This is a genomic window from Streptomyces sp. NPDC037421, from assembly GCF_055602105.1.
This window is the reverse complement of record NZ_JBVJWV010000004.1, coordinates 85745-140226: the sequence shown is the minus strand read 5'-3', so window position 1 is coordinate 140226 and position 54482 is coordinate 85745. Positions and strand designations below refer to the sequence as shown.

At 74.1% G+C, this 54482-nt stretch carries 56 protein-coding genes and 3 tRNA genes (1 of these 59 cut by a window edge); 18 read left to right on the top strand and 41 right to left on the bottom strand.

What is annotated here, in order from left to right:
- The 4 genes in view from ACZ7IF_RS08255 to ACZ7IF_RS08240 are tightly spaced (at most 19 nt apart) and all read right to left on the bottom strand, a layout consistent with a single transcriptional unit that may run on beyond the window.
- Positions 1-839 carry the 5' portion of an acetyl-CoA C-acetyltransferase gene (locus ACZ7IF_RS08255; RefSeq protein WP_470965004.1) on the bottom strand. The gene continues 319 nt to the left of window position 1, outside the view, so only the first 839 of its 1158 coding nucleotides appear in the window; it begins with the start codon at positions 837-839; its stop codon lies off the left edge, out of view.
- Between the two features lie 19 nt (positions 840-858).
- On the bottom strand, positions 859-1476 hold the full coding sequence (locus ACZ7IF_RS08250) for a TetR/AcrR family transcriptional regulator (RefSeq protein WP_470965001.1): 618 nt from the start codon (positions 1474-1476) through the stop codon (positions 859-861).
- Positions 1477-1491: 15 nt separating this feature from the next.
- Entirely contained in the window at positions 1492-2274 is a 783-nt protein-coding gene (locus ACZ7IF_RS08245; protein WP_470964998.1) for an SDR family oxidoreductase, read from the bottom strand.
- Positions 2271-2495 carry a hypothetical protein gene (locus ACZ7IF_RS08240; protein ID WP_470964995.1) on the bottom strand — a complete coding sequence of 75 codons (225 nt, stop codon included), beginning with the start codon at positions 2493-2495 and terminating at the stop codon, positions 2271-2273. The genes ACZ7IF_RS08245 and ACZ7IF_RS08240 overlap by 4 nt, the downstream gene beginning before the upstream one ends.
- Positions 2496-2624: 129 nt before the next feature.
- Between ACZ7IF_RS08240 and ACZ7IF_RS08235 the strand changes: the two genes are divergently transcribed.
- Together ACZ7IF_RS08235 and ACZ7IF_RS08230 are read left to right on the top strand one after the other, a co-directional pair.
- A complete protein-coding gene (locus ACZ7IF_RS08235) occupies positions 2625-3770 on the top strand; it encodes an acyl-CoA dehydrogenase family protein (protein WP_470964991.1) in 1146 nt (381 codons plus the stop codon).
- Positions 3770-4747 (top strand): acyl-CoA dehydrogenase family protein, encoded by a 978-nt coding sequence (locus ACZ7IF_RS08230; RefSeq protein ID WP_470964987.1) that lies wholly within the window; start codon positions 3770-3772, stop codon positions 4745-4747. The genes ACZ7IF_RS08235 and ACZ7IF_RS08230 overlap by 1 nt, the downstream gene beginning before the upstream one ends.
- A gap of 76 nt (positions 4748-4823) precedes the next feature.
- Here ACZ7IF_RS08230 and ACZ7IF_RS08225 read toward each other — a convergent pair whose 3' ends face one another.
- The 29 genes from ACZ7IF_RS08225 to ACZ7IF_RS08085 all read right to left on the bottom strand — a co-directional run bounded on the left by ACZ7IF_RS08225 (position 4824) and on the right by ACZ7IF_RS08085 (position 28654).
- A complete protein-coding gene (locus tag ACZ7IF_RS08225) occupies positions 4824-5165 on the bottom strand; it encodes a hypothetical protein (RefSeq protein ID WP_362469167.1) in 342 nt (113 codons plus the stop codon).
- An 82-nt stretch (positions 5166-5247) separates the two neighbouring features.
- A tRNA-Lys gene (locus tag ACZ7IF_RS08220) sits at positions 5248-5321 on the bottom strand.
- A gap of 46 nt (positions 5322-5367) precedes the next feature.
- Complete coding sequence (locus ACZ7IF_RS08215; RefSeq protein WP_470964984.1) at positions 5368-6801, bottom strand: cytochrome P450; 1434 nt, start codon at positions 6799-6801, stop codon at positions 5368-5370.
- Positions 6802-6897: 96 nt separating this feature from the next.
- Positions 6898-8472 (bottom strand): DHA2 family efflux MFS transporter permease subunit, encoded by a 1575-nt coding sequence (locus ACZ7IF_RS08210; protein WP_470964981.1) that lies wholly within the window; start codon positions 8470-8472, stop codon positions 6898-6900.
- Positions 8473-8563: 91 nt separating this feature from the next.
- Positions 8564-9103 (bottom strand): hypothetical protein, encoded by a 540-nt coding sequence (locus ACZ7IF_RS08205; RefSeq protein ID WP_470964979.1) that lies wholly within the window; start codon positions 9101-9103, stop codon positions 8564-8566.
- A gap of 9 nt (positions 9104-9112) precedes the next feature.
- Positions 9113-10093, bottom strand: a complete 981-nt coding sequence (locus ACZ7IF_RS08200) for an alpha/beta hydrolase (protein WP_470964976.1) — start codon at positions 10091-10093, stop codon at positions 9113-9115.
- 53 nt (positions 10094-10146) lie between these two features.
- Positions 10147-10911: a DsbA family protein gene (locus ACZ7IF_RS08195; RefSeq protein ID WP_470964972.1), complete on the bottom strand. Its 765-nt coding sequence runs from the start codon at positions 10909-10911 to the stop codon at positions 10147-10149.
- Positions 10904-11644, bottom strand: a complete 741-nt coding sequence (gene fabG / locus ACZ7IF_RS08190) for a 3-oxoacyl-[acyl-carrier-protein] reductase (protein ID WP_470964970.1) — start codon at positions 11642-11644, stop codon at positions 10904-10906. The genes ACZ7IF_RS08195 and fabG overlap by 8 nt, the downstream gene beginning before the upstream one ends.
- 11 nt (positions 11645-11655) lie before the next feature.
- Complete coding sequence (locus ACZ7IF_RS08185; RefSeq protein ID WP_470964967.1) at positions 11656-12168, bottom strand: 3-hydroxyacyl-ACP dehydratase FabZ family protein; 513 nt, start codon at positions 12166-12168, stop codon at positions 11656-11658.
- Complete coding sequence (locus tag ACZ7IF_RS08180; RefSeq protein ID WP_470964964.1) at positions 12162-12512, bottom strand: 3-hydroxyacyl-ACP dehydratase FabZ family protein; 351 nt, start codon at positions 12510-12512, stop codon at positions 12162-12164. The genes ACZ7IF_RS08185 and ACZ7IF_RS08180 overlap by 7 nt, the downstream gene beginning before the upstream one ends.
- A 41-nt stretch (positions 12513-12553) precedes the next feature.
- Positions 12554-12817, bottom strand: a complete 264-nt coding sequence (locus tag ACZ7IF_RS08175; RefSeq protein WP_470964961.1) for an acyl carrier protein — start codon at positions 12815-12817, stop codon at positions 12554-12556.
- Positions 12818-12903: 86 nt separating this feature from the next.
- Positions 12904-14025 carry a beta-ketoacyl synthase N-terminal-like domain-containing protein gene (locus tag ACZ7IF_RS08170; RefSeq protein ID WP_470964958.1) on the bottom strand — a complete coding sequence of 374 codons (1122 nt, stop codon included), beginning with the start codon at positions 14023-14025 and terminating at the stop codon, positions 12904-12906.
- 58 nt (positions 14026-14083) lie between these two features.
- Positions 14084-14473, bottom strand: coding sequence for a hypothetical protein (locus ACZ7IF_RS08165; RefSeq protein WP_470964955.1), 390 nt, complete (start codon positions 14471-14473; stop codon positions 14084-14086).
- Between the two features lie 2 nt (positions 14474-14475).
- Positions 14476-14883 (bottom strand): hypothetical protein, encoded by a 408-nt coding sequence (locus ACZ7IF_RS08160; RefSeq protein WP_470964952.1) that lies wholly within the window; start codon positions 14881-14883, stop codon positions 14476-14478.
- Between the two features lies 1 nt (position 14884).
- The gene (locus ACZ7IF_RS08155; protein ID WP_470964949.1) at positions 14885-15211 is read right to left on the bottom strand and encodes a hypothetical protein; all 327 of its coding nucleotides are present in this window, start codon (positions 15209-15211) and stop codon (positions 14885-14887) included.
- A complete protein-coding gene (locus ACZ7IF_RS08150; protein ID WP_470964946.1) occupies positions 15204-16175 on the bottom strand; it encodes an alpha/beta hydrolase in 972 nt (323 codons plus the stop codon). The genes ACZ7IF_RS08155 and ACZ7IF_RS08150 overlap by 8 nt, the downstream gene beginning before the upstream one ends.
- Positions 16175-16969, bottom strand: coding sequence for an SDR family oxidoreductase (locus ACZ7IF_RS08145; RefSeq protein ID WP_470964943.1), 795 nt, complete (start codon positions 16967-16969; stop codon positions 16175-16177). The genes ACZ7IF_RS08150 and ACZ7IF_RS08145 overlap by 1 nt, the downstream gene beginning before the upstream one ends.
- A 52-nt stretch (positions 16970-17021) precedes the next feature.
- Positions 17022-18029 (bottom strand): beta-ketoacyl synthase N-terminal-like domain-containing protein, encoded by a 1008-nt coding sequence (locus tag ACZ7IF_RS08140; RefSeq protein ID WP_470964940.1) that lies wholly within the window; start codon positions 18027-18029, stop codon positions 17022-17024.
- Positions 18026-19222 (bottom strand): beta-ketoacyl-[acyl-carrier-protein] synthase family protein, encoded by a 1197-nt coding sequence (locus ACZ7IF_RS08135; RefSeq protein ID WP_470964937.1) that lies wholly within the window; start codon positions 19220-19222, stop codon positions 18026-18028. The genes ACZ7IF_RS08140 and ACZ7IF_RS08135 overlap by 4 nt, the downstream gene beginning before the upstream one ends.
- 57 nt (positions 19223-19279) lie before the next feature.
- Positions 19280-20299 (bottom strand): thioesterase family protein, encoded by a 1020-nt coding sequence (locus ACZ7IF_RS08130; protein ID WP_470964934.1) that lies wholly within the window; start codon positions 20297-20299, stop codon positions 19280-19282.
- A 50-nt stretch (positions 20300-20349) separates the two neighbouring features.
- Entirely contained in the window at positions 20350-21153 is an 804-nt protein-coding gene (locus tag ACZ7IF_RS08125; RefSeq protein WP_470964931.1) for an alpha/beta fold hydrolase, read from the bottom strand.
- The gene (locus ACZ7IF_RS08120; protein ID WP_470964928.1) at positions 21150-22199 is read right to left on the bottom strand and encodes a beta-ketoacyl synthase N-terminal-like domain-containing protein; all 1050 of its coding nucleotides are present in this window, start codon (positions 22197-22199) and stop codon (positions 21150-21152) included. Before ACZ7IF_RS08120 ends, ACZ7IF_RS08125 begins: the two co-directional genes overlap by 4 nt.
- Positions 22196-23407: a beta-ketoacyl-[acyl-carrier-protein] synthase family protein gene (locus tag ACZ7IF_RS08115; protein ID WP_470964925.1), complete on the bottom strand. Its 1212-nt coding sequence runs from the start codon at positions 23405-23407 to the stop codon at positions 22196-22198. Before ACZ7IF_RS08115 ends, ACZ7IF_RS08120 begins: the two co-directional genes overlap by 4 nt.
- Positions 23404-24636, bottom strand: coding sequence for a beta-ketoacyl-[acyl-carrier-protein] synthase family protein (locus tag ACZ7IF_RS08110; RefSeq protein ID WP_470964922.1), 1233 nt, complete (start codon positions 24634-24636; stop codon positions 23404-23406). The genes ACZ7IF_RS08115 and ACZ7IF_RS08110 overlap by 4 nt, the downstream gene beginning before the upstream one ends.
- A 111-nt stretch (positions 24637-24747) precedes the next feature.
- Complete coding sequence (locus tag ACZ7IF_RS08105) at positions 24748-25002, bottom strand: acyl carrier protein (RefSeq protein ID WP_470964919.1); 255 nt, start codon at positions 25000-25002, stop codon at positions 24748-24750.
- Positions 25003-25189: 187 nt separating this feature from the next.
- Positions 25190-25402 (bottom strand): acyl-CoA carboxylase epsilon subunit, encoded by a 213-nt coding sequence (locus ACZ7IF_RS08100; protein WP_470964916.1) that lies wholly within the window; start codon positions 25400-25402, stop codon positions 25190-25192.
- A gap of 17 nt (positions 25403-25419) precedes the next feature.
- A complete protein-coding gene (locus ACZ7IF_RS08095) occupies positions 25420-26988 on the bottom strand; it encodes an acyl-CoA carboxylase subunit beta (RefSeq protein WP_470964913.1) in 1569 nt (522 codons plus the stop codon).
- 116 nt (positions 26989-27104) lie between these two features.
- Positions 27105-27857, bottom strand: coding sequence for a LuxR family transcriptional regulator (locus ACZ7IF_RS08090; RefSeq protein WP_470964910.1), 753 nt, complete (start codon positions 27855-27857; stop codon positions 27105-27107).
- Positions 27858-28084: 227 nt separating this feature from the next.
- A complete protein-coding gene (locus tag ACZ7IF_RS08085; protein ID WP_470964907.1) occupies positions 28085-28654 on the bottom strand; it encodes a helix-turn-helix transcriptional regulator in 570 nt (189 codons plus the stop codon).
- Between the two features lie 582 nt (positions 28655-29236).
- On the opposite strand from ACZ7IF_RS08085, the gene ACZ7IF_RS08080 reads away from it, so the two are divergent.
- Positions 29237-30004 (top strand): 4'-phosphopantetheinyl transferase family protein, encoded by a 768-nt coding sequence (locus ACZ7IF_RS08080; protein ID WP_470964904.1) that lies wholly within the window; start codon positions 29237-29239, stop codon positions 30002-30004.
- Here the strand turns inward: ACZ7IF_RS08080 and ACZ7IF_RS08075 are convergent.
- Positions 30001-30330, bottom strand: coding sequence for a hypothetical protein (locus ACZ7IF_RS08075; protein WP_470964901.1), 330 nt, complete (start codon positions 30328-30330; stop codon positions 30001-30003). The genes ACZ7IF_RS08080 and ACZ7IF_RS08075 overlap by 4 nt on opposite strands.
- A gap of 65 nt (positions 30331-30395) precedes the next feature.
- Here ACZ7IF_RS08075 and ACZ7IF_RS08070 point away from each other — a divergent pair.
- Positions 30396-30470 (top strand) — tRNA-Ala (locus tag ACZ7IF_RS08070).
- 57 nt (positions 30471-30527) lie between these two features.
- Positions 30528-30602 (top strand) — tRNA-Arg (locus ACZ7IF_RS08065).
- 11 nt (positions 30603-30613) lie between these two features.
- On the opposite strand, the gene ACZ7IF_RS08060 is transcribed toward ACZ7IF_RS08065, so the two are convergent.
- Both ACZ7IF_RS08060 and ACZ7IF_RS08055 read right to left on the bottom strand, forming a co-directional pair.
- Positions 30614-31504, bottom strand: a complete 891-nt coding sequence (locus tag ACZ7IF_RS08060; protein WP_470964898.1) for an alpha/beta hydrolase — start codon at positions 31502-31504, stop codon at positions 30614-30616.
- Positions 31501-32229 (bottom strand): SDR family NAD(P)-dependent oxidoreductase, encoded by a 729-nt coding sequence (locus ACZ7IF_RS08055; RefSeq protein ID WP_470964892.1) that lies wholly within the window; start codon positions 32227-32229, stop codon positions 31501-31503. The genes ACZ7IF_RS08060 and ACZ7IF_RS08055 overlap by 4 nt, the downstream gene beginning before the upstream one ends.
- 202 nt (positions 32230-32431) lie before the next feature.
- Here ACZ7IF_RS08055 and ACZ7IF_RS08050 point away from each other — a divergent pair, with 202 nt between their 5' ends.
- The 3 genes from ACZ7IF_RS08050 to ACZ7IF_RS08040 all read left to right on the top strand — a co-directional run bounded on the left by ACZ7IF_RS08050 (position 32432) and on the right by ACZ7IF_RS08040 (position 34512).
- On the top strand, positions 32432-33070 hold the full coding sequence (locus ACZ7IF_RS08050; RefSeq protein ID WP_470964889.1) for a PadR family transcriptional regulator: 639 nt from the start codon (positions 32432-32434) through the stop codon (positions 33068-33070).
- A gap of 167 nt (positions 33071-33237) precedes the next feature.
- Positions 33238-33966: a VWA domain-containing protein gene (locus ACZ7IF_RS08045; protein ID WP_470964885.1), complete on the top strand. Its 729-nt coding sequence runs from the start codon at positions 33238-33240 to the stop codon at positions 33964-33966.
- 36 nt (positions 33967-34002) lie between these two features.
- Positions 34003-34512 carry a pyridoxamine 5'-phosphate oxidase family protein gene (locus ACZ7IF_RS08040; protein ID WP_470964882.1) on the top strand — a complete coding sequence of 170 codons (510 nt, stop codon included), beginning with the start codon at positions 34003-34005 and terminating at the stop codon, positions 34510-34512.
- Here ACZ7IF_RS08040 and ACZ7IF_RS08035 read toward each other — a convergent pair.
- Entirely contained in the window at positions 34505-35785 is a 1281-nt protein-coding gene (locus tag ACZ7IF_RS08035; protein WP_470964879.1) for a glycoside hydrolase domain-containing protein, read from the bottom strand. The two genes, ACZ7IF_RS08040 and ACZ7IF_RS08035, sit on opposite strands and share 8 nt — an antisense overlap.
- A 144-nt stretch (positions 35786-35929) precedes the next feature.
- Between ACZ7IF_RS08035 and ACZ7IF_RS08030 the strand changes: the two genes are divergently transcribed.
- Positions 35930-36340, top strand: coding sequence for a hypothetical protein (locus tag ACZ7IF_RS08030; protein ID WP_470964876.1), 411 nt, complete (start codon positions 35930-35932; stop codon positions 36338-36340).
- 68 nt (positions 36341-36408) lie between these two features.
- Here ACZ7IF_RS08030 and ACZ7IF_RS08025 read toward each other — a convergent pair whose 3' ends face one another.
- Positions 36409-36798 carry an ATP-binding protein gene (locus tag ACZ7IF_RS08025; protein WP_470964873.1) on the bottom strand — a complete coding sequence of 130 codons (390 nt, stop codon included), beginning with the start codon at positions 36796-36798 and terminating at the stop codon, positions 36409-36411.
- 149 nt (positions 36799-36947) lie between these two features.
- Between ACZ7IF_RS08025 and ACZ7IF_RS08020 the strand changes: the two genes are divergently transcribed.
- The gene (locus tag ACZ7IF_RS08020) at positions 36948-37490 is read left to right on the top strand and encodes a GntR family transcriptional regulator (RefSeq protein WP_470964870.1); all 543 of its coding nucleotides are present in this window, start codon (positions 36948-36950) and stop codon (positions 37488-37490) included.
- A complete protein-coding gene (locus tag ACZ7IF_RS08015) occupies positions 37487-38266 on the top strand; it encodes a GntR family transcriptional regulator (protein WP_470964867.1) in 780 nt (259 codons plus the stop codon). Before ACZ7IF_RS08020 ends, ACZ7IF_RS08015 begins: the two co-directional genes overlap by 4 nt.
- A 347-nt stretch (positions 38267-38613) precedes the next feature.
- Here the strand turns inward: ACZ7IF_RS08015 and ACZ7IF_RS08010 are convergent, their stop codons facing one another.
- The 3 genes from ACZ7IF_RS08010 to ACZ7IF_RS08000 all read right to left on the bottom strand — a co-directional run bounded on the left by ACZ7IF_RS08010 (position 38614) and on the right by ACZ7IF_RS08000 (position 45772).
- A complete protein-coding gene (locus ACZ7IF_RS08010) occupies positions 38614-40074 on the bottom strand; it encodes a glutamate synthase subunit beta (RefSeq protein ID WP_470964864.1) in 1461 nt (486 codons plus the stop codon).
- Entirely contained in the window at positions 40067-44605 is a 4539-nt protein-coding gene (gene gltB, locus ACZ7IF_RS08005; RefSeq protein ID WP_470965525.1) for a glutamate synthase large subunit, read from the bottom strand. The genes ACZ7IF_RS08010 and gltB overlap by 8 nt, the downstream gene beginning before the upstream one ends.
- A 435-nt stretch (positions 44606-45040) precedes the next feature.
- The gene (locus tag ACZ7IF_RS08000) at positions 45041-45772 is read right to left on the bottom strand and encodes a VIT1/CCC1 transporter family protein (protein WP_470964861.1); all 732 of its coding nucleotides are present in this window, start codon (positions 45770-45772) and stop codon (positions 45041-45043) included.
- Between the two features lie 281 nt (positions 45773-46053).
- Between ACZ7IF_RS08000 and ACZ7IF_RS07995 the strand changes: the two genes are divergently transcribed.
- The 7 genes from ACZ7IF_RS07995 to ACZ7IF_RS07965 are packed head-to-tail and all read left to right on the top strand — an operon-like array spanning position 46054 to position 54125.
- A complete protein-coding gene (locus ACZ7IF_RS07995; RefSeq protein WP_470964859.1) occupies positions 46054-47040 on the top strand; it encodes an ADP-ribosylglycohydrolase family protein in 987 nt (328 codons plus the stop codon).
- Positions 47037-48518, top strand: a complete 1482-nt coding sequence (locus ACZ7IF_RS07990) for an ADP-ribosylglycohydrolase family protein (RefSeq protein WP_470964856.1) — start codon at positions 47037-47039, stop codon at positions 48516-48518. Before ACZ7IF_RS07995 ends, ACZ7IF_RS07990 begins: the two co-directional genes overlap by 4 nt.
- 7 nt (positions 48519-48525) lie before the next feature.
- On the top strand, positions 48526-49671 hold the full coding sequence (locus ACZ7IF_RS07985; protein ID WP_470964853.1) for an ADP-ribosylglycohydrolase family protein: 1146 nt from the start codon (positions 48526-48528) through the stop codon (positions 49669-49671).
- Positions 49668-51077 carry an ADP-ribosylglycohydrolase family protein gene (locus tag ACZ7IF_RS07980; protein WP_470964850.1) on the top strand — a complete coding sequence of 470 codons (1410 nt, stop codon included), beginning with the start codon at positions 49668-49670 and terminating at the stop codon, positions 51075-51077. Before ACZ7IF_RS07985 ends, ACZ7IF_RS07980 begins: the two co-directional genes overlap by 4 nt.
- A complete protein-coding gene (gene rbsK, locus ACZ7IF_RS07975) occupies positions 51074-51976 on the top strand; it encodes a ribokinase (protein WP_470964847.1) in 903 nt (300 codons plus the stop codon). Before ACZ7IF_RS07980 ends, rbsK begins: the two co-directional genes overlap by 4 nt.
- A complete protein-coding gene (locus ACZ7IF_RS07970) occupies positions 51973-53316 on the top strand; it encodes a CaiB/BaiF CoA transferase family protein (RefSeq protein WP_470964844.1) in 1344 nt (447 codons plus the stop codon). The genes rbsK and ACZ7IF_RS07970 overlap by 4 nt, the downstream gene beginning before the upstream one ends.
- A complete protein-coding gene (locus ACZ7IF_RS07965; RefSeq protein WP_470964841.1) occupies positions 53313-54125 on the top strand; it encodes an HpcH/HpaI aldolase/citrate lyase family protein in 813 nt (270 codons plus the stop codon). The genes ACZ7IF_RS07970 and ACZ7IF_RS07965 overlap by 4 nt, the downstream gene beginning before the upstream one ends.
- The last annotated feature ends 357 nt before the right edge of the window (positions 54126-54482 follow it).

Sequence of the window (54482 nt, the reverse complement as noted above, 5' to 3'; positions counted from 1 at the left end):
CGGATGGGGTCCTCGCCGCGGACCGACAGGTGGTGGATGCGGGCCCGGGGGGTCAGGCCGTGCTCGGCGACCGCCCGCTCGGAGGCGATCAGCATGGCCGCCGCGCCGTCCGAGACCTGCGAGGAGACGGCCGCCGTGATGGTGCCGCCCGCGACGACCGGCTTCAGGGTGGCCATCTTCTCCAGGGTGGTGTCCCGGCGCGGGCCCTCGTCCACCGCCACGTCCCCGTAGGCGACGGTCTCCCGTCCGAAGCGGCCCTCGTCGATGGCGCGGACCGCCCGCCGGTGGGAGCGCAGGGCGAACTCCTCCATGTCCTGCCGCGAGATCCCCCACTTCTCGGCGATGAGCTGCGCCCCGTGGAACTGGTTGACCGGCGCGTCCCCGTACCGGGCCCGCCAGCCGCGCGATCCCGCGTAGGGGCCCTCCGTGAAGCCCAGCGGCTCGGCGGCCTGCCGGGAGGCGAAGGCGATGGGGATCATCGACATGTTCTGGGTGCCGCCCGCGACCACCAGGTCCTGGGTCCCGGACAGGACGCCCTGCGCCGCGAAGTGCACGGCCTGCTGCGAGGACCCGCACTGCCGGTCGACGGTGACGCCGGGGACCTCCTCGGGCAGGCCGGCGGCCAGCCAGGCCGTCCGGGCGATGTCCCCCGCCTGCGGCCCGACGGTGTCCAGGCAGCCGAACACCACGTCCTCCACCGCGGCCGGGTCCACCCCGGACCGCTCGACCAGCGCCCTCAGGACGTGCGCGCCCAGGTCGGCGGGGTGCACGGCGGACAGGCCGCCGCCGCGCCGCCCCACGGGGGTGCGTACGGCGTCGACTACGTAGGCCTCGGGCATGACGGGCTCCTCAACGGGGTCAGGGGCGTACGGCGATCCCGTCCAGCACCATCGACAGGTACTGGCGGGCGATCTCCTCGGGGCTGTGCTGGCCGCCCGGCCGGTACCAGGACGCCGCGACCCACACCGTGTCGCGGACGAAGCGGTAGGTGAGGCGGATGTCGAGGTCGGCGCGGAAGACCTGGGCGGTGACGCCCCGCTCCAGCGTCCCCAGCCACGCCTTCTCGAACTTGACCTGTGAGTCGGAGAGGTAGTGGAAGCGGGGCTGCGCGGAGAGGGTGCGGGCCTCCTTCTGGTAGATGGCGACGGCGGCACGGTGCCGGTCGATCTCCCGGAAGGACTCGGTGACGAGGGCCTCGATGGTCTCCCTGGGGCCGAGGCCGGCGGCGAGGACGGTGTCGTACCCCGCCCACAGCTCGTTCAGGAAGGCCGAGAGGATCTCGTCGAGCATCGATTCCTTGGAATCGAAGTGGTAGTAGAGGCTGCCGGCGAGCATCCCGGCGGCGTCGGCGATCTTGCGGACGGTGGTGGCGTTGTAGCCCTGGGCGGCGAAGACCTCGGCGGCGGTGTCGAGGAGTTCCCGTCGGCGCTCCGGCGAGGCGGTCACCTGTGTCTTCTTCGGCTTGTTCGTTGGCACGGGCCCATTCTCGGCCTACGCGTGCTGGCTGCTGACCGACACCGTCTCGCCCGTCATGTACGACGAGTAGCCGCTGGCCAGGAAGACGATGACGTTGGCGATCTCCCAGGGCTCGGCGTACCGGCCGAAGGCCTCGCGGGCCGTCAGTTCGCGCAGCAGTTCCTCGCTGGTGACCTTCACCAGGTGCGGGTGCATGGCCAGGCTGGGGGCGACCGCGTTGACGCGTACGCCGAACTCCGCGGCCTCCAGGGCCGCGCAGCGGGTCAGGGCCATCACCCCGGCCTTGGCGGCGGCGTAGTGGGCCTGGCCGGTCTGGGCGCGCCAGCCGATGACGGAGGCGTTGTTGACGAGGACTCCGCCGCCTCCGGAGGCCTTGAGGGAGCGCAGTGCGGCGCGGGTGCAGCGGAAGGTGCCGTTCAGGGTGACGTCGAGGACCCGGCCCCACTGGTCGTCGGTCATGTCGACGAGGTCGGCGGTGCCGCCGAGGCCGGCGTTGTTGACGACGACGTCGAGGCCGCCGTGGAGCTCCTCGGCGTGCGCGAACAGGGCCCGGACCTGTTGCTCGTCGGTGACGTCGCAGGGCAGGGAGGCGACGCGGCCGGGCCCGAACCCGGCGGCGAGGGCGTCCTCGGTCTCCTTCAGGCGCCGGGCGTGGGCGTCGCTGATCAGGACGGTGGCGCCCTCCTCCAGGAAGCGGCGGGCGGTGGCGCCGCCGATGCCGGCTCCGGCGGCGGCGGTGATGACGGCGGTGCGGTCCTTGAGCAGCCCGTGGGCCGGGACGTACGCGGGGGCGGTCATGTCCGTACCTCCTTGGGAATGCCGAGGATCCGCTCGGCGGCGAAGTTGCGCTGGATCTCGTCGGAGCCCGCGTGGAGGGTGTCCGCGCGGGAGGAGAGGACGTCCGTGGCCAGTTCGCGGGGGCCGCGGTGCCGGCGGGCGTCGAGGGCCGCGAACCCGCCGGTGAGGTGGGCGCCGGGCCGAGTGCGGACCCCGGTGCGGAACTCCTCGACGCCGCTCATGGCCGTACGTTAACCTACCAAACACTTGTTAGGGAAGGATGTGCCGATGCCCGCCGCCGACGCCTTTGCCGAAGATTCCGCCGCCGGCCCGCCCGCGGACGTGGCCGCCATGAAGGAGGCGAGCAGCTCATGAACCTCGACCACTCCCCCGGGGTGGAGGCCTTCCGGGCCGAGGCCCGCGACTGGCTCCGCTCCCGCGTCCCGGCCCGCCCCCTGCCCTCCCTGGAGACCGGGGAGGGATTCGCCGCACACCGCGAGTGGGAGGCGCTGCTCCACGCGGACCGCTGGTCGGCGGTTTCCTGGCCCGAGGAGTACGGGGGCCGGGGCGCGGACATCGAGCGGTGGCTCGTCTTCGAGGAGGAGTACTGGGCGGCGGGCGCCCCCGGCCGGGTCTCGCAGAACGGCATCAGCCTGCTGGCCCCGACCCTCTTCGACCACGCCACCGCCGAGCAGCGGGCACGCGTACTGCCCCCCATGGCGAGCGGGGAGGTGATCTGGGCGCAGGCCTGGTCGGAACCGGAGTCCGGATCCGACCTGGCCTCGCTCACCTCGCGGGCGGTGCGGACGGAGGGCGGCTGGCTGCTGCACGGGCAGAAGACCTGGTCCTCGCGGGCCGCCTTCGCCGACCGCGCCTTCGGCATCTTCCGCACCGGTCCCGGGGCGCCGAAGCCGCACCACGGGCTCACCTACCTGATGTTCGACCTGCGGGCCCCCGGCGTGACCGTGCGGCCCATCGGCCGCCTCGACGGCAAGCCGGCCTTCGCGGAGCTCTTCCTGGACGGGGTGTTCGTACCCGACGAGGACGTGATCGGCGAGCCCGGGCAGGGCTGGCGGATCGCGATGTCGACCACCGGCAACGAGCGGGGGCTGACCCTGCGCTCCCCCGGCCGGTTCCTGGCCGCCGCCGACCGGCTGGCCCGGCTGTGGCGCGCGCAGGGCGACCCCGCCGACACGGCACTGCGCGACCGGGTCGCGGACGCGGTGGTCGGGGCCCGCGCCTACGAGCTGTTCACCTGGACCGGCGCCTCCCGGTTCGCGGCGGGCGAGCGGATCGGCGCCGAGTCCAGCCTGAACAAGGTGTTCTGGTCCCAGTACGACATCGCCCTGCACGAGACGGCCCTGGACCTGCTGGGCCCGTACGCGGAGCTCGCCGAGGGCGAGTGGGCCGAGCCGTGGCTCTTCTCCCTGGCCGGGCCGATCTACGCGGGTACGAACGAGATCCAGCGCGACATCATCGCCGAGCGGCTGCTCGGCCTCCCGAAGGGCCGCCGCTGATGCGCTTCCTGCCGACCGGGGAACAGTCCGACTACGCCCGTACGCTGCGCTCCCTGCTGGGCGCGGCCGGGGTCCCGGCGACCGCACGGGCCTGGGCGGCCGGGGAGCACGGGCCCGGGCGGGCGCTGTGGTCCCGGCTCGCCGGGACGGGCCTGTTCGCGCTGGCCGTGCCGGAGGCGTACGACGGGGCGGGCCCGCTGCCGGTGGAGCTGGCGCTGGGCTACGTGGAGCTGGGGCGGGCCGGGGTGCCGGGCCCGGTGGTGGAGACGGCGGCGGCCGCGGTGCTCCTCGCCGGGCTGGGCGACGAGGCGCTGTCGAAACGCTTCCTGCCGGGGCTGGCCTCGGGCGAGGCCTCGGCGACGGTGACGCTGCCGTGCGGCTCCCCGTACGCCCTGGACGCGGACGCGGCGACGCACCGCTTCACGGTGACGGAGGCCGGCGAGCTGCGGCTGGCCCCCGCCGGCGGGCACGGGGAGCCGCTGGCGTCCACCGACCCGGCGCGGCGGCTGTACCGGCCGGCCGGGGACGGGGAGCGGCTGGCGGCGGGCCCGGCGGTGACGGCGGCGGCGGGGACGGCCCTGCGCTGGGCGCGGCTGCTGACGGCGGCCCAGTGCCTGGGCGTGGGCGAGGCCCTGCTGGCGCAGACGGTGGAGTACGCGAAGCAGCGCACCCAGTTCGGGACGCCGATCGGCGGTTTCCAGGCCGTCAAGCACCGGCTGGCGGACACCCTGCTGGCGCTGGAGTTCGCCCGGCCGCTGCTGTGGGCGGCGGCGCTGTCCCTGTCCCGCCAGGACGTGGCGGCGGCGAAGCTGACCGCCGGCGAGGCGGCGTACGCGGCCGCGCTCACCGCCCTCCAGCTGCACGGCGCGGTCGGCTACACCGAGGAGCTGGACCTGTCCCTGTGGCTGCGCAAGGCCCGCCCGCTGCGCGACGCGTGGGGCGGGCCGTCGCAGTGCCGGGCGGAGGTGGTGGATTAGCGGGTGTCCGCAAAGCGGCGCCGTCCGCCCGGGTCGCGGGGCGGGGGCGGCCACCCGGCACCGGGGCCGGGACGGCTCAGCGGAACTCCCGTACCACCTCGATGCGCCCCACGATGTGCGCGTTGAACTCGGGGAGTTCCTCGGCCGGGACCCAGAGTTCCAGGATGGTCTCGCCGCCCGCCCGCTGGACGGGGTAGCGCTCCAGGAAGGCCGAGTCGACCTCGAAGCGGGTCACGAAGCCGGCACCGTCGTGCTTGACGTTCCAGTCGCGGGCGATGCGGACCGCGTAGTCCTCGTTGAGCACCGGATAGAAGATCGGCTGCTCCGGCAGGCGCGGGGGCCAGGCCCGCCAGTCGAGGGCGCGCACCAGCTCGAGCTCGACGGGGCCGGTGGGACGCCAGAGGGTGGTGGTGGACATGCCCGCGATCCTAAGGGCCGCCGCCCGGGCGGGAACGACTTCGGGCGGTTCCCGGTGTACCGGGAACCGCCCGAAGATCAGGTGCGCCGCCAGGGACTCGAACCCCGGACCCGCTGATTAAGAGTCAGCTGCTCTAACCAACTGAGCTAGCGGCGCCTCGACAGGAAAAATACCCGGTCCGCGGAGCTCTTCCAAATCGCCCCTACGGACGGGCCGTCCCCTCGTGGGGGTACGGGCACCGGGCCGGGGCGGCGGCCGGCTCCGCCGTGCGGGCGGGGGCCGGGCGGCGGGTCACCCGCATCGGCATTCCGCCGCGCGGCCGCAGCGTCACCATCGGTTCCATCACCGGCTCCGGCGCCCCGGGCAGCGCGCTCAGCCGTACCTGCCCGGCCAGCGTGGCGAGGGCGATCTGGCCGCCCAGCAGCGCGTGGTTGTTCCCGATGCAGACCCGGTGCCCCGCGCCGAACGGCATGTAGGCGTGCCTGGGCAGCGCCTCCTCGCGCTCGGGGGAGAAGCGGTCCGGGTCGAAGCGCTCCGGGTCCGCGAAGTAGTCGGGCCGCCGGTGCAGGGTGTACGGGCTGAAGATCACGCAGGCGCCGGCCGGGATGCGGTGGCCCAGTACCTCCACGTCCGCGGTGGCCTGGCGGGAGAACATGTACACCGGCGGGTAGAGCCGCATGGCCTCCTTGAACACCTGGAGGGCGTACGGCAGCCGCTCCAGGTCCTCCAGGGTCGCCGTCCTGCCGCCGAGCACCGCGTCCGATTCGGCGAGCAGCCGCTCGTACACCTGCGGGTGCCGGTCCAGGAGGTGGAAGCTCCAGGTGAGGGCCGTGGCCGTGGTCTCGTGGCCGGGCATGAACATGTTGAGCGCTTCGTCCCGGATCTGCTTGTCCCCGAGCGGGGTGCCGTCCTCGGTGACGCACTCCATCAGCAGGTTCAGCCAGTCGTCGGGCCGCCGCGCCATGGCCCGGCGCTCGGCCAGGACGGCCTTGAAGGTCTCCTCCAGCCGCTCGATGGCCCGGCGGTAGCGCAGGTTCGCGGGCGTGGGCCACTCGATGGTCAGCGGGACGAGGGCACTGGCCTGGGAGTCGAAGCCGTGGATGGCGTCGGTGAGCGCGTTGCCCAGTTCGTCGGCCTCGCCGAGCACGTCCCGGCTGAACAGGTTGTGCCCGACGATGCCCAGCACCAGGCGGACCATCTCGCGCCGCACGTCGAGGACCTCGCCGTCGGCCCAGCCGCCGGCCACCTCGGCCGCGACCCGGGCCGCCGTCTCCGCGGAGTTGCGGACCACCGCCGTGCGGAACCGCGGCTGGATGAGCCTGCGGTTGCGCTTGTGGTCCTCGTTGGGGGCGGTGAGCAGCCCGTCGCCGAGCAGCGGCCGGGCGAAGGCGCGGAAGCGGTCGGTCTTCTCGAAGAGCGACCCGTTCCTGATGAGGATCTCGTGGGCCATCTCGACGGAATTGACGAAATAGCAGTCCTGTCCGGCGAGCCGGTACGTACCGATGTCACCACACGATTCGAAGGTGCGCCGGAACAGGTCCAGCCGGTCCTTCTTGAATTCCCAGGTGTTTCCGATGCCGACCCGGCCCTTTACTTTCGGAACCGGACGGACGGGCGTGCTGCTACCCGGAGACATTTCTGTTCCTCCCCCGCGGAGAATTTCTCGAATGGGCCTTGTCGCGCCCCTTCGAAAATTAGCCGCCGCCCGCTTCCGCGGGCAATGCCCGGGCAGCTAGCTGCCAGAAAGCCGGTCGGAACGGCCGTCGGACCGGCGGAAGGACAGCAGGACCACGAGGGCTCCGGCCGCGGCCGCGGCCGCGGCGACCAGCGAGGTCGTGTGCATGGCGTGCAGGAAGCTCTGGTCGGCGGCCGCCGCCAGCCCGGGCCTGCCCAGCTGCCCGGCGACCAGCCGGGCGGCCTCGGCGGAGTCGCCGGCCGCGTCCGCCGCCGGACCGGGCAGCCCGGCCAGGGCCGGGGTGACGTCCGTACGGTAGGAGCCGGTCAGCAGGGAGCCGAGGACGGCGACGCCGAGCACCCCGCCGATCTGCCGCACCGAGTTGTTCACCGCCGAGCCCGCCCCGGTGCGCTCCGGCGGCAGCACCGACATGACCGCCTCGGTGGTCGGCGCCATCGCGGCGCCCAGCGCCGCGCCCTGGACCAGCATCAGCAGCCAGAACCAGGCCATCGGGGTGTCCGGGCCCAGCCGGACGTACGCCAGGAAGGTGCCGGCAGCCACGAGCATCGCCGGGCCCACCACCGGTCCGAGGCCGAAGCGGCGCACCAGGCCCGCCGACAGGGGCGCGCCCAGGAGCACCCCGGCCGCGACCGGCACCAGGTTCAGCCCCGCCTCGAAGGGGGTCTGCTCCCGTACGCCCTGGAGGTAGAAGGCGGTGTAGAACATCGACCCGGACAGGCTGAAGTAGACGAGCATCACGGAGGTGGTGGCGCCGCTGAAGCGGGCGTTGGCGAAGAGGCGCACGTCCAGGCTGGGGGTGGCGACCCGCAGCTCGACGAGGACGAAGACGGTGAGGACGGCCAGGCCGCCGGCGATCGGCCCGAGTACGCCCCACGTGGTCCACTCGCCCCGGTGGCCGCCCTCGATCAGCCCGTAGACCACGGCCAGCAGCCCGGCGGTCGACAGCGCCACGCCGACCGGGTCGAGCTTCGCGCGGCCGTGGTGGCGGCCGGCCGGCAGCAGGAGCACGGTGCCGGCCAGGGTCACGGCGGCGAGCGGCAGGTTGACCAGGAAGACCGAGCCCCACCAGAAGCGCTCCAGCAGCGCACCGCCGACCAGCGGGCCCGCCGCGATGGCCAGGCCGCTGGCACCGGACCAGATCGCGATGGCCATCGCCCGTTCCCGGGCTTCGAAGACGGCCGATATCAGGGAGAGCGTGGCCGGCATGATCAGCGCGCTGCCGATGCCCATGGCGCCGCGCGCGACGACCAGCTCGCCGGGGCTGCCGCTCAGCCCCGCCCACAGGGAGGCGGCGGCGAACACCGCCGTCCCGGTCAGCAGCAGCCGGCGGTGCCCGTACCGGTCCCCGAGGACGCCTCCGGTGAACAGCATCACCGCGAAGATCAGGGTGTAGGAGCTGATGCTCCACTGGAGCTGGTTGGGGCTCGCCCCCAGGCCCTCGTCCGGGTCGGCCAGGGTCTTCAGGGCCACGTTCAGGATCGTGTTGTCGAGCCAGACGGTCAGCTGGGCCAGCACCAGCACGGCGAGGGCGAGCCACCGGCGCCCCGGCGGGGCCCCGGCGGCACCGCCCGCCGGCTGGTCCGGCCGGGGGCCGGCGAACTGCTGAACCACGTGACACGACCTCTCGGTTGGGGCGAAGGACTGCCCCGTGATCGTCCACGTCGGCGCGAAGCGCGGTCAACGAATGCCGTCCGGCTGGCAGTTAACTGCCAGTCGTCCCGGCTTCGGCCAGGTCGCGCAGGGTGAGCAGCTGGCGCCGCATCATCAGCAGGTCGCCCCAGGCCATCATCCGCAGCCGGGCCGCGCCCAGCGGGCCGGTGTGGCGGCCGGCCATCAGCTTCGCCACGAGGCGGCTGCGGCCCGGCCCCAGGGCGCTCACCCGGTAGGTCAGCGCGAACCCGCCGAAGGCGCGTACCGCCCACGGGGTGGTGAGCAGCAGGGTGAGCTCGCGGTCCTGCTCGAAGGAGACCAGTTCGAAGATGGTCATGACCCGCTGGCCCGCCGCCAGGCGTTCGGCGCCGGGGGTGAGCGTGCGGGGGCTGCGCCGGCCGAGGTTGTCCAGCAGGTCGTAGCTGTACGGGGCCACCTTCAGCTGGCACAGCCAGCGGAACACCTCGGGCGGGTCGGCGGCGACGGTGACCGCCCGCAGCCACGGCTCGGCCGCCGGGCCCAGCAGCCCGTCGCAGGGGTAGGCGGCGGCTGCTTCCGCGGGCCGCGCGCCCCAGTTCCGGGGGAGATCCACGACGGCCCCCTACCCCAGCGCCCGCTTGAGGAAGTCCAGGACCGCGGTGCGGTAGCGGTCCGGGTCGGTCTTCATGCCCTGGAGGTGTTCGGTCGCCGGCAGTACCTCGACCTCCGCCTCGGGGTAGCGGGCGGCCAGCGCCCGTACGTTCTCGACGGGGATGATGCTGTCGTCCTCGCCGGCCAGCACCAGCACCGGCGTGTGCAGGTAGGCGCCCCGCGCCGGCGGCGGCCAGTCCGCCTGGAGCATGGCCGTGCCCAGCCGGGCGAACACCGACGTGAGCAGTGCCCAGGACGGTCCTGAGCGCAGCGGGCCCGGTACCGGGAGCCCCTTGGCCCGCAGGAAGTTCTCGAACAGCGGCCTCAGTTCCAGGGCCGGGCCGCTGTCGCAGATGACGGCGTCGACGGGGCAGCCGGGCCTTCCCAGGAGGTACAGCGAGGGGAAGGTGGAGAAGGAGAAGCCGAAGACGGCGTAGCGGGCGTCCTGGTACTCGTCGTATCCGCGCAGGTGCTCGACGACGGCGACGACGTCGTCGGTGTGGCGCTCGCTCAGTCCCCAGAAGGCCTTGTCCGCGTCGCTGAGCCCGTGGTTGCGGTGGTCGAACAGGGCCACGGTGTAGCCGGCCTCGTGCAGGAACGCGGCCTGGGCGAGGCTCGCCGACTTGCTCAGGCCGATGCCGTGCCCGATGACCACGACCCGGTCCCGGCCGCCCCGGCACAGCCAGACGTGCAGCTCGCGGCCGCCTCCGGGGAGGGGGACGGACACCTCCTCGACGGGCAGGCCGAAGTCGCGGGGGTGCTTGTGGTGCGGCCGGCGGGGCGGGTGGTAGACGAGGTAGGAGAGCGTCGCCCCGTACGCCGGGGCCGCGGGCAGCGCCAGCAGCGAGGCCAGCGCTCCGAAGGGGCCCCGGCTGCGTGCCGTCCTTTTGGCGGATCCGCTTTCCTCCGCGGCGTTTTCCCGTATCTCCGGACCGTCGACTTCCCTCTGCAACTGAATTCCCCCTCGGTGAATGTGACGGGGCGGTCCCGGTGCGGCTTTCGGCTTCAGCCGCAGCCCCCGGCATGGCCCCCTTCTGCCGACCGCGCCACCGTATCGGCAGGAGTCGGCGGAACGCTCGTTTTCCCGGCGCCTTCCCACCCGTTGGACACCGCGGGCAGCCGGGCCCGAACAGAATCGGCAAAAGCCGCCAGCCGGTCCGTGCCCCAGAATTTCTCGCGGCCGTCGACGAAGAAGGGAACTCCGAAGACGCCGTCGCGGTGTACGTCGAGCAGCGCCGCCACGCCCCGCTCGCGCAGCCCGGCGTCCCGTGCGGCCCCGGCCAGCAGGTCCGGGGGCAGGCCGAGCGCCTCGGCCAGCTCCCCCATCACCCGCGGGTCGCAGATGTCGCGGCCCTCCTCCCAGCGGGCCCGTTTGGCCAGCTCGACGAACCGCGGGCCCAGGCCCCGGTCGGCCGCCGCCATCCAGGCCAGGTGCGGGACCTCCCAGCAGGGGTCGCGGTCCACGGGCCAGGTGGGCTCCAGTCCGCGCGCGCGGGCGAGGCGGCGGACGTCCTGGAGGATGTACAGGTGTTTCTCCCGGGACATGGCCACGTACGGGAAGTGCCCGCCGGCCGCGGCCAGGGCGCGGGCGCTCGTCTCGTCCGGCTCGAAGAACGGCCGCCATTCGACGAGGTCCGCGAGGCCGGGGTGGTGGGTGTGCAGGTCCCGGTGGGCGAGCCAGGAGTAGGGGCTGCGCAGTGAGAAGTAGAAGCGCGGGGGGCCCGCCCGCCGCGGGCCGCGGCGGGCTGCCGCGGGGCGTTGGTCAGACAACGAGTCCTCCGTCGATCTGGAGCACGGCTCCCGTCACGTACTCGGCGCCGACCAGGTACGCGACCGCGTCGGCCACCTCCTCGGCGCGGCCCAGGCGGCGCAGCGGGATGCCCTTCAGGGCCTGCTCGCGGACCTTTCCGGACAGGCCGGCGGTCATGTCGGTCTCGATGAAGCCCGGCGCGACGGCGTTGGCGCGGATGCCGTAGCGTCCGGTCTCCTTGGCGAGGGCCTTGGTGAAGCCGATGATGCCCGCCTTCGAGGCGGAGTAGTTGGTCTGCGTGGCGTGGCCGTAGACGCCCGCGACCGAGGAGATGTTGACGATGCAGCCCTTCTTGCGCTTCATCATCTCGAAGACCACGGAGCGGCAGACGTGGTAGGTGCCGTCCAGGTTGACGCGGAGCACCTGCTGCCAGTCGTCGTCCGACATCATCAGCAGCGGCTGGTCGCGGACGATGCCGGCGGAGGTCACGACGGTGTCGATGCCGCCGAGGCGGTCCTCGGTCTCGGCGACGAGGGCGCGGACCGCGTCGGGGTCCGCGACGTCGGTCCGGTGGCCGTAGGAGCGGACGCCGAGTTCGGCGACCTCCTTCTCCAGTTCCGCGGCGGCGTCCGGCCGTGAGGTGTAGCAGAAGGCCACCTCGTGGCCGTCGCGGGCCAGCCGGAGCACGGTGGCCCGGCCGATGCCGCGGGTCCCGCCGGTGACCAGGGCGACCCCGGTGGTGCTGTCCGACATGTGGGCTCTCCTCACTTGGCGCCGGCCGCGGCGGCGGCCGTGCTCTGCGTACGTGCGTCGGTCAGCTCCTGCGCGGGGCGCATGGCCATGACCACCCGGCCGACCTCCATGACGGTCTCGCCGTCGACGAGCGACTCCCCTTCGAAGATCACGGTGTCGCTGAGGGCGCGGAACAGCCGGATCCGGTGCTCCAGCACCGAGCCGGGGAGCACCGGCCGGTGCAGGACGACGTCGGAGATGCTGCCGAAGAGCATCACCTGGCCCGAGAGCACGTCGGGGTTGGGCCGGTCCCAGGCGGCGAGGACGCCCGCCGCCTGGCACCAGGACTCGATGAGCAGGGTCTGCGGGTAGCCGTGGCCGGCCTCGTCGGCGTCCGGGTCGAGGTCCGCGTACCAGGGCTCGTTGCAGGTGACCGCCTTGAGGGCGGTCAGCCGCTCGCCGGGGACCAGCTCGGTCACCCGGTCGACGAGCAGCATCGGGTACCGGTGCGGCAGGACCTGCTTGATCCGGGTGATCGTCAGCACGGGTTGCTCCCTTCGGTGAAGCGCAGGCGGACCGTCGCGGCGCGGCCCCGGCCGGTGGCGGCGACGGCGTCGCACCGCCAGTGTTCGCCGCGGCGGGACCAGGCGAGGTCGATCGTGAGGGCGTCGCCGGGGAAGACCGGGCTGAGGAAGCGCGTGGACTCCACGGCCCGGAGGGTCACCCGGACGTCCGGGTGGGGGGCGGCGGCCACGGCGCTGCGGTGGACCAGTTCCACGATGCACACCCCCGGGAAGATCGGGAATCCGGGGTAGTGGCCGGGGAAGACCTGTTCGTCGGCGTCGACGCGGACCGTGGTGCGCGGGCCGGCGGGGGTGGCCTCGCCCACCGCCGGCACCGCGCGGACGGGGCTTGCGACCGGGGCCGGCATCAGGCGGCCTGGAGCTTGGCGTCGAGCAGGTCGTAGGCCTTGCGCAGGCAGGTGACCTCCTTCAGCTCGGACTCGCCGAGCTTGACCCCGTACTTCTTCTCCAGGACGACCATGACCTCCAGGGCCATGAGGGAGTCGACGCCCAGGTCGTTCACGAAGTCGGCCTCGTCGGTGAGCTCCGGCTCCTCGACGTCCAGGACGTCGGCGACGGTGCCGCGCAGGTCGTCGAGGTCCAGGGCGGGGGCGGCGGTGGTCTCGGACATGTCTTTCTCCTTCATCGGATGGGGTGGGTGCGTGGGTGTGGTGGACGTGGTGGGGGCGCGGGTGCGGCCGGTGGCGGTGCGGGTGCTCAGCGCAGGCGCAGGAGGGCGCAGCCGGCCACGCCGTCGCGGTCGACGGAGGTGACGAGCGCGACGGTGCCGGCCAGGTCCCCCCGGTGCTCGGCGGTGGCCAGCACGGCCGCGATCTGGAAGGAGGCGGAGGCCGCGTGCGTGTCGCCGATCAGGTCGGCGCCGGGGACGCGCGAGGGGCCGTGCTCGCCGAACGCCTTCCGCAGGGCGGCGCGTTCGCCGTCGCCGCGCACTCCGTGGGCGTGCGAGTCGGCGACGAGGCCGACCTCGTCCGCGCGGACCGCGGCGCGGTCCAGGGCCCGGCCGATGCAGTCGGAGAGCACCGCGGCCGCGTTCTCGTCGGTGTGGAAGACGCCGAACTCCAGGGCGAGGACCTCGGCCAGGCCCGGCCGCCCGTGCTCCCGCGCCGCTTCGGCGGACTCCAGCAGCAGCACCGCGGCGCCCTCGCCGAGTACGGCGTCGGCCTCGTCCGGCCGCCGGGTGTGCACCTCCAGCCAGGCGCGGGCCGGGGAGAACTCCTCCACCGCCCCGCACAGCACGGTGGAGGTGTGGCCCGACCGCTGGAGCCGCAGGGCGTAGTTGAGGGCGAGGAGTCCGGAGGCCCGGCCGCCGGCCACGGTGGTGTTGGGGCCCTTGAGCCGGTGCCAGATGGCGCACTGCCCGGCGGCGCAGTTCATCACCGTGTTGGGGAACCGCATGGGGTCCACGTAGAACGGCTTCTCCTGGACCAGGGAGTCGCGGGTGAAGTCCATCATGCTCTGGGCGCTGCCGGTGTTGGTGCCCAGCACCAGTCCGGCGTCTTCGCCGACGCCGGGGATCCGGCCGCCCCGCGCGTCCTGGAGGAGCCGGCCGACGGCGGTGACGGCCAGGCCGGTCACCCGGTCCATCGAGCGGGTGCCCTTGCGGCCCAGTACGGCCTTGCTGCTGAAGCCGGGCACCAGGCAGGCGGTGTCCACGGGGCCGCCCCATTCGGACGGGTCGAGCGCGGCCGCGGCGGGCCGGCCGGCGGCGAGGCCGGCCGTGAGGTCGGCGCTGTCCAGCCCGAACGGCGAGACGGCGGACCAGGCGGTGATGAGCGGCCCTCGGCCGGCGGCGGTGCCGGCAGCGGTGGCGGTTTCCATGATCGCGGTGCTCCTTCGGTGGCTTCGGTGGGGCTGGGGCGGGCGCGGGGCCCGGGCGTCACAGGAAGTGCACGCCCTGGTACGAGGACCAGTGCGGGCGGTGCTCCGGCCCGGCCCGGCGGACCCCCGGCAGCAGCCGGTCGGGGCTCGTCCCGAGCCGGGCCAGGTCCCCGTCCTCCGCCCAGACCCGGGCGCCCTCCGCGAGCAGCGTGCGCAGGGACGCGCGCGGGTCGGGCAGGGTGTCGAGGACGCGGGCGCCGACGCGCAGGGCGGGCGGCGGGGCCGCGTCCGCGGCGAAGGTGACCGCGAGGCCGCGCAGCAGGATGTCCAGGCCGCCCTGCTGCCGGTTCAGTTCGCGGGCCAGGTACAGCACGTCGGCGAACTGGGTCTCGACGGAGCCCCGGTAGGCCCGCTCGATGATCAGCAGCCGGCGTCGGGTGACGGACACGGTCAGCACACCCCCAGGAAGAACGCCTTGTCCGCGGCGTCGAGATGTTCGGTGAACTTGAACGGGGCGCGCAGCCTGACCCCGGGGACGTGGGCGTCGACCCCGCGCTCCTGGCTGCAGAACCGGCAGGCGAACCAGGTCAGGGCGGCCGGGTGGGCCGCCATGAGCTCGGCCGCCAGGGTGGCGGTCGTCGGGTACTCCCGGACCCAGTCCACGACGTTGCGGGGTTTGTCCGTGCCGAGCGCGGACCGGGTCAGCCCGGTGGCGTGGCCGCAGGTCCACAGGTGGACCGAGGCCCCGCGGGCGAGCAGGGCCTGGGCCAGCCGGAAGGCCGAGGTGACCAGGTCGCCGGTGTGCGGGGCGCCCATGACGGCGATCAGCACGTCCGCGCGCGGAAGCTGTCGTGCCATGTCAGTGCCACACTCCCCGTACGGCGGGCGTCAGCAGCCGCTCCGCCACCTCGTCCATGTCCACGGGCCGGACTCCGTCGGCCAGCCGGCGCCGCGGGAGCGCCCGCTGGTCCAGGGAGAACCCGTCGGCCCATACCTCGCCGCCGGCCGCCAGTACCCGTCCGACGGCCGGTCCGGCGCCGCGGAGGCCTTCGGTGACGCCGTTCTCGATCAGCAGGACGACCACGCCGTGGCCGTCGCCGGCCAGCCGGGCCGCGTCGTCGAGGAAGGCCTCCGCCCCGGGTCCGGCCCAGCGGCCCTGGGATTCCACGAGCAGGTAGTCACCCACGGCCGGTGCCCTCCGTCTCCCGCCCGGCGGCGGCGAAGGCCGCCGCGAGGAACTCCGGCACCCGGCGCCGGTATTCCGCCGCGTCGAAGCGCAGGGCGCTCATGTGCATGGCCTGCGGGGCGGTCCACCGCTCCGCGTCCGGGTAGTGGTCGGCGACGCCCGCGATCTGGGCCTCGCTGATCACGGGGTCCTGTGCGCCGGCCACGAACATCAGCCGGGTCGGCACTCCACTCAGGTCCGGCGGGAACTCCCGGACGGCCAGCATGCGCAGCGACAGCAGGGCGAACAGCCGGTGGTAGAGGGCGAACGCCGCGCCCTCCCGGATGCCTTCGGGCAGGGCCGTCCGGCGCAGGTCGGCGAAGTGCCGCAGCCCGGCGGCGGTGTCGGACATCGGGCCGCTGTCGCAGACGACGGCGGCCACGGGCGGGTCGACTCGGCGCAGGACGTGCAGGGAGACCCAGGTGGAGAAGGAGAAGCCGAGGAGGGCGAGCCGGCCGCCGCCGGTCTCGGGATCCCGGCGCACCGCCGCGATGACGTCCGCGAGGTCACCCGTGTAGCGCTCGGACATGCGTCCCCAGCGGCGGTCGCGTCCGCTCTCGCCGTGGTTGCGCATGTCGTACGCGACCACGTGGTGGCCCGCGTCGTGCAGCAGCCGGATGTGGCCGAGCACGCTGGACTTGGTGCGGCCCATGCCGTGGCAGACGATGACGGTGTGCGGGCCTTCGCCGGGCACCACCCACGCGTCCAGGCGCACCCCGTCGAGGGTGGTGCGGACGGTCAGGGCGCGCGTCGGCAGGCCCTTGCTCTGCGGACTCCGGCCGGGGCGGGCCGGCGGCGGGTGGTACAGCTCGTGGGCGTGCCGGACGGCGAGGCGCACGGCGGTGGGCAGGGCGCGCAGGGTGTGCAGGGCGCGCGGCGCGGCCCCGGCGGCGGGCCGTTCGTCCGGTCGTGTGTCCGTGGGCATCAGGTGGTCAGCGCCTCGCCGCCGTCGACGCCGATCACGTTGCCGGTGATCCAGGAGGAGTCGGTGCGGGCCAGGGTGACGACGGCCTCGGCCACGTCCTCGGGGCGGGTCAGCCGGCCGTGCGGGTTGGCGCGTGCGGCGGTCTCGACGAGCTTGTCGTGACCGGGGATGCGCTCCAGCGAGGGGGTGACCGTGACGCCCGCGCGCAGGGAGTTGACGGCGACGCCCCGCGGGGCGAGTTCGAGGGCCAGCTGCCGCACGTGCGACTCCAGGGCGCACTTGGCGGCCGACACCGCTCCGTAGCTGGCGGTCACCCGCTGGTCGCCGGCGCTGGTCATGGCGAAGATCTTGGAGCCTTCACCCAGCAGCCCGGCCGCGTCCAGGGCCTGCGTCCAGTAGACGAGGGAGTGGGCCATCACGTTCAGCGTCATGTCCATCTGGCGGCCGGTGATCGCGGGGTCGCCGCCGGCGGGCAGGTACGGCAGCAGCGTGCCGAAGGCCAGGGAGTGCAGCACCACGCGCAGCGGCCGGCCCTGCGTCAGCCCGGCGATGCGGGGCACCAGCTCGGTCCTGGTGGCCGGCGCGGCCGCGTTCGCGTTGAAGAACTCGGCCCGCACCCCGGTCGAGCGGATCTCCTCGACGGCGGCCCCGGCCTTCTCCTGGCCCTCGGCGGTGTCGAAGTGGACGCCGAGGATGTGGGCCCCCTCGTCCGCGAGGGCCCGGGCGGTGGCCAGGCCGATCCCGCTGGAGGAGCCGAGGACGAGGCACCAGGAACCCTCAAGTGACGTGGTCATGAACTCTCTCTCTTCGTGCGCGTGCGCGTGCGTGTGCGGGTGCGGGTACGGGTCAGGCGGCGTCGGAGGGCGGGGTGAGCAGGGCCAGCGCGAGGTTCCCCTGCGCCGCGGCCGTGACGACCAGCACGGGCCCGGCCAGGCCGGCCAGCGCCCCGGCCGCCTGGACCAGCGGCTCCAGGGCCCCCGCGCCGGCCGGGACCCGGTCGGCGTCCGGGCCGAGCGCCCCGGCCACCGCGCGGCCGACGGGCGAGTCGTCGAGGACGGCGACCACCCGCGCGGGCGGGGTGTCCGCGCCGAGGAGGGCGAGGCCGGAGCCGATCAGCTTCCGGGCCCGCTCCGCCCCCTGGGGCCCCGCCGCCGTGTGCGGGGGCAGGAACATGCTCCGGACCCGGCAGTGCCCGTACGCCGGGCCGCCGCGGGCCCGTACGGCCTCCAGCGGTTCCAGGACGAGGGCCACGGCCCCGCGCTCGGACTGCCCGTGGCCGGCGTGCGCGGCGGCCAGGGCGTCCTCGGTGGCCCCGGCGAGGAGCCAGTCCGCGCGGCCCGCCGCCACGGCCCGCGCGCCCGCCTCGATCGATTCGAGGCCGGCGGTGCGCGGTGAGGTGACGGTGAGGTTGAAGGCCTTCAGGCCGTGCTCGGTGGCCAGCCGGCTGCCGAACAGGTTGATGGAGAAGTAGGGCGCGGTGACGGGGCTGAGGGCTCCCGCGCCCTCCGTGAGGACGGTGGCGTCCATGGCCTCGTGCAGGGCGGCGGCGGAGCTGTTGGTGCCCACGGCGGCGCCGCGCAGTTCGCCGGGCCGGCGGTCCGGTTCGTCCCCGGAGTCCGCGAGGGCCTCCTTGGCGGCGGCGAGGAAGAACTGGGAGGCGGCCGGCAGGTACTTGTAGCCGCGCGGCCCGAGCCGGGTGCGGTGGTCGAACCAGCCGTCGGTCCGGGCCGGTTCCGCGTCCCGGGCGGCGCGCGCCGCGTCCTCGGGGCGTCCGCCGCGGGGGGTCACCACGCCGATGCCGGAGACCACCAGGGTGGCGGCCGTGGCGGGGGCGCCGTGCGGTTCCGTGGTCATGCGCCGGCCTCCTGGAGGACGAGGGATACGTTGTTGCCGCCGAAGGCGTACGCGTTGACGAGGGCGTAGGGGCCCGCGAGGCCGGTCCGCTCCACGGGCAGGAGCACGTCGCAGGCGGGGTCCGGTTCGGCGACGGGGTGGTTGGGCGGGACGGCCCGGTGGTGGAGGATCAGCGCGGCGGCGACGACGCCGAGTGCGGCGGCCGCGCCGCCGGTGTGCCCCACCAGGGCCTTGAGGCTGTACAGGGGGGTGTGCGGGGCGCTCCCGCCGAGCACGGCGTGCAGGGCCCGGCTCTCGACGGCGTCGTTGAGGGCGGTGCCGGTGCCGTGCGGGACGACGCAGCCGACCTGGCCGGGCGCGGCGCCCGCCCGGTCCAGCGCCTCGCGCATGGCCCGGACGATCTGGGTGCCGGCGGGCTCGGGGGCGGTCGCGTGGTGGGCGTCGCAGCTCCAGCCCTCGCCGGCGAGCCTCGCGTAGACCTTCGGGGCCCGGCGGGCGGCGGCGTGCGCGGCGGATTCGAGCACCATGATCCCGGCGCCCTCGCCGAAGACGGTGCCCCGGCGGTTCGCGTCGAAGGGCCGGCACCGCTGCGGGTCGATGGCGCCGAGCCGGTTGAAGCAGGCCAGGGCGACCCGGGAGTACGCCTCGGCGCCCCCGGCGACGACCACGTCCGCGGCGCCGGTGCGGATCAGGTCGGCCGCGGCCGAGAGGCCGAAGCCGCTGGCGGCGCAGGCGTTGCTGATGCTGCTGTTGGCGCCCTCGGCGCCGAGCCACGCGCCGACGGCACTGGCGACGGAGAACACCGGGGACCAGGTGTCGCCGGCGGGGCGGTCCTCCACCCGCCACTGCTCGTGCAGCCCGGAGTCGCCCATGCCGGTGCCGATGACCACGGCGACCCGCTCGGGTGCGGCCGCGGCCGCTCCGGGGCCGGTCAGTCCGGAGTCGGCCAGTGCCTGACGGGCCGCCTCCACGGCGAAGCGGGAGGCGAGCCCGGGCAGTTCGGACGGCGTGGGCAGCCCGGGCGACTCGGGCAGCCCGGGGGCCGTGTACATCAGAGGGATGTCCATCCGCGCGTACGGATCGGCGGCCGGCGCGGGGCCGCCCTCCGCCCGCATCAGGCCGTGCCAGAAGGCATCGACGCCGAGGCCAAGGTGCGAGATCGCGCCCAGACCAGTGATCAGCACTTGTTCCATCGGGTCTACTCCGGATGCGGGGGGGGTAGGTGGGTGGTCGGTGGCCGGTGCGGCCGGTCACCCGGCGGCGGGTACCTCGCCCAGCGCCTTGACGACCCGCTCGTCGAAGCCGACCAGGCTCCAGTCACGGCGGTTCTCGAAGACGGCGTAGCCGTGGGTGATGCGGCCGGTGGCGGTCTGCACGAGGCGGCCGTCGCGCACCACGTAGAAGTCGGTGCGGGCCGTGTAGGTGAAGTCCTTGAAGACCTCCTCGACGGTGAAGACCGTGTACAGGTCCTCCTCCATCAGGGCCTCGTCGAGGAAGCGGACCTGCGAGCGGGGCACGACGGGGATCCAGCGGCGGTCGTCCAGCAGGGTCTTGATGGAGATGCCGCGGTCGGCGAGGAACAGGTCGACGACCTCCTCGATCTGGCGCAGGTAGCCGGACAGGGCGAGGCGCTCGTTGAAGTGGCAGTACGGGTAGGGGATCCGCCACTTCCAGCCGAAGGCGTTCTCCCCGGCGAGCAGCTGCTCCAGGACCGGGTCGGCGGCGCCGGTGGTGCCGCGGCCGGCGGACAGGGCCGTGGCGGGGGCCGGGGCGGCCGGCGTGCCGTGGTGCGCGGAGCGCTCCTCGGTTCCGCCCAGGCGCGGGGTGGTGAAGCGGCTCAGCTCCTCGGGGTGGGCGAGCGGCGCGAGGTAGTCGTCGGCGCGCAGGGAGACCTTCACCTTCGAGGTGACGGCCTTCAGCTCGCGGCCGTCGCGCTCGACGTAGAGGGTGACGGAGAAGCCGAAGCGGGTGTCGCCGTCCTTCGTGGCCGGCACGACGACGGCGCGGGCCTCGTCGTCCTGGTGGAAGGCGTGCAGGATGCGGGTGTCGAGGTCGACGACGTCGAGACCGAGGCCGTGCTCCTCGAACAGCTCGCGGGAGGGCAGTCCGGCGCTGCGGAAGTGCTCCAGGACGGCTTCCTCGACGAGGTAGTTGACGTGCTTGAAGCCGATCCAGGTGTTGATGTTGGAGCCCTCGAAGCGGGGGCGCAGGCGCAGCGTGGTGACGCTCTCCAACAGGTACGTGACGGCCGTTGCGGTCGGGTTGCTCATGTCGTTCGCTTCCTTGTCGGCGGTTGGTGCGGTACGGGGACGCGGGGCCGTCACCCGGCGGTCCGGAGGAACTCCTCGGTGCGGAGCGCGAACTCCGGTGCCCGCTCGGTCATCGCGAAGTGGCCGCAGCCGGGCAGGATCTCGGCCTCGGCGCGGGGCAGGGCCTCGCGCAGGGCGCGGCTGTCGGCGGGGAAGGACGCGAAGTCCTCCTCGCCGCCGATGATCAGGCAGGGCATCGTCAGCCGTTCGGTGCGCAGGGCGGGGGTCCGCAGGTAGGTGTCGAAGAAGCTCACCCAGCCGTACGGGCCGATGCGGTCGCGGACCTTCAAGGCCATGTCCCGGCGGGTTCCGTCCGGTATCCGGCCGCCGGAGCGGACCCGCAGGCCGTCGGCGAGGATCCGGTCGAAGTCGTTCAGGTAGTAGGAGATCGCCTCCCAGTCGAACCCTTCCGGGCTCGGCCGGTAGAACGGCGACACCAGGACCACGGCCCGGGGCCCCTGCGGGCCGCTCCCGGCGGGGGCGGAGGTGGCCGGGTCCCGTGCGGCGAGGTGCGCGAGCAGGGCGTTGGCGCCGAAGGAGTGGGCGATCACGGCGTCCGGGCCGCCGGGCACCAGGCCGATGGCCCGCTCCGCCCAGTGCGCGGGCGGCCGGCCGGTCCAGCCGGGCACCGTATCGGCCCGCCAGGGCAGTTCGGCGGTCCACACCTCGTCGGGGGAGCCGGCGGTCTGCTCCAGGTAGGCGTCCCAGACTCCGGCGCCGCCGGCGAGTCCGTGCAGCAGCAGGATCCGCCGCGCGCCGGGGGCGCGGCCGGCCCGGCGCAGCGCCACCGTCACCGGCTCGGGGGCCGGGCTCACGCGCTGCCCGGCACGGCGGTGAGCAGCAGGGCCGCGCAGGCGTCGTCGGTGTCGGTGCCGGAGCTGGCCAGTACGGGGCCGGCGGGAGCCCCCGGGCGGGCGAGCCGGGCGGCGGCGGCCGCGCACTGGAGCACGCCGAGCGCTCCGGAGGCCGCGCCGAGGGTACGGGTGAGGTCGTGGCGCGGGACGTCGGCGCCGAGCAGGGCCCCGGGTTCGCCGGTGTAGCCCTCGGGGACGAGCCACAGGCCGGGGCGCAGCGGCCCCCGCGGGGTGTCCAGGAGCCGTTCCAGGCAGGCTTCGACGTCGGCCTCCCGGGCGTAGCCGCCGAGGACGGCCAGGGCTTCGGCGCCGCGCGCGGCGGCGGCGGCGGAGCGCTCCAGGACCAGGGCGGCGGCTCCGTCGAGGAGTTCGGCGGCGGGCCGTCCGAGGAGGCCCTCGACGTAGCGGTTGTGGGTTTCGACACCGATGACGAGGGCCCGGTCCGCGCGGCCCGCGCGGATCAGCACGGCGGCCCAGTGGACGGCGTCGAGTCCGGAGGTGGGGCCGTTGCAGACCATCACGTTGGGGCCGCGCAGGCCGTGCCGGATGGCGACGGAGGAGGCGACGACGTTGCTCGACGCGTTGGGCAGCCCCATGGGGCTGATTCCGGCGACGCCGTGTTCCTTGATGCCGTCGGCGACCTCGCAGACGGTGTCGAGGTTGCCGAGGTTGGAACTGACGACGACGGCGGTGGTGGTGGCGCCGGGGAGGGCCGGTGCGCCGTCCCCGAGCAGGCCTGCGTCGCGCAGGCCCGCCTGGGCCGCGCAGAGGGCGAGCTGTGAGGCGCGGTCCTTGTAGCGCAGGCCCCGCCGCCCGATCAGGGCGCCCGGGTCGACCGGGGCGGCCCCGGCCGCGGCGGGGGCGGCCGTCGCGAGCAGGCCGGCGGGGTCGGTGATGCCGGGCAGCGCGGTGCCGATGCCGGTCACCAGGATCGCGCCGGCGTCCTCGGGGCTGCGGGCCGCCGTGTCGGCGGTCGCGGTGCTGGTGGTCACGGTGCTGGTGGTCACAGTGCTGCCCTCTCCACGATGGCGACCGCGTTGACGCCGCCGAAGCCGAAGGCGTCGATCTGGGCCAGGGCCGGGCGGGCGGTCGCGGCCCGGTCCCGTACGAGGCGGAAGCCGGCCGCCTCCTCGATCGGCTCGCGCAGCCCGATGACGGGCGGGATCCGCCCCGATTCGAGGGCCTTGAGGGCGACGATCACGCTGAGCAGGCCGGAGCCGCCCGAGGTGTGCCCGGTCATCGACTTCACCGCCGTCATCAGGGGCGTCGCCGTCTCGGGGCCGAAGACGTCGCCGATGGCGGCGGCCTCGGCCTCGTCGTTGAGCAGGGTGCCGGTGCCGTGCAGCATCACCAGGCCGATGTCCTTCGGTTTGACGCCGGCGTCGCGGTGGGCGCCGCGGACGGCCTCGGCGATGCCCTCGCGGTCGGGCGCGGTGACGTGGTAGCCGTCGCAGTTGACGTGGACGGAGCGGAGCCGGCCGCGCGCCGGCCGGCCCGCGGGGGCCGCGTCGCGGCGTCCGGCGTCGGTGCCTGCGCGCCGCAGGACCACGGCGGCCGCGCCCTCGCCCATGAGGACGCCCTTGCGGTCGCGGTCGAAGGGCCGCAGCGTGTCGGGGGCTTCCATGTGCACCCGGTCGAGGAGCCCGTACATGCTCTCGGTGAGGGTGTCCACGCCCGCGACGATGACCGTGTCGCCGGTGCCGTCCGCGCCGCCGGCGAGCAGGTCGCCGCCCATGGCGAGCGCGTACAGGGAGGCGGAGCAGGCGTTGGAGAAGGTGTAGGTCCGGTGGGCGCCGAAGCGTTCGCGCAGGGCCGTGCCGAAGTGCAGGCCGGCCATGTCGAACTCGGCCCCGTCGCGCCAGCGCAGTTCGGCCGAGCGCAGTTCGCGCAGCCCGGTGCCGACGAGGATCGGTACGTCGGACAGGTCCTCGCCGAGGCCGGCGTCCCGGGCGGCCTCGGCGATGGCGGCGAGGAGCCAGCGGGTGGCGCGGGCGGGCTCGTCGGTTCCGGCGGCGGGCCGGTCGTCGATCTCGTAGGCGTGCCGGGCCCGGAAGCCGGCCGGGTCGAATCCGCGGAGCGGGGCCCGGCCGGTGCGGCCCGCGCACAGCGCCTCGAACACCTCGTCGACGCCGTTGCCGACGCTCGCCACCGCGCCCAGCCCGGTGAAGACGAGGTCGGGGACGGCCGCTCCGGCCGGTGCGGGACGTGCGGTCATGCGACGGCCTCCTCGTACTTGCCGAAGATCACTACGGAGTTGTTGCCGCCGAAGGCCAGCCCGTTGTTCTGCACGACGCGCAGGTCGGCCTCGATGGCGTGGTTGGGTACGCAGTCCACGGCGCACTCGGGGTCGGTCTCGACGTGGTTGATCGTGGGCGGGATGAACCCCTCGGTCAGGGCGAGCGCGCAGCCGATGGAGGCCAGCGCGCTGGCCGCGCCCATGCTGTGCCCGAGCATCGACTTGATCGAGACGGTCCTCGGGGGGCGGTCGCCGAACACCTGCCGGATGGCCCGGGCCTCGGTGACGTCGTTGGCCTTGGTGCCGGTGCCGTGGGCGGAGATGAAGTCCACGTCCCCGGCCGAGACCCCGGCTCCGTCCAGCGCGAGCTGCATGCACTGCGCGACGCTGTCCTGGTCCGGGGCGACCGGATGGTGGGCGTCGCAGTTCAGCCCGTACCCGAGCACCTCCGCGTAGATCCGGGCGCCGCGCGCCCGCGCGGACTCCAGGGTCTCCAGCAGCAGGACGCCCGCCCCCTCGCCGGTGAGGATGCCCTTGCGGTCCACGTCGAAGGGCCGGCACAGCTCGGGGGCGATGGTGCCGAGCCGGTAGAAGCCGGTGAAGGTCTTGCGGCACAGGGCGTCGGCGCCGCCGACGAGGGCGTAGTCGGCCTCACCGGTGCGGACGGCGTCGAAGCCGTAGCCGATGGCGTAGTTCCCGGCCGCGCAGGCGGTGGGGAGGGTGACGGCCTCGACGCGGCTGAGGCCGAACTCGTGGGCGATGGCCGCCGAGAGGCGGCCGGCGGGGACCCGGGCGGTGACCGTGGGGTCCATCCGCTCGGGGCCCTGGCGGACCTCGGTCTCGACGAGCTGGTCGAGGTCGCGGGATTCGCCGTCGGTGGTGCCGATCGAGATGAGGACGCGGCCGGCCCGCAGGTGCTCCTCCGGCAGCGCCGCGTCCTCGGTCGCCATCCGGGCCGCCGTCACCGAGAACTGGCTGGCCCGGCCGAGCGTTTCGGGCTCCAGGTTGCGGATCCAGCGGGCCGGTTCGAAGCCGGTGATCTCGCAGCCGTTGGCGTGGTCGAAGCCGTCGGTGTCGAATGCCGTGATCGGCTTTGCGGCGCTACGGCCCGAACGCAGCCCGGACAGGAACTCGGCGGCGCCCAGCCCGATGCTGGAGACCGCACCGAGCCCGGTGATGACCACCCTGTTCGCCGGTACATCAGACATGTTCATCCCGTTGTCTCGAGGGCCGGGGCAGCCGGCCGTTCCCAAGGTGGTGCGTCCGTGAGGTGCGGCGTCCGTGAGGTGCTGCGTCCGTGCGCACGGCGCCGCCCGGTCCTACTTCCAGTCGGCGGCTTCCGCGACGACTTCGTAGACGCCGTCGAGGTTCACCATCCGGCCGAGTTCGGTCTGGTTGATGACGACGTTGAATTCCTTCTCCAAGGAGGCGAGGATTTCGATCGCGCGCAGCGAGTCCGCGTCGTGGTCCTCCTTGAAGAGGCTGCTGTCGGTCACGTCCTCGGGGTCGATCTCAAGGATGTCGCAGACGATTTCCTTGATGGTCTCGCGGCGCTCTTCGGTCGTAGCGGACACAGTGGTCCCTCATTCCTGACGGAGATTGGTGGAAGTCGAAAAGAATGCGCGATCTATTTCCGCGTCGGTTTCGACTCTATTCAGTCGGCCGAGCGTGCAGAAGGCTCGTGTCAGTTAGCTGCCAGCGGGCTTTCCCGGGCGTTCGCGGGGCCGCTCGGATGGCATTTTCCGGCCGGACGCGAACCGGTCAGGCGGAGCGCCGCCAGGCGCCCGGCGGGATGTGCCGGCCGCCTCGGTGGGGCCCCCGGGGGCGGGCGGGCGCCAGGCCGGCGCCGCCGGCGTCCGCGGCGGTGGCCGCGGCCCGCGCGAGGAGGACCGCGGCGAGTGCGGCGAGCTCCTCGGCGGCGGGCGCTCCCCTGGTGACGCGGAACAGCGGTTCGCCGTGGGTGTGCGGGTGCATCGCGGATGGTCCCCCCGTCACATCGGCGGGTTGCCGTGCTTGCGGCCCGGCTGTTCGGCGTACTTGGTGCGGAGCATCGCGAGGGAGGCCGCGAGGACGGAGCGGGTGTCGGCGGGGTCGATGACGTCGTCGACGAGGCCGCGTTCGGCCGCGTAGTACGGGTGCATCAGCTCGGTCCGGTACTCCTTGATCCGCTGGGCCCGCACCTCCTCGGGGTCGGCCGCGGCATTGATCTCCCGGCGGAAGACGACGTTCGCGGCGCCCTCGGCGCCCATCACGGCGATCTCGTTGGCGGGCCACGCGAAGGAGAGGTCGGCGCCTATGGAGCGGGAGTCCATGACGATGTACGCGCCGCCGTAGGCCTTGCGCAGGATGACCTGGACGCGCGGCACCGTCGCGGCGCAGTAGGAGTACAGCAGTTTGGCGCCGTGCCGGATGATCCCACCGTGCTCCTGGTCGACGCCCGGCAGGAAGCCGGGCACGTCGAGCAGGGTGACCAGCGGGATGTTGAAGGCGTCGCAGAGCTGCACGAAGCGGCCGGCCTTGTCGCTGGCGTCGATGTCGAGGACACCGGCCAGCGACTGCGGCTGGCTGGCGACGATGCCGGTGACGTACCCGTCGACACGGGCCAGCACGCACAGCACGTTCGTGGCCCACAGCTCGTGGACCTCCAGGAACTCGCCGTCGTCGGCGATCTCCGCGATCACCCGCCGCATGTCGTAGGGGCGGTTGCCGTCGGCGGGGACCAGCTCCCCGAGCGCCTCGCAGCGCCGGTCGGCCGGGTCGCCCCCGGAGAGGTGCGGCGGGTTCTCCTGGTTGTTCTGCGGCAGCAGCGACAGCAGGAAGCGGACGTCCTCCAGGCAGGTCCGCTCGTCGTCGTAGGCGAAGTGGGAGACGCCCGAGACGGCCGAGTGGACGTCGGCGCCGCCGAGGCCGTTCTGGGAGATCTCCTCGCCGGTCACCGCGCGGACGACGTCCGGGCCGGTGATGAACATCTGCGAGGTCTCCCGGACCATGAACACGAAGTCCGTCAGCGCCGGGGAGTACGCGGCGCCGCCCGCGCACGGGCCCAGCATGACGGAGATCTGCGGGATCACGCCCGAGGCCCTGGTGTTGCGCTGGAAGATGCCCCCGTAGCCGGCCAGCGCCGAGACGCCCTCCTGGATGCGGGCGCCCGCGCCGTCGTTGAGGGAGACCAGCGGGGCGCCGGCCGCCAGGGCCATGTCCATGATCTTGTGGATCTTCTCGGCGTGGGCCTCGCCCAGCGCCCCGCCGAAGATCCGGAAGTCGTGCGCGTACGTGAAGACCGTACGGCCGTGCACGGTTCCCCAGCCGGTGACCACTCCGTCGGTGTGCGGCCTCCTGTCCTCCAGCCCGAAGCCGGTCGCCCGGTGCCGGCGCAGCGGCTCCACCTCGTGGAAGGAGCCCTCGTCGAGCAGCAGGTCGATGCGTTCGCGGGCGGTCAGCTTCCCCCTGGCGTGCTGCGCCGCGGTCGCCTGTTCACCCGGGCCCTGCCGGACCCGTTCGCGCAATGCGTGGAATTCGGCGAGCCGGTCCTGCCGGCCGTCCGTCGTCGACTCGCTCATCGGCCGTTCCCCCAAAAGTCGGCGGATTCGGGGGCCCGTCGGGAAAGAGCCGCCCGAACGCGGCGGCGGCCGCGCCGGATTCACCGTAGGTTTTTCCGGAGCGGCCGGGCCACATGTCATCCGCGAACTGTCAGCAAGGTGTCGTACCGGCCGGTAAACGGGCGCGCATTCGCAATGCGCAGCCCGGAATTGGCAGCTAGCTGCCCACCTGGCCGCAGCGGCGCAGCGGTCGGGCCGCACCGTTCGGCGGCGCGGGCGGGCGGGACCGGCGGGCGGATCAGCCCGTGCTCGGCGGCCCGCACCCCGGCCTGGAAGCGGGACTTCGTCCCGAGCGCCTCCATGATCTCGGCGACGTAGCGGCGGTAGGTGCGCACCGACACCCCGAGCTCGCGGGCCGCGGTGTCGTCGGTGTTCCCCGTGTGCAGCTGCCGCAGCACACCCGCCGTGAAGTCGCTGCGCAGCGGGCTCGCCGGCGCGATGCCGCCGCCCGGGGACGCGGCCCCCCGCCAGGCGCTCGCGAACAGCGCCTGGAAGGGCTCCAGGACGGCCGGGCTGCGGATCACCGCGGCGTCGGCGGTGCGCTCGGCGCGCACGAGCGCCACCTCGCCGTCGACGACCAGCGTCTCCAGGTACGGCATCGGCGCCACCCGGACGCGGAAGGGGTGGTCCTCCTTGAGGAAGTCGCGGAAGGACTCCTGTTCGACCGTCGCGTGGGTGCACAGCACGCGCGCCGTCACCTCGGCCCGCTCCCCCCGCAGCAGGTGGGACAGGGCGGTGCACACCTCCACCGCCTTGTCGCCGCCGGCGGCGACGACCACGTCCACGCTGTGCCGAGCCTGCGAGACCAGGTGCCGGGCGGCCTCCCGCATGCCGTTGCAGCCCGGCCCGACGGGTGTGTCGATCGGGCTCCGGTTGGACCACTCCCGGTATTTCGAAACCGCTTCGTCTATAAGGTCGTGTATATCGCCCAGCACTCCATCGAATTCTTCGCCGCGCTGCATTCCGCCACGCCCTTCCCCCATCACATTTCCCCCAAAATGCTTTTGCTTCACCGCGATGGCCGGAACACCGTCGGCGCCGCCCCGGCCATCCGCAGCTATTCGTCCCTCTTCAACAAGCCGAACCACACCGCACAGACCCCCGCCTGAAATCGCGAATCCGCCCCGAGTTCGCGCATTATTTCCGCCACGTAGCGCCGGTACGTCCGCAGCGGGATGGAGAGCTCGCGGGCCGCGGCCGCATCGGTGCGGCCGTCGCGCAGGGCCTCCAGGATCCGCCGCCCCGTCTCGCTGCGGGCCCGGCTGGCCCCGGCCTCCCAGACCGTCGCCCCGTTCCACACCGCGGCGAACAGGGCGGCCAGCGCGGTGACCGGCGCGGGGTCCTCGACCAGCGACACGGCCTTGGCGCCGCCTCGCGGCCCGGACCACAGCACGGCCACCGAACCGTCCACCACGACGGCCTCGTTCAGGGCGCATTCGGCGATCCTGACCACGCATCCGGCAGCGCCGGCGAGCGCTTCGCGGAACGCCGCGGCGCGCACGACGGCGGGCGCGCACAGCAGCCGGACCCGCGCTCCGGCGGCCGGCCCCGCCCCGGACGCGGACCGCATCAGGTCCAGGGCCACCGCCCCCGCCTGCGAGGAGGCGGCCTGCACGATGACGCTCACGTCCCGCCGGGCGTTTTCCGCCAGGCGACCGGAAACCCCGATGACGTCCTCGTCGCATTCCAGTATTCGGACAGAATGTGCGGGACCCGCCGGGGAGCGGCGGCCTTTGGCCGCCTCAATGAGTCCCTGAACCTGCAAAAGCGCCCGGCTGACTTCGTCGTCGACCGGAGCTCTTTTCCGGGCGACCGGCTGCGGCTCTGTTTTTCCGTTGCCCACTTCCCCCGCCTTCTCCTCACAGCGCCACGCCCCCAGCGAGGCTATCCCGCTCGAAGTCGGACGGTCAACCGAGCCCCTACGGTGAGTGATTGTTGAACTTCTTGCCGCCGCGGGAATTTCCGGGAATGGTCCCGTGCCGCTCTCATTACTGGAGAGTTATTCCGGTTCCACGGCGGGCGCACTTCACAGGAAGCTGCCTGCGCGGGCCCCGGGCGACTGCGGTCGGCGAACTGACCGGTGCGTACGGTCACATCCCGGCCCTGTCCTGGCATCTTGCTGCCAGCGCCGTCGCAGGCCCGCGCCTCCGGCTCCTACAGTCGCCGGGCCTGCTCGGTCGAGTTCCGGGCACCGAGGAGAACGGCGAACGTGACCAGGACCACAGCACTCCGGCGGCCCGACCTCGCCCGCAGCGGCCCCAACGGCCCGGCAGCCGCGGAGATCTGGTGGTGGCTCACCGAGGAGGCCGCCCGCCCCGGCGACCCGGGACCGCTGACCGCCGCCGAGCTCGCGGCGGCCGCCAGACGGCCGGCCGACCGCCGGCCGGACTTCACCGCCTCCCGGGCGGCCGTCCGCACGGTGCTGGGCGCACTGCTCGACGTCCCGCCGGAGCAGGTCGAGTTCGGCCGCCGGCCGTGTCCCGAGTGCGCCGACGCCGGGCACGGTCCCCCGTACGTCCGCCACCCCGGCAACGACCTGTGGATCAGCATCTCCCACACCCGGGGCTGCGGCCTGCTCGCCGTCGCCGGGCACCCCGTCGGGGTCGACGTGGAGCACGGGCACCGCCGGGCGTGGTCGCCGGAGATGGCCGCCAAGGCGCTGACCCCGGCCGAGCGCGCCCACGTCGGCGCGATCGCCGACGCCGGGGGCCGCAACCGGGCCTTCCTGCGCTGCTGGACCCGCAAGGAGGCCGTGCTCAAGGCCGTGGGCACGGGGATCGTCGCCGACCTGTCGGCACTGGAGACCCGGCCCGCCGATCCCGGACCGGTGCGGGTCCGCACCGCCGTACCGGGCGTACCGGCCCACTGGCGGGCCGTCGACCTGGCGCTCCCCGGGCCCTACCTGGGCTCCCTGGCGTACCCGGACGGAGTCGGCCCGCCGTCGGTGAGGCTGCACCGGTACACCGGCACCGCCTAGACCCGGCGGCCCCTCCTGCGCCGCCCGCGCAGGGACAGCCGCATCAGCAGCGCCGTCTGGAACAGCAGCAGCGCACCGAGCCCGACCGCGGCGGGCAGGCCGCGCCCCTCCCAGGCCGTCGCCCCCAGCCGGGCCGCCCCGACCGCGGTCAGCGCGACCAGGAAGCGGCCGGCGAACTCCGCCTCGGTCCCGTGCGGTACGGCCGAGCCGGCCACGAACACCGCCAGCAGCACGGGGATCCACGGCGTCCCGGGATCGCGCAGCAGCGCGGCGGCCCCGGCTTCCACGGCGAGGAGCAGCAGGGTGCGCAGCAGGAAGGCAGGCATGGACACATCATGCCGGTGATATCCCGGTGCGGCCCCCGCCGGGCGTCGCCTAGGATCCGGCTCAAGCGGGGTCGTAGCACAGAGGTAGTGCGCCTACACAGCATGGAGGAGGACGCCGGTTCGAATCCGGCCGCCCCGCCCTTCTCCTCCCACCGTCGTCCTCCCACCGTCGCGGGGCCGTACGATCGGCCGCACGGGCGGGGTCGTGGTACAGAGGTCGTTGCACCCCCTTGCGAAGGGGAGGACGCCGGTTCGAATCCGGCCGCCCCGCCCCCTCACCCCTTCAGGGCGTCGCGGCCAGCCAGGCCGCCGCTCCCGCCACCGCCGTCCGCGCGGCCGGCAGGGGCAGGCCCAGGAAGCCGTGGAAGACCCCGGGGTAGAGCCGGACCTCGCAGTCGACGCCGGCCCGCGCCAGGCGCCGCGCGTACGCGAGCCCCTCGTCCCGCAGCAGGTCGCAGTCCGCGAGGAGCAGCAGGGTGCGCGGGAGGCCCGCGACCTCGGCGGCCCGCAGCGGGGAGACGTGCGGGTGGGCCGGGTCGCCGCCGTACTGGTCCCAGTACCAGGCCATGTGCGCGGCGGTGTGGAAGTGGCCGCGCCCGTACGCCGCCACCGACTCGGAACCCATCGAGGCGTCCAGCGGCGGGTACGCCAGCAGCTGTCCGGCGACCAGTCCGGGCGCCCGCAGCGCGGTGACCGCCGCCAGGTTGCCGCCGCTGGAGTCGCCCGCCACCACCACCCGGCCCGGGTCGCAGCCCAGCCGGGGCGCCTCGGCCCGCGCCCACAGCAGCACGGCCAGCGCGTCGTCGGCCGCCGCCGGCCAGGGGTGTTCCGGGGCGAGCCGGTAGTCGGCGGAGACGACCACCGCCCCGGAGGCCGAGGCCAGGGCGCGGCACAGGGCGTCGTGGGTGTCCGGGCCGCACATCACCCACCCGCCGCCGTGGAGGTACACGGCCAGCGGCCGCCCCGCCGCCCCGGGCGCGGGGTCGTAGACCCGCACCGGCACCCCGCCCGCGGTGGTGTCGTACACCGAGGCCACCTCCGGACCCGCGGGGCGCACCGGCCCGCCCGCGGCCACCGCGGCCCGCAGGGCGGCCACGTCCCCGGGCCCGGGGAAGCCGGCGGCCATCGCGTCGCACAGCCGCCGCGCGGCCCCTGACAGCTCGTCACGCGTCATCGCGCCGTCATCCCCCCGTCGACCGCGAACTCCGCGCCCGTGACGTACGAGGACGCGTCCGAGCACAGGAACAGCACCAGCTCCGCGACCTCCCCCGGCCGGCCCATCCGCCCCAGCGGCACGTGCGACCAGTCCCGTCCCGCGACGGCGTCGGCCACCATCGGGGTGTCGATGGCCCCGGGGTGCACCGAGTTGACCCGGATCCCGTCGGCGGCCAGGTCCAGCGCCGCCGACCGGGTCAGTCCGCGCAGCCCGAACTTGGCGGACCCGTACGCCGCGTGGCCGGGGATGCCGACCAGCCCGGCCGTGGAGGAGATGTTGACGACGGAGCCGCCCCCGCCGGCGCGCAGCACCGGGGCCAGTGCCCGGATCCCGAGGAAGGGGCCGAGCAGGTTGACCCGCAGCAGTTCCTCGAAGCCCTCCTCGCTCTGCTCCTCGACGTGCGCGGTGCGCCACAGGGCGGCGTTGTTGACCAGCGCGGAGACCGTCCCGAAGGCGGCCACCGCCTCGCGCACCACCCCGGTCCAGCTGCCGGCGTCGGCCACGTCGTGGCGTACGTACAGGCCCTGGCCGCCCAGTTCCGCGGCGACCGCCCGGCCCTCCTCCTCACGGAGGTCGGTGACGACGACCCGCGCCCCGGCCCCGGCGCACAGCCGTGCCCCGGCGGCGCCCTGGCCGCGTGCGGCGCCGGTGATGACGACGACCTTGCCCTCCAGCGAGGCCATCTCAGGCCCCGCCGCCGGCGCCGGGGAGGCCGGGGGCATCGGGGCGCAGCCGGTACGCGGGCGTCTCCTGGAACTTCACGGAAGGTCCCTCCAGCGGGGGATCGGCGAGAAGACACGGCGAGCTATTGCGAACAGAAATACTTCTAGCAGCCATATCCCACAGGGGGAAGGCCGCCGCGGGACCGGTCGTAGACTGCGCTGCGTGGCAGACGAGACGGCCGAGACGGCAGAGCAGACGGCGGCGGGGACGAACCCGCGCACCCTCCCCGCGACCAGCTGGGCGGTCCTCGGGCTGCTCTCCTTCGGCGAGGAACTCTCCGGCTACGACCTGAAGAAGTGGTCGGACCGGTCGCTGCGCTTCTTCTACTGGAGCCCGTCCTTCAGCCAGATCTACAGCGAGCTCAAGCGGCTGGAGAAGGCCGGCTACGCCTCCTCGCGGATGGTCGCCCAGGACACCGGCACCCGCGACAAGCGCGTCTACCGGATCACCGACGCGGGCATGGCCGCCGTACGGACCTGGGCGCGCGAGGCGCCGGTCGACCCGCCGGTGCTCAAGCACGGGCCGATGCTGCGGCTGTGGCTGGGCCACCTGCTGGAGCCGGAGCAGATGCGCGAAGTGCTGCACCGGCACCAGGAGTTCGCGGAGGACATGCGGCGGCGCGCGGAGGCGGACGTCGAGGCCGCCAAGGACGAGGCGGCCTGGGCGTACCCCGCCCTGACGCTCAAGTGGGCCGAGCGGTACTACACCTCCGAGCGCGACCTCGCGGCCGCCATGCTGGAGGACATCGACGCACTGGAGGCGGCCCGCGCCGTCGGCGAGGGCTCCGCCAACCGCCCGTAGGGGCGCCGGAACCGCAGCAACGGCGCCCCGTCGCGGTGCCGGAGGAGTACGGCGGGCCGGGCCGCGGAGCCGCCGAGACTGGGGTGGCCATGGCGGAGCCGGGCCGCGCGCTGAGCCCCGTACCGCACCTGGGCCGGGTGCCCGGCTCCTGACGTACCCTCGGCTGCATGACGGGCAGCGCGATCAACCTCCGCAAGGTCGAGGAGGCGGCCCCGGCGCTCGTGAACCTGTACAAGAGCGCCGGCGTCTCCCTCCGCAAGCACGGCCTGGAGGGCGGGCGCGCCTCGGTGTACCTGGTCCTGGACTACTCCGGGTCCATGCGCCCGTACTACGACGACGGCAGCGTGCAGGCCTTCGCCGACCGGATCCTCGGCCTCTCGGCGCACCTCGACACCGACGGCCGCGTCCCGGTGGTGTTCTTCTCCACCGAGGTCGACGCGGTCGAGGAGGTCACCCTGGCGGGCCACGAGGGGCGGGTCACCGCGATGGCGGCCCGTCTCGGCCACATGGGCAAGACCTCCTACCACCTGGCGATGGACGCGGTCATCGACCACTACCTCGACTCGGGCTCGGCCGATCCGGCCCTGGTCGTCTTCCAGACGGACGGCGGCCCGGTCAACAAGGCCGCCGCCGAGAAGTACCTGTGCAAGGCGGCCCGGCTGCCGCTGTTCTGGCAGTTCGTCGGCTTCGGCAACACGCGCAGCACCCAGTTCGACTTCCTTCGCCGCCTCGACGAACTCCCCGTACCCGGCAAGCGGGTCGTGGACAACGCGGGCTACTTCCACGCCGGCCCCGAACCGCGCGCCGTCCCGGACTCCGAGCTGTACGACCGGCTCGTCGCCGAGTTCCCCGCCTGGCTGGCGGCGGCGCGCGCGGCGGGCATCGTGCGCGCCTGACCGGCCGCCGCCGGTGGTGCGCGCTTTGATGGACGCATGACGACGAACAACTGGGCAGCGTTCGAGAAGGCGGAACCCGAGTTCGCGGCGGCCGTGCGGGCCCGCTTCGCGCGGTACCCGCACCACGTCCTGGCCACCCTGCGCAAGGACGGCTCGCCCCGGGTGGCCGGGCTCAACGTCGACTTCCGCGGCGGGGAGCTGTGGCTCGGCATGATGGCGGGCTCGATGAAGGCCCGCGACCTCCAGCGCGACCCCCGCTTCGCCCTGCACACCAATCCGGGCGAGGGCATGGCGATGCCCGACGGAGACGTGCGGATCTCCGGAAGGGCGGTGGAGATCGTGGACCCGCCCGAGCTGCACCGGTACGCGGAGGAGACCGACTCCCCGCACCCCTTCCACCTCTTCCACGCCGACCTGACCGAGGTGGTGCACATCGCGGTGGACGGCGAGGAGCTGGTGGTCCGGTCGTGGACCCCGGCGCGCGGGACCCGGGTCCTGCGCCGGGGCAACGACGACGAGCCGCCGCGCGAGGAGCCGGCTAGCTGAAGCGCGGGACGGCGGCGGGACCGGCGGCCGGCGTGAGGGCGGCCGGATCCACGTCCACCCAGCTGCGGTCGATGTTGATGGTCACCCCGCCGTACGAGGCGTCGTGGTCGCCCCGGAACTGGTGGGCCCGGCGCGGGCCGGTCCACAGCGCCTTGCCCTTGGGCAGGCCCATGTCGGCGTCGGTGACGGAGGCCCCGCCGTTCCACTGGGCCACCCACAGCACGTCCGGCATGGCGTGCGGGGCCTGGTGGTGGTGGGCGCTGAGCGCCTTGGCACCGGAGCTGGCGGCGACGTAGGCCGCCGAGCGGTAGCCCAGCTCGTGCAGCCGTACCGTCCAGGCCGTGAGGTAGGCGACGACCGGTGCGTCCCAGGTGGTGCGGTCGCCGTAGTTCTCCAGGTCGTTGTAGAGGAGGGTGCCCTCGGCGAGGCCGAGGGCACGGGCCGCCCCGACCGCGCCGTCGGCGGCCTCCTTGCCCTGCTCGTTCGCCTCGGAGGGGTCGGTGGACAGGCCAGTGGTGGAGCTGTGCCAGGGCTGCGGTCCGACCCAGATCGGCATCAGGTGCCAGCCGGCGGCGGCCTGCTTGCGGATCCAGCCGGCCGTCAGCTGCGGCTGGGCGCAGGCGCGGGCGCGGCCGCCGATGTAGACGCCGACCGCGCCGAAGGGGGAGGCGGTGCGCCAGGCGTCCATGGAGCGCTGCGGCGGGGCGGTACAGGCGTCGAAGCCCTCCCCGGTGACGGCCCGCTGCGCGACGACGTCGGCCGGCCGCGGGGCGGCTGGGGCGGGGGCGGCGGGGGTGCGGGTCCCGCCGGGGACGGCCCGCGCCAGCAGCCCGCGTACGGCTGCGGGCCCGGCCCCGTACGACAGGGTGGCCATCACCCCCGGCCCACGCAGGGCGTACCGCACCTCTCCGCTGTCGCCCTCGGCGGGCGGCAGCGCGGACCCGCCGTCCACGGTGAGGGTGGGGACGTCGGCGCGTGCCGGGGCCCCGTCGAGGGGCTCCAGGTGCAGGGTGTCGGCGCGGGTGGCGACGGCCCGGCGGCCGGAGCAGTCGGCCTGGGTGCCGGCGTGCCCGAGGTACAGGGTGGGCCGGTCGAGCCGCAGGCAGGCGCCGGGTTCCCGCTCCAGGTCGACGACCCGCCAGTCGGCGGGCAGGGTCAGGCGCAGCCCGCGGTACTCGACGGGCGGCCCGTCGCCGGTGGCGGCCGCGGCCGGCGCGAGCGGCATCAACAGGGCGGCGCCCAGCAGCCAGCGCAACAGGGTTCGTGAGGGCATGGCCCCCACGCTCCCCCCTACCCCCCGCCAACTCCCCCGCGACACCCCCCGCTTGCCCCGTCCGGGCTACGCGGGGTCACTGTCAGTGCCACCGCCTACCGTGAAACGGCCGTCCCATCGGCACTCGGCACCCAAGGGGGAGACATGACACACAAGGCACTCACCATCGCAGCACTCGCGGCGGCACTCGCACTGACCACGGGCGCGGGACAGGCCTCGGCGGCGGACGAACTGATCGGCTACCCGGGCCCCGACGGCGTGATCTGGGTGCCGGAGGTCACCGGCTCCAGCGGCTTCGTCTCGGGCGGCCTCAACGCACACCTGGACACCTACACCACCTTCGCCTGCGAGGGCGAGGGCAGGATCGAGGTGACCTTCGTCCTCGACAACCACCCGGACCGCAACCCGGCCCCCTTCACCCTGACCTGCGCCCCGAACTCCCCGACCCGCACCACCGTCCCCCTGGGCACCGCCCTCTCGGGCGGCTTCGGCGCCACAGTGACCGCCTCGTCCCCGTCCATACGCTGGGGCGCGGTCGTAGTCCAGCCGGAGTAGCACCGACGAGCACCGCAGCGCCCGCCCCCGACCGGGGCGACGGGCGCTGCGGCAGCCCAGCCGCGGCGTCAGCCGTCCGACAGTTTGAAGGCAACGCAGACCGTTTTGCCGACCTTTTCATCTCGGATCTCGCACTCGTCCGCGAGCTCCGACACCAGCCACAGGCCACGGCCCGCCTGTGCATCAGTGGAGGGGCGGCGGACGAGGGGGCGACCCGGCCCGCTGTCGCGCACCTCGATCCACAACACTGCCCCTTCCCTTAGGAGACGCACAGCGAACTCTCGCCCCATGGGGACACCGTGCAGAACTGCATTCGCGGCGAGTTCGGAGACACAGAGCCGTATGTCGTCCCGCCGCTCGAACACAGCCCACTCCGCGAGCGTGTCGCCTACGAACTGCCGGGCGGCACGCACTGAGGCGCGCGCCCGGGGGAATCGCTGCTGCCTGACGAAGGACACCGCACCCCACCGCCTTCACTCTGAGCTCCCAAGGCCACACAGACCGTATCGCTATTCGCGAAAGCCAGCAAGGTTCGCGAGGGTGGGTTCGGTCGACGCCGTCGCATAACGTGGGGGTGGGGCAACACATCTGACGCGTGGGAGGCATCGTGGACAGCGGCGAGTGGACCAGTACGTCGATGCCGTACCTGACTCCACGTGCCGCCGGAGACACTGACGCCTGGACCGACGAGGCCCGAGGGGCCGGTCGGCGGGGAAGCCAGCGCATCGTGCACGCCGGAGAGGCACCGGCCCCGGCCCCTGTGGCCCTGATGCTCGGCCTGACGGACGGGGACGCCGTCGTCGTACGCCGCCGGATCATCGAACTCGACGACGAGCCGACCGAGTTGACGGACACCTACTACCCGGCCGGCATTGCCGGAGGCACCCCGCTGGCCGGCACTGCCAAGATCCGCGGCGGCGCCGTGACACTGCTGGCCGCGCTCGGCCACGTCGGCGTACGGGTCGTCGAGAACGTGACCGCCCGTACGCCCAGCGACGAGGAGCGCGAGCAGCTTCGACTCGGCGTGGGGGAACCGGTCCTGCAACTCGCCCGCACCACGTACGACTCGGCGGGTCACCCGATCCAGGCGGACGTGATGGTGATGCCCGCCGGACGCCAGCAGCTGCGGTACGAGATCAGGATCGGATGAATTTGCCCATGCCCGGAACTGAGGGCCTCGACCCCCGGCCCCTTCACGCCCGCATCGCCGCCGACCTCCGGGACGAGATCATGAGCGGCGATCTCGCAGCAGGAGCCAAGCTTCCGTCCACCGCTCAGCTGAAGACCCGCTTCGACGCGTCCAACGCCACGATCCAGAAGGCCGTCCAGCTCCTCAAGGCCGAGGGCCTGGCCATCGGCCGCGCGGGCGCGGCGGTGACCGTGCGGGAGAACCGCCAGCGGACCGTACGCCCGGCGCGCTCCCTCGCACCGGCGACCGCCGGAGCCGCGTTTCCCTGGCTCTTCGAGGTGACCGAAGGCCTGTCGGCCGCGCGCAGCTCGCTGCTGGCCGTCGGGGAGGTGCCGGTCACCGGCGACGTGGCGGAGGCCATCGGCCTGCCGGAGGGCGGCTCGGCGCTGTGCCGTCTCCAGCTGATCAGCGTCGACGGCGAGCCGGCCGAACTGGTCACCTCGTACTACCCGCTGGACATCGCGAGTGGCACAGCGCTGGCCGAGGAGCAGCGGATCAAGGGCGGTACTCCGAGCCTGTTGACCGAGCTCGGCTTCCCGCCGCGCCGCAGCGTCGACCGGGTTTCGGCCCGGGTCGCGACCCAGGAGCAGCACGCCGCCCTGCGGCTGCCTGGTGAGCTGCCGGTGCTCCGGACACTGCGCACGGTGTACGGCCCCGACGACCACCCCATCGAGGTCACGGTCATGGTCAAGGCGGGGCACCTCTACGAGCTCCAGTACGAGTTCGCCCCCGAATAGCCCGGCCCCCGAACGCCACCGCGCCCGCCACCCCTGGTCGGGGACGTGGCGGGCGCGGGTCGGAGTTCCGTACGCCGTTGTACGGACCGCATGAGGGGTCCCGCCGTTCGCGCGGCGAGGGCGCTACCAGTGACACGGGCCCCGCACCGACGGCCGGAGGCCGGCGCAGCCGGGCGAAGCCCGGGAGGCCGCCAGCGGCCGAACGGTGCGAGCCCGGCATCCAGAAGGAGTCGTGGCGGGCGCGGGTCGGAGTTCCGTACGCCGTTGTACGGACCGTATGAGGGGTCCCGCCGTTCGCGCGGCGAGGGCGCTGCTCGGCCCCCGCCCTCACGGGCGGGGGCTGACGGCTACACCATCAGGGAGCGGTCCGTCGGCTTGACCGGGTACGGGAGGGCGCTGGTGCCGGTCAGGTAGCGGTCCACGCCGCGGGCGGCCGAGCGGCCCTCCGCGATGGCCCACACGATGAGCGACTGGCCGCGGCCCGCGTCGCCGGCGACGAAGACGCCGTCGGCGTTGGTGGCGTACGAGGCGTCGCGGGCGATGTTGCCCCGCTCGTCCAGGTTCACGCCGAACTGCTCGACCAGACCGTTGGCCTGGTCGGTGCCGGTGAAGCCCATCGCCAGGGTGACCAGCTGGGCCGGGAGGACCCGCTCGGTGCCGGGCTTCTGGACCAGCTTGCCGCCCTCGAAGGAGACCTCGACCAGGTGCAGGGCCTGGACGTTGCCGTCCTCGTCGCCCTCGAAGTGGGTGGTGGAGACGGAGTAGATCCGCTCGCCGCCCTCCTCGTGGGCCGAGGTGACCTTGTACAGCATCGGGAAGGTCGGCCACGGCATGGACTCCGGGCGGTCCTCCGACGGACGCGGCATGATTTCCAGCTGGGTGACCGAGAGGGCGCCCTGGCGGTGGGCGGTGCCCACGCAGTCCGCGCCGGTGTCGCCGCCGCCGATGACGACGACGTGCTTGCCCTCGGCGGTGATCGGCGGGGCCAGGAAGTCGCCCTCCTGGACCTTGTTCGCGAGGGGGAGGTACTCCATCGCGAAGTGGATGCCCTTGAGGTCGCGGCCCGGGACCGGCAGGTCGCGGGAGACCGTGGCGCCCGCCGCGACGACGACCGCGTCGAAGCGCTTGCGCAGGTCGGTCGCCGTGATGTCGCGGCCGACCTCGATGCCGGTGCGGAACTTGGTGCCCTCCGCGCGCATCTGCTCGATGCGGCGGTTGATGTGCACCTTCTCCATCTTGAACTCGGGGATGCCGTAGCGCAGCAGGCCGCCGATGCGGTCGGCGCGCTCGTACACCACCACGGTGTGGCCGGCCCGGGTCAGCTGCTGGGCGGCGGCCAGGCCGGCCGGGCCGGAGCCGATGACGGCCACGGTCTTGCCGGACAGGCGCTCGGGCGCCTGCGGGGTGACGTCGCCGTTGTCCCAGGCCTGGTCGATGATCGAGACTTCGACGTTCTTGATCGTGACGGCCGGCTGGTTGATGCCGAGGACGCACGCCGACTCGCAGGGGGCCGGGCACAGCCGCCCGGTGAACTCCGGGAAGTTGTTCGTGGCGTGGAGGCGCTCCGACGCGGCCGTCCAGTCCTCGCGGTACGCGTAGTCGTTCCACTCCGGGATCAGGTTCCCGAGCGGGCAGCCGTTGTGGCAGAACGGGATGCCGCAGTCCATGCAGCGGCCGGCCTGCTTGCTGATGATCGGGAGCAGCGAGCCCGGGACGTAGACCTCGTTCCAGTCCTTGAGGCGTTCGGCCACGGGACGGGTGCAGGCGGTCTCGCGCGGGGTGGTGAGGAAGCCCTTCGGGTCAGCCATTGGTCGCCGCCTCCATCATCTTCTCGGTGGTCTCGGACTCGGAGAGTCCGGCCAGCTCAGCGGCGTCCTTGGCGGCGAGCACTGCCTTGTACGTGGTCGGGATGATCTTGCTGAACCGGGCCGCGGCGGCGTCCCAGTCAGCCAGGAGCTTCGCGGCCACGGTCGAGCCGGTCTCCTCCTCGTGGCGGCGCACCACATCGTGCAGCCACTGCTTGTCGGCGTCGGAGGGGGCCTCGACGGCCTCCGCGTTGCCGGCGTTGACCTGGCGGGGGTCGAGGTCGATGACGTACGCGACGCCGCCCGACATGCCGGCCGCGAAGTTGCGGCCCGTCTCGCCGAGGACGACCGCCGTACCGCCGGTCATGTACTCGCAGCCGTGGTCGCCCACGCCCTCCGAGACGACCAGGGCGCCGGAGTTGCGGACGCAGAAGCGTTCGCCGGTGCGGCCGCGCAGGAACATCTCGCCGCCGGTGGCTCCGTAGCCGATGGTGTTGCCGGCGATGGTGGAGTACTCGGCGAGGTGGTCGGCGGCGCGGTCCGGGCGGACCACGACGCGGCCGCCGGAGAGGCCCTTGCCGACGTAGTCGTTGGCGTCGCCCTCCAGGCGCAGGGTGACACCGCTCGGCAGGAAGGCGCCGAAGGACTGGCCGGCCGAACCGGTGAAGGTCAGGTCGATCGTGTTGTCGGGCAGGCCCGCGCCGCCGAACTTCTTGGTGACGTGGTGGCCGAGCATGGTGCCGACGGTCCGGTTGATGTTGCGGATCGCGACCCGGGCGCGGACCGGCTGGGCCGTCTCGGCGGAGTCCGCGTTCAGCGCGTCGGCCGCGAGCTCGATGAGCTCGTTGTCGAGGGCCTTCTCCAGACCGTGGTCCTGCTCGATCAGGGCGTGGCGGACCGCGCCCTCGGGCAGCTCGGGCACGTAGAAGAGGGGCTCCAGGTCGAGGCCCTGGGCCTTCCAGTGCGTGACGGCCTTGCTGGTGTCGAGGAGCTCGGCGTGGCCGACGGCCTCCTCGATCGTGCGGAAGCCCAGCTCGGCGAGGAGCTCGCGCACCTCCTCCGCGATGAACTCGAAGAAGTTGACGACGAACTCGGGCTTGCCGGAGAAGCGGTCGCGCAGGACCGGGTTCTGCGTGGCGATGCCGACGGGGCAGGTGTCCAGGTGGCAGACGCGCATCATGACGCAGCCGGAGACGACGAGCGGCGCGGTCGCGAAACCGAACTCCTCGGCGCCGAGCAGCGCGGCGATGACCACGTCGCGGCCGGTCTTGAGCTGGCCGTCCGTCTGGACCACGATGCGGTCGCGCAGCCCGTTGAGCAGCAGGGTCTGCTGCGTCTCGGCGAGGCCGAGCTCCCAGGGGCCGCCCGCGTGCTTGAGCGAGGTGAGCGGGGAGGCGCCCGTACCGCCGTCGTGGCCGGAGATCAGGACGACGTCCGCGTGGGCCTTGGACACACCGGCCGCGACCGTACCGACGCCGACCTCGGAGACCAGCTTCACGTGGATGCGGGCGACCGGGTTGGCGTTCTTGAGGTCGTGGATCAGCTGGGCCAGGTCCTCGATGGAGTAGATGTCGTGGTGCGGCGGCGGGGAGATCAGGCCGACGCCGGGCGTCGAGTGACGCGTCTTGGCGACCCACGGGTAGACCTTGTGGCCGGGCAGCTGGCCGCCCTCGCCGGGCTTGGCGCCCTGCGCCATCTTGATCTGGATGTCGTCCGCGTTGACCAGGTACTCGCTCGTGACACCGAAGCGGCCGGAGGCGACCTGCTTGATGGAGGAGCGGCGCGCCGGGTCGTACAGGCGGTCCGGGTCCTCGCCGCCCTCACCGGTGTTGGACTTGGCGCCCAGCTGGTTCATGGCGATGGCGAGGGTCTCGTGCGCCTCCTTGGAGATGGAGCCGTACGACATGGCGCCGGTGGAGAAGCGCTTGACGATCTCGGAGACCGGCTCGACCTCGTCGATGGAGATCGACGGGCGGTCGGACTTGAAGCCGAACAGGCCGCGGAGCGTCATCAGGCGCTCGGACTGCTCGTTCACGCGGTCCGTGTACTTGCGGAAGATGTCGTACCGGCGGTTGCGGGTCGCGTGCTGGAGGCGGAAGACCGTCTCCGGGTCGAACAGGTGCGGCTCGCCCTCGCGGCGCCACTGGTACTCGCCGCCGATCTCCAGCGCGCGGTGCGTGGCGGGGACGCCTGAGGCCGGGTACGCCTTGGCGTGACGGGCGGCCACCTCCTTGGCCACGACGTCCAGGCCGGCGCCGCCGATCTTGGTGGCGGTACCCGCGAAGTACGTGCCGACGAACTCCTCGTCCAGGCCGACGGCCTCGAAGACCTGGGCGCCGCGGTAGGAGGCGACGGTGGAGATGCCCATCTTCGACATGACCTTCAGGACGCCCTTGCCGAGGGCGTAGATCAGGTTCTTGATGGCCTGCTCCGGCTCCAGGCCGGACAGGAAGGTGCCGGCGCGCAGCAGGTCCTCGACGGACTCCATGGCCAGGTACGGGTTGACGGCCGCGGCGCCGTAGCCGATGAGCAGGGCGACGTGGTGGACCTCGCGGACGTCGCCGGCCTCGACCAGCAGGCCCACCTGGGTGCGCTGCTTGGTGGCGATGAGGTGGTGGTGCACGGCGGAGGTGAGCAGCAGCGACGGGATCGGCGCGTGCTCGGCGTCCGAGTGGCGGTCCGACAGGACGATCAGGCGGGCGCCGGCCGCGATGGCCGCGTCGGCCTCGGTGCGGATCTCCTCGATCCGGGCGGCGAGGGCCTCGCCGCCGCCGGAGACCCGGTAGAGGCCCGACAGGGTGGCGGCCTTCATGCCCGGCATGTCGCCGTCGGCGTTGATGTGGATGAGCTTGGCGAGCTCGTCGTTGTCGATCACCGGGAAGGGCAGGGTGACGCTGCGGCAGGACGCGGCGGTCGGCTCCAGCAGGTTGGACTGCGGGCCGATCGAGGACAGCAGCGAGGTGACGAGCTCCTCGCGGATGGCGTCCAGCGGCGGGTTGGTGACCTGCGCGAAGAGCTGCGTGAAGTAGTCGAAGAGCAGCCGGGGGCGCTCGGACAGGGCGGCGATGGGCGAGTCCGTACCCATGGAGCCGAGGGCTTCGCCGGCCGTGCGGGCCATGGGCGCGATGATGACGCGCAGCTCTTCCTCGGTGTAGCCGAAGGTCTGCTGGCGGCGGGTGACCGAGGCGTGGGTGTGCACGATGTGCTCGCGCTCGGGCAGGTCCGTCAGCTCGATCTCGCCGGTCTCCAGCCACTCCGCGTAGGGGGCGGCGGCGGCCAGCTCGTCCTTGATCTCGTCGTCCTCGACGATGCGCTTCTGCGCGGTGTCGACGAGGAACATCTTGCCGGGCTGAAGGCGGCCCTTGCGGACGACCTTGGACGGGTCGATGTCGAGGACGCCGACCTCGGAGCCGAGGACGACGAGGCCGTCGTCGGTGACCCAGTAGCGGCCGGGGCGCAGGCCGTTGCGGTCGAGGACCGCGCCGACCTGGGTGCCGTCGGTGAAGGTGACGCAGGCCGGGCCGTCCCAGGGCTCCATCATCGTGGAGTGGTACTGGTAGAACGCGCGGCGGGCCGGGTCCATGGAGGTGTGGTTCTCCCACGCCTCCGGGATCATCATCAGCACGCTGTGCGGCAGCGACCGGCCGCCGAGGTGGAGCAGCTCCAGGACCTCGTCGAAGGAGGCCGAGTCGGAGGCGTCCGGGGTGCAGATCGGGAAGATGCGGTCCAGGGCGCCCTCGCCGAACGCGGCGGTCGCCAGCTGGGACTCGCGGGCCTTCATCCAGTTCCGGTTGCCCTTGACCGTGTTGATCTCGCCGTTGTGCGCGACGAAGCGGTACGGGTGGGCGAGCGGCCAGGACGGGAAGGTGTTCGTCGAGAACCGGGAGTGGACCAGGGCGAGCGCCGAGGCGAAGCGGCGGTCGGAGAGGTCCGGGAAGAAGGGCTCCAGCTGGCCGGTGGTCAGCATGCCCTTGTAGACGATGGTGCGGGCGGAGAGCGACGGGAAGTAGACGCCGGCCTCGCGCTCGGCGCGCTTGCGCAGGACGAAGGCCTTGCGGTCCAGCTCGATGCCGGTCGTGCCGTTGGACACGAACAGCTGGGAGAACGCGGGCATGGTGGTGCGCGCGCCGTTGCCGAGCAGGTCCGGGGTGACCGGGACCTCGCGCCAGCCGAGGACCGTGAGGTCCTCCTCGGCGGCGATGGCCTCGATCTGCTCCACGGCGACGGCCTGTGCGGTGCCGTCGGCGGGGAGGAAGGCGATGCCGACGGCGTACGCGCCGGCCTCGGGGAGGTCGAAGCCCGCGACCTCGCGCAGGAAGGCGTCCGGTACCTGGGACAGGATGCCGGCGCCGTCGCCGGAGTCCGGCTCGGAGCCGGTGGCGCCGCGGTGCTCGAGGTTCCGCAGTACGGTCAGGGCCTGCTCAACGAGTGTGTGGGTGGCCTCGCCGGTGAGGTTCGCCACGAATCCGACGCCGCAGGCGTCCTTCTCGTTGCGCGGGTCGTACATGCCCTGCTGGGCGGGGCGACCGTCCATGGGCGACCAGGCGGTGTTGCTGAGGCCGGTCGCGGAGTGCGTGGATGCGGAACGCATCGGCTCTCCCGTCGTCGTCGTGGCAATGTGCTAGCCGAGGGACGACGTTGGCCCTCTGCGAAAGTTCGTGCAGGTTACATGATGACGGCAATTCCGAGAACCGGATATCACATTCCAGCATGCGGACACTGCGCGAGGCAGAAAGAAGGGACCTTCAAGGGATTCTCGGGTCGCAGACGCTTCTGGCGAGGACTCCTGCAACTCTGCAGGTCCTCTGCTGGGGGCTTCTGCTGGGCACAACACGGGGTGAAGGTCCCGGCGCGAGACGGGCATCATTGCCCGGCGCCCTGGTCTGATGCCCAGCGGTCACGGAATCGAAACCACCGGGTAACGGACTACTTATGTTGCGTGCTGCATAGTGTCTCACTCCCGCGGCCGTTAGCCTATGGCGCCGCCGATCCAGGTTCCCAGGATGTACGTCACACCCGCGGCGGCGCCACCCAGGACGAGCTGGCGCATACCGCTGTACCACCACGACCGGGCCGTGACCCGCGAGACCACCGCACCGCAGACGAAGAGCCCGACGAGCGCCAGCAGCACGGCCGGCCACAGGGCGGTCGCCCCGAGCAGGTAGGGCAGTACGGGGAGCAGCGCGCCCAGCGCGAAGGAGCCGAAGGACGACACGGCGGCGACCAGCGGCGAGGGCAGGTCGTCGGGGTCGATCCCGAGCTCCTCGCGGGCGTGGATCTCCAGCGCCTGGTCCGGGTCGCGCGAGAGCTGCATCGCGACATCGCGGGCGAGTGCCGGCTCGACACCGCGCGAGACGTAGAGCTCGGCCAGCTCCTCCATCTCGTCGACGGGGTGCTTGCGCAGCTGCTGGCGCTCCACGTCCAGCTCGGCGAGGACCAGCTCGCGCTGCGAGGCGACGGAGGTGTACTCACCGGCCGCCATCGAGAACGCACCGGCCGCGAGACCGGCGAGGCCGGTGATGACGATCGTCGCGGGGGCCACCGCACCGCCGGCCACACCGGTCATCAGGGCCAGGTTGGAGACGAGCCCGTCCATGGCACCGAAGACGGCCGGCCGCAGCCATCCGCCGTTGACGTCGCGGTGGGTGTGGTTGTCGCGGTGGGCGGTGTGCAGCGGCGCTTCGATGTCGATGATGGACATGCGGCGTATCTCCCCTTTTGTACGAATGGGTACGAGCGGGTACGCGAAAGCGACGCGCAGCTGTGCCCGGCGCGGGGCACTCCCCCTGAACACCTCGAAAGTACGCACGATTTCTGGCTCCCGCCAGCAAGGAAGGCCGTACTTACCTGGGGTTTCGCGGGTCGGCGACCGGGTGACGGGGGCGGGCGGGGGGCGTTTCGCGGCGACCGACAAACCTCATGCCATGGCACAAATCCCCCAAGGGCTCATGATGAGTCCCCCACCAAGTGGAGAGGCGCCCCATGGAGCTGATTGCATGCAATCCGCAGGTCCTCCTCGAACGGGCCAGGGGCGCACTTCTCGGCCTCGCGGTGGGTGACGCGCTGGGCGCCCCCGCGGAGAACATGAAGCCGTCGGAGATCCGGGCGAAGTGGGGCCGGATCGAGGGCTTCGTCTCGGACGACCCGGCGGGCACGGACGACACCGAGTACGCGATCTTCTCCGGCCTGCTGCTGGCCCGGCACGGCTCCGCCCTGACCGTCGCGCACGTCGAACGCGCCTGGCACCACTGGATCGCCGACCTGGACGAGGGCCCCTTCCGCGGCGCGGGCTTCTCGGAGCGCGGCACCCTGGAGAACCTCCGCCGGGGCCTGGCGGCACCGATCTCGGCACAGCACCGGCACGCCTGGTCGGACGGCCTGGCGATGCGGGCGGCCCCCTTCGGGGTGTTCGCGGCGGGCCGCCCGGCGGAGGCGGCCCGCCTCGTCGCGATCGACGGCACGGTCAGCCACGAGGGGGAGGGCATCTACGGCGGCCAGGCCGTCGCCGCCGGGGTCGCGGCCGCCATGGCCGGCGGGTCCCCCGCCTCGGTGGTCTCGGCGGCCCTGTCCGTCATCCCGTCCGACTCCTGGACGGCCCGCTCGCTGCGCCGCGCGGTGACCGCCGCCCCGCGCGGGGAGCGGGCGGTGCGCTCGGCGGTCGTCATCGGCGGCTACCCGTGGACGGACCTGGCCCCGGAGGCGGTGGGCCTGGCCTTCGGCGCCTTCGCCGCCTGCGCGGGCGACTTCCCGGCCTCGGTCCTCACCGCGGTGAACATGGGCCGGGACGCCGACACCACCGCGGCGGTGGCGGGCGCCCTGGCCGGCGCCCTGTCGGGCGCCGCCGAGATCCCCGCCGCCTGGGCCTCGGCCATCGGCCCGGTCCGGGGCAGCTGCCTCCCCTCGATGCGCGGCTACCACGTCCTGGACATCGCGGACCTCCTCACCCCGGAAACCGAGCCCGCCCGATGACCCGGCACACCGCCCTCACCGACTCCCCCGCCCCGGCCGGCCCCACCCCCGAAACCCCCGGCCTCCCCCGGCCCCCGGGGGCCGGGGGACCGGCACCGGCCGGCCGGGCCGAGCCGCCGGCGGCCGTGACCGCCGGCACCGCACCGCCGCCCACTCCGGAGGCCGGGGCCGCCGCGCCCGCGCCGGCCGTGCCCGCCGGAGGCGGGGCCCCTGCGGCGGCGCCCCCGGCCACCACCCCCGGCCGGACCCCGCGCACGGAGCCGCGTACCCCCGCCCCACCGCCGCGGGTGCCCGGCACGGAGCCGCGTACCGCACCGGCCCCACCGCCGGAGGCCAGCCGTACCCCCGCCATCCCGCCGCGGGCGCCCCGGCGGATCGAGGGGCTGCTCCTCGGCCTCGCCGCGGGCGACGCCGCCGGCTGGCCCGCCGCCCGGCACCGGGCCAGCCGGATGCCCGAGTGGACCCGCCGCCTCACCCGCGAGCTCGACACCTTCGCCGAGCAGAACGCCACCACCACCCTCCCCGTCCCCATCGCCCTCAACCAGCCCCCCGAACCGCTGCGCCTCGGCCCCTCCGACGACGCCGAATGGGCCGCCTTCGCCGCCGAATCCGTACTCACCGCCGCCGGGGTGCTGCTCAGCGACCTCTCCCGGTCCCGCCGCATGCGCGCCGCCATCGACCTCGCCTGGAACGCCCTCGCCAGCGAGGTCGCCGCCGCCGCGGAACGGGCCCCCGAGGTCGAGTCGGCCGTCCTGCCGATGCGCGCCCGCATCTCCGTACGCGCCGGGCTCGGCAACCTCGCCGCCGGCCTGCGCCCGCCCGCCACCGGCCACGACAACCCGCACTACTTCGACGACGCCGCCTGCGTCCGCGCCTGCGTACTCGCCGTCGTGCACCCCGGCGACCCCCACGCGGCCGCGGACCTCGCCGAGTTCGACGCCCGCTACACCCAGGACGGCGACGGGGTCCACGGCGCCCGCGCCGTGGCCGCCGCCGTCGCCGCCGCCCTCGCCGGGGCGGACACCGACACCGCCGTCGACGCCGCGCTCGCACAGCTGCCCGCACCCACCGAGATCGGCCGCAACGCCCGGCACGCCGTCAAACTCGCCCGCGCGGAGACCGGCGGCGCCTTCGCCCTCGTCCCTTTGCTGGAGCACCAGATCGTCGACCACGTCTACAGCTACGGCATCGCCGCCGCCGAGACCGTCCCCGTCGCCCTCGCCCTCGCCACCGCCGCCCGCGGAGAGGTCTGCGAGGCCGTCCCGGCCGCCGCCTGCCTCTCCCGCGTCGCCGACTCCGCCCCCGCCCTCGCGGGCGCCCTCACCGGCGCCCTCGGCGGCGGCGACTCCCTCCCCGCCGCCTGGCGCGAGGCCTGCCGCACCCTCTCCGGCTGCGCCCTGCCCCGGCTGGCCGGAACCGACCTCGTCGAACTCGCCGCACTGCTCTCGCGTACGGAACTCACCTCACCGAAGGGATGATTCGGGCATGACCCTCACACTGGAGGACCGGTTCTCGGGCGCTCTCGTCGGCGCCGCCGTGGGCGACGCCCTCGGCGGGCCGGTGGAGGGGTGGTCCCCGGAGCAGATCGCCGAACGGCACGGCGGCCGCGTGCACGGCATCGTCGGCCCCTGGTACGAGGACTGGCGCACCGCCCGGCCCATCGCGCCGTACCACAAGGGCGACGGCCACGTCACCGACGACACCCTCATGACGCACGCGCTGGTACGGGTCTACGCGTCCGTACGCGACCACCTGGACGCCTACGCGGTCGCCGAGCACCTCGTGCCGGACCTGATGGGCACCCCCCGCTGGATCCCCGAGCTGGAGGCCGAGGCCCTGCCCCTCCAGCGGATCTTCCTCGCCGAGAAGTGGATCGTGACCCGGCTGCACTACGCGCACGCGGACCCCCGCGAGGCCGGCACCGGCAACATCGTCAACTGCGGTGCGGCGATGTACATGGCGCCGGTCGGTCTGGTCAACGCGGGCAATCCGGCCGCCGCCTACGCCGAGGCGCTGGACGTCGCGGGCGCGCACCAGTCCTCGTACGGGCGCGAGGCCGCGGGTGTCTTCGCGGCGGCGGTCGCGGCGGCCTGTGCCCCGGGCGCGACGGCGGCGACGGTGGTGGACACCGCGCTGGCGCTGGCCAAGGACGGCACCCGCGAAGCGATCGCGGCGGTACGCGAAGCCGCGCTGCGGTACCGGGACTTCGAGTCCGCGCTCGCACCGCTGCGGGCGGCCGTGGCTCCGTACGACTCGGTCGGGCCGGACTACCGCACGCCCTCCCTCGGCGCCCGGCGTCCCTCGCGCCTGCACTCCATCGAGGAACTCCCCGTCGCCCTCGGCATGCTGCTGGTCGCGGACGGCCGGTACGAGGGCTCCGTGCTCGGCGCCGTCAACTACGGCCGCGACTGCGACTCCATCGCCACCATGGCCGGGGCGGTCGCCGGCGCCCTGGGCGGGGAGTCCGCCGTGCCGGCCGCATGGGCCAAGCAGGTCGCCGAGGCCAGCCGGCTCGACCTGCACGCCCCGGCGGCGGCGCTGGCCGCCGTGGCCCGGGAGGTCTTCGACCGGGACCGGTCCCGCCGCCGCGCGCACGAGGCCGCTTTCGACGCCATCGCCTCACCCCGGTGACGGGCTCCCGCGCCGGAGGCCCGGCCACCGCCGCCCCGGCCCCCGTACGGCTCACCTGGGTCCAGCCCGAGGACCTGGTCGGCCACGAGCTGCGCCAGGCCGCGGAGGACGGCCGCGACCCCGGCCCGGCCCTCGCCGCCTGGCTCGCGGCGGGCGGCAGCCCCGCCCCCGCCCGGGCCGGGGCCTCGCCCTCCCCCGCCGCGCCGGACCTGCGCGCGCTCGCCACCCGCCTGCTGGACGGGCTCGCGGACCTCCCCGTCCCCACGGCGGGCGCGGAGCCCACCGCGTGGCCGGCCATCCGGGCCGGCTGGCCCGCGTCCCCGCCACCGCGCGGCGCCTCCCCGCACCCCGGGCTGCGCCGCAGGCTGGAGGCCGCCTGGGTCGGCCGGGCCGTCGGCTGCGTACTCGGCAAACCCGTCGAGAAGCTCCCCCTGGACGGCATCCGGGCCCTCGCCCGCGCCGCCGGGAACTGGCCGCTGGACGACTGGTTCACCGCGCGCGGCGTCCCCGCGGAGCTGCTGGCCGCGTACCCGTGGAACCGCCGCTCCGCGCCCACCTCGCTCGCCGAGAACATCGACGGCGCGCCCGAGGACGACGACCTGGACCACCCCCTCCTCGGCCTGCTGCTGCTCCAGCGGCACGGCAAGGGCTTCACCACCGCCGACCTGGCCCGGCTCTGGCTCGACGAGCTCCCCGCCGGCCGCACCTTCACCGCCGAGCGCGTCGCCTACCGCAACCTGCTCCAGGGGCTGGAGCCCCCGCTCACCGCCACCCACCACAACCCCTTCCGCGAGTGGATCGGCGCCCTCATCCGCGCCGACGTCCACGGCTGGACCAACCCCGGCGACCCGGCCGCCGCCGCCGAGCAGGCCTGGCGGGACGCCACCCTCAGCCACACCGCCGGCGGGGTCCACGCCGCCCTCTTCGCCGCCGCCGCCATCGCCGAGGCGGCCGGCGGCCGGACCGACGTGCACGGCGCGCTGCGGGCCGGGCTGGCCGTCGTACCGCCCGGATCGCGGCTCGCCGGGGCCGTCCGCTTCGGGATCCGCACCGCCCGCGAGGAGGCCTGCTTCGACCGGGTCGTGGACCTGCTGCACGCCCGCTACGGCCACTACCACTGGGTGCACGCGGTCCCCAACACCGCCCTCATCGCCGCCGCCCTCACCCACGCCGACGGGGACTTCACCCGCTCCGTCTGCCGCGCGGTGTCCGGCGGCTGGGACACCGACTCCAACGGCGCCACCGCCGGCTCGGTCGCCGGGCTCCTGGCCGGGTCCCCCGACCGGATCCCGGAGCGCTGGACCGCACCGCTCAAGAACCGCCTCGCCACCACCGTCGCCGGCTTCGACGGCATCGGCTTCGACACCCTCGCCCACCTCACCACCCAGGAGGCAACCCGCTCATGACGGCCATCGCCGTGCTCGGCAGTACCAACATGGACCTCGTCGCCTACGTGCCCAAGGCCCCACGGCTCGGGGAGACCGTCACCGGACGGGAGTTCCGCACGGCCCCCGGCGGCAAGGGCGCCAACCAGGCGGTGGCCGCCGCCCGCCTCGGCGGGGAGGTGGTGATGATCGGCGCGGTCGGGGCGGACGAGTTCGGCGTACGGCTGCGGGCCGGGCTGGCCTCGGCCGGGGTCGAGACCGCCGCGCTGCGCACCGTCGAGGGCGCGAGCGGCACCGCGCACATCACCGTCGACGACGAGGGCGGGAACAGCATCATCGTCATCCCCGGCGCCAACGCCCGCGTCACCGGCCTGGAGGCGGGCGACGCGTCGCGGATCGGCGCCGCCGACTGCCTGCTGCTCCAGCTGGAACTCCCCCTGGAGGCCGTCCTCGCCGGCGCGGAGGCCGCCCGCGCCCACGGCGTCCGCACGGTCCTCACCCCGGCCCCCGCACAGCCGCTGCCGGCCGGGCTGCTCGCCGCCACCGACCTGCTGGTCCCGAACGAGCACGAGGCCGCCGCCCTCACCGGGCTCACCGACCCGCACCGGGCCGCGGAGGCGCTGCTGCGCGAGGTGCCGGAGGTGGTGGTCACCCTGGGCGCGGCCGGCTGCCTGTACGCGGCCCGGGGGCGCGAGCCGCTCACGGTGGCGGCCCCCCGGGTGCGGGCGGTGGACACCACCGCCGCCGGGGACACCTTCGTCGGGGCGCTCGCGGTGGCGCTCGGGGAGGGGCGGGCCATGCCCGAGGCGCTGTCCTGGGCCTCGGTGGCGGCTGCGCTGTCCGTCCAGCGGCCCGGGGCGCAGGACTCGATGCCGACCCGCGCCGAAGTGGACCGGGGCGCGGGCGGGGCGGAGTCATGACGCCTGCGGACGCGCCACCGGCCGACACGACCGCGGCCGGCACGGCGCGGACGGACGCGGCGCGGACGGACGCGGCCCGAGCGGGCGGCGGGCCGGCCGCCGCCCGGCCGCCCGGCTCGCAGCGGACCACCCCGCATCAGGCCCCGACGCCGTCGTCCGGCCCGCTGGCGGGGCTGCGCGTACTCGACCTGGCCACCCTGTTCGCCGGGCCGCTCGCCGCCACCCTGCTCGGGGACTTCGGCGCCGAGGTGGTGAAGGTCGAGCACCCGCACCGGCCCGACCCCTCCCGGGGGCACGGGCCCGCCAAGGACGGGGTCGGGCTGTGGTGGAAGCTGCTCGGGCGGAACAAGCGGACGATGACCCTCGACCTGTCCACGCCCGGCGGCCGGGACACCCTGCTGCGGCTGGCCGCCACCGCCGACGTGGTCGTGGAGAACTTCCGCCCCGGCACCCTGGAGAAGTGGGGCCTGGGCTGGCCCGAGCTGTCGGCCGCCAACCCGCGCCTCGTCCTGGCCCGCGTCACGGCCTTCGGCCAGCAGGGCCCGTACGCCCACCGGCCGGGCTTCGGCACCCTGGCCGAGGCGATGAGCGGCTTCGCCGCGATCACCGGGGAGCCGGACGGCCCGCCGACCCTGCCGCCCTTCGGCCTCGCGGACTCCATCGCCGCGCTGACCTGCGCGTACGCGGTGATGACCGCGCTCGCCGGGCGGGACCGGACCGGACACGGCCAAGTGGTCGACCTGGCGATCATCGAGCCGATCCTGACCGTCCTCGGACCGCACCCCCTCTGGTACGACCAGCTCGGCTACGTCCAGCCCCGCACCGGCAACCGCTCCGCCAACAACGCCCCCCGCAACACCTACCGCAGCGCGGACGGCCGCTGGCTGGCGGTGTCCGCCTCGGCCCAGTCGGTCGCGGAGCGCGTGCTGCGCCTCGTCGGCCGGGGCGAGCTGATCGCCGAGCCCTGGTTCGCGACCGGTTCCGGGCGGGCCGCGCACGCGGAGGTCCTCGACGAGGCGGTCGGCGGCTGGATCGCCCGGCACAAGGCCGACGAGGTGGTCGCGGCCTTCGAGGAGGCCGAGGCCGCCGTCGCCCTGGTCTACGACGTCCGGGACGTGATGGCCGATCCGCAGTTCGCGGCCCTCGACACGGTGACCGAGGTCGAGGACCCCGAACTCGGCCCGCTCAAGATGCAGAACGTCCTCTTCCGGCTGTCCGAGACCCCCGGCGGGATCCGCTGGGCCGGCCGCCCGCACGGCGCGGACACCGAATCCGTCCTGACCGAGCTCGGCCTGACCGGGGCCGAGATCTCCGCTCTCCGCCTGGAGGGGGCCCTGTGATCCTGACCTGGCTCTACGCACCCGGGGACCGCCCGGAGGTGGTGGCCAAGGCCCTGCGCAGCGGGGCCGACGCCGTCATCGTCGACCTCGAGGACTCGGTGTCGGCCTCGCGCAAGGAGTACGCCCGCGCGGCCACCGCCGAACTGCTGACCGAGCGCCCGCCGCTCCCCGTCCACGTCCGCGTGAACGCCCTCGGCTCCCCCTGGTCGGGCGCCGACCTCACCGCGCTGGCCCGGCTGCACGGGCTCGCGGGACTGCGGCTGCCGAAGATCGACGCGCCGGAACAGATCACCCGGGTCGCGGACCGCACCGGAGGGGTGGCGCTGTACGCGCTGCTGGAGTCCGCGCTGGGGGTGGAGAGGGCGTACGAGATCGCGCGCGCCCACCCTTCCCTGCAGGGGCTGACGCTGGGCGAGGCGGACCTCTGCGCGGACCTCGGCGTCTGCGCGGAGAGCGGGCTGGACTGGCCGCGTTCCAGGGTCGTCGTGGGGGCCCGGGCCGCCGGGCTGGCACCGCCGGCGCAGTCGGTCTTCCCGGACATCCGGGACCTGGAGGCGCTGGCCGCCTCCTGCGCGCGGGGCCGGGCGCTGGGCTTCCTGGGCCGTGCGGCGATCCACCCCCGCCAGCTCCCGGTGATCGAGCGGGCCTACCTCCCCGGGCCGGAGGAGATCACCGCCGCCAAGGAGATCGTCACCGCCGCCCGCGCCACGCCGGGGGCGCTCGCGCTCCCGGACGGCCGCTTCGTCGACCCCGCGGTGGTGGCCGCCGCCCACCGCACCCTGTCCCTCTCCCAGCGCACGCCTTCCTGACGCGCCGCCCGCGCGGCTCGCCCGCAGGCGGCCTCCCCGGCTGCGCGGGGCTCGCCCCTCCCCGCCCTTCAACCGTTCTCGCCTCAAACACCGGCGGGGCTGGAAGAGCCCCACCTCCAGCCTCGCCGGCGTTTGAGGCGCGGGCGCGGTAGCGCCGTGTCCGTAGCCGCGCCCGGCGATTGAGGGCGGGAACGGTGGAAGGACGGGCAGGGGACCGCTCCGCGCAGCGGCGGCCACACGGAGCCGGCACGGGCCGGACACGCCGGAGGGGGGGGGGGGGGGAGGCGTGCCCCCCCCCCCCCTACCGCTTCCTTCTTTCTTTTTCTCCTCCTCCCCTTTTCGGCTGGTCTGTTTCTT

Coding starts and splice junctions, on each gene's coding strand:
- ACZ7IF_RS08245 (WP_470964998.1), bottom strand. CDS start 2,274: ATGACCGCCCCCGCGTACGTCCCGGCCCACGGGCTGCTCAAGGACCGC.
- ACZ7IF_RS08240 (WP_470964995.1), bottom strand. CDS start 2,495: ATGAGCGGCGTCGAGGAGTTCCGCACCGGGGTCCGCACTCGGCCCGGC.
- ACZ7IF_RS08235 (WP_470964991.1), top strand. CDS start 2,625: ATGAACCTCGACCACTCCCCCGGGGTGGAGGCCTTCCGGGCCGAGGCC.
- ACZ7IF_RS08230 (WP_470964987.1), top strand. CDS start 3,770: ATGCGCTTCCTGCCGACCGGGGAACAGTCCGACTACGCCCGTACGCTG.
- ACZ7IF_RS08225 (WP_362469167.1), bottom strand. CDS start 5,165: ATGTCCACCACCACCCTCTGGCGTCCCACCGGCCCCGTCGAGCTCGAG.
- ACZ7IF_RS08215 (WP_470964984.1), bottom strand. CDS start 6,801: ATGTCTCCGGGTAGCAGCACGCCCGTCCGTCCGGTTCCGAAAGTAAAG.
- fabG (WP_470964970.1), bottom strand. CDS start 11,644: ATGTCGGACAGCACCACCGGGGTCGCCCTGGTCACCGGCGGGACCCGC.
- ACZ7IF_RS08175 (WP_470964961.1), bottom strand. CDS start 12,817: ATGTCCGAGACCACCGCCGCCCCCGCCCTGGACCTCGACGACCTGCGC.
- ACZ7IF_RS08170 (WP_470964958.1), bottom strand. CDS start 14,025: ATGGAAACCGCCACCGCTGCCGGCACCGCCGCCGGCCGAGGGCCGCTC.
- ACZ7IF_RS08160 (WP_470964952.1), bottom strand. CDS start 14,883: ATGGCACGACAGCTTCCGCGCGCGGACGTGCTGATCGCCGTCATGGGC.
- ACZ7IF_RS08150 (WP_470964946.1), bottom strand. CDS start 16,175: ATGCCCACGGACACACGACCGGACGAACGGCCCGCCGCCGGGGCCGCG.
- ACZ7IF_RS08145 (WP_470964943.1), bottom strand. CDS start 16,969: ATGACCACGTCACTTGAGGGTTCCTGGTGCCTCGTCCTCGGCTCCTCC.
- ACZ7IF_RS08140 (WP_470964940.1), bottom strand. CDS start 18,029: ATGACCACGGAACCGCACGGCGCCCCCGCCACGGCCGCCACCCTGGTG.
- ACZ7IF_RS08135 (WP_470964937.1), bottom strand. CDS start 19,222: ATGGAACAAGTGCTGATCACTGGTCTGGGCGCGATCTCGCACCTTGGC.
- ACZ7IF_RS08130 (WP_470964934.1), bottom strand. CDS start 20,299: ATGAGCAACCCGACCGCAACGGCCGTCACGTACCTGTTGGAGAGCGTC.
- ACZ7IF_RS08115 (WP_470964925.1), bottom strand. CDS start 23,407: ATGACCGCACGTCCCGCACCGGCCGGAGCGGCCGTCCCCGACCTCGTC.
- ACZ7IF_RS08110 (WP_470964922.1), bottom strand. CDS start 24,636: ATGTCTGATGTACCGGCGAACAGGGTGGTCATCACCGGGCTCGGTGCG.
- ACZ7IF_RS08100 (WP_470964916.1), bottom strand. CDS start 25,402: ATGCACCCGCACACCCACGGCGAACCGCTGTTCCGCGTCACCAGGGGA.
- ACZ7IF_RS08095 (WP_470964913.1), bottom strand. CDS start 26,988: ATGAGCGAGTCGACGACGGACGGCCGGCAGGACCGGCTCGCCGAATTC.
- ACZ7IF_RS08090 (WP_470964910.1), bottom strand. CDS start 27,857: ATGCGGGAGGCCGCCCGGCACCTGGTCTCGCAGGCTCGGCACAGCGTG.
- ACZ7IF_RS08075 (WP_470964901.1), bottom strand. CDS start 30,330: ATGCCTGCCTTCCTGCTGCGCACCCTGCTGCTCCTCGCCGTGGAAGCC.
- ACZ7IF_RS08060 (WP_470964898.1), bottom strand. CDS start 31,504: ATGACGCGTGACGAGCTGTCAGGGGCCGCGCGGCGGCTGTGCGACGCG.
- ACZ7IF_RS08055 (WP_470964892.1), bottom strand. CDS start 32,229: ATGGCCTCGCTGGAGGGCAAGGTCGTCGTCATCACCGGCGCCGCACGC.
- ACZ7IF_RS08045 (WP_470964885.1), top strand. CDS start 33,238: ATGACGGGCAGCGCGATCAACCTCCGCAAGGTCGAGGAGGCGGCCCCG.
- ACZ7IF_RS08040 (WP_470964882.1), top strand. CDS start 34,003: ATGACGACGAACAACTGGGCAGCGTTCGAGAAGGCGGAACCCGAGTTC.
- ACZ7IF_RS08035 (WP_470964879.1), bottom strand. CDS start 35,785: ATGCCCTCACGAACCCTGTTGCGCTGGCTGCTGGGCGCCGCCCTGTTG.
- ACZ7IF_RS08030 (WP_470964876.1), top strand. CDS start 35,930: ATGACACACAAGGCACTCACCATCGCAGCACTCGCGGCGGCACTCGCA.
- ACZ7IF_RS08015 (WP_470964867.1), top strand. CDS start 37,487: ATGAATTTGCCCATGCCCGGAACTGAGGGCCTCGACCCCCGGCCCCTT.
- ACZ7IF_RS08010 (WP_470964864.1), bottom strand. CDS start 40,074: ATGGCTGACCCGAAGGGCTTCCTCACCACCCCGCGCGAGACCGCCTGC.
- gltB (WP_470965525.1), bottom strand. CDS start 44,605: ATGGACGGTCGCCCCGCCCAGCAGGGCATGTACGACCCGCGCAACGAG.
- ACZ7IF_RS08000 (WP_470964861.1), bottom strand. CDS start 45,772: ATGTCCATCATCGACATCGAAGCGCCGCTGCACACCGCCCACCGCGAC.
- ACZ7IF_RS07995 (WP_470964859.1), top strand. CDS start 46,054: ATGGAGCTGATTGCATGCAATCCGCAGGTCCTCCTCGAACGGGCCAGG.
- ACZ7IF_RS07990 (WP_470964856.1), top strand. CDS start 47,037: ATGACCCGGCACACCGCCCTCACCGACTCCCCCGCCCCGGCCGGCCCC.
- ACZ7IF_RS07985 (WP_470964853.1), top strand. CDS start 48,526: ATGACCCTCACACTGGAGGACCGGTTCTCGGGCGCTCTCGTCGGCGCC.
- rbsK (WP_470964847.1), top strand. CDS start 51,074: ATGACGGCCATCGCCGTGCTCGGCAGTACCAACATGGACCTCGTCGCC.
- ACZ7IF_RS07970 (WP_470964844.1), top strand. CDS start 51,973: ATGACGCCTGCGGACGCGCCACCGGCCGACACGACCGCGGCCGGCACG.